The organism is Exiguobacterium antarcticum DSM 14480 (assembly GCF_000685865.1).
Classification (GTDB): domain Bacteria; phylum Bacillota; class Bacilli; order Exiguobacteriales; family Exiguobacteriaceae; genus Exiguobacterium_A; species Exiguobacterium_A antarcticum.
This window is the reverse complement of sequence record NZ_JMKS01000003.1, coordinates 230,686-288,356: the sequence shown is the minus strand read 5'-3', so window position 1 is coordinate 288,356 and position 57,671 is coordinate 230,686. Positions and strand designations below refer to the sequence as shown.

Sequence of the window (57,671 nt, the reverse complement as noted above, 5' to 3'; positions counted from 1 at the left end):
AGGATTACGCAGTTATGATATTTTTGAAATGGGTCTTGTCTTCATCATGACAATGCTCCTCCTCACAAGTTCACTGACAAGTGTCCTTGCGATGATGGCGATGAAACGTAATGATGTGAAAAAGATGAAGATGTGGTTGATCATCACACTTGCTCTTGGCTTAGCGTTCTTAGCAGGTGAGATTTATGAGTTTAATCATTACTACCACATCGGTCATACATTTACGTCGAGTGCATTTGGATCGGCCTTCTACACGTTGGTCGGTTTCCACGGAGCGCACGTTCTGTTTGGTCTCCTTTGGATCACGACGTTGCTCGTCCGTAACTGGAACCGCGGCATCACAGTTGTCAATGCACCGAAATTTTATGTTTCAAGTCTTTACTGGCACTTCATTGACGTCGTCTGGGTCTTTATCTTCTCAGTCGTCTACCTCATGGGGATGGTGAAATAAGATGGAAAAACACGAACCGCAACTGACACGTAATCAGATCGAACTCGAGATGAAAGCAGATCGCAGCCGCGAGATGCAACTTCAATTGACAAGTTTTGCTTTGATGATTTTCCTCACACTGATCGCCTTTGGTGCGGTCATGGCAGAGCTCATGCCTCACTGGGCAGCCGGTGGATTCCTGATCATCATGGCAATCGTACAAGTGTACCTCCAACTTTATATGTTCATGCACATGAACAATAAAGGGAACACATGGATTAAAGTCATGATGGCACTTGGGATCTTCGTCGCCTTGACGATTGTCGCGACACTCCGTCTTTTAATCTGGTAATAAATTGTGACCATTCTGCTAACGTTTAGCAGGATGGTCTTTTATTTTAGAATCGTTTTATGAGAAACCTTTACAATGAAATAGGGGAACGGTAATCTTAATCTGTAGGAAAAAGGAACGGGGTGAGAAACATGTTAGGCAACTTAAGGGGATCTTTATCACAATTTGACTGGACGGTTTTATGGAGTCCGTATTATGCGTTACTTTTGATTGGAATATATGTGTTTTATGCGGTCGTGACCGAAAAAATCCGCCGGCCGGATGAAGCGGAAACGACACTCGGGCAAAAATTTTCAATGCTTGCTGCCTTGTTTGTTTACTATATCGGTTTTGGGAGTCCGCTTGATGTAATGGCGCACATCACTTTTTCGGCCCATATGCTACAGATGGTATTCGTCTACATGGTGGCACCGCCATTATTGATGCTTGCCATTCCAGGATGGGTCTTCAAACGGTTATTTGCGTTACCTTATATCGGTCGCACACTACGCTTCTTCATTTTGCCGTTGATTGCACTGATTTTATTTAATTCCTTGTTTACGTTTTACCATATGCCGTTCATCTTTGATTATGTGTTGACGAACTATACCGTTCACCGGGTTTTCCATGGAACGTTGATTTTCCTCAGCATGACGATGTGGTATCCGATTATCGCACCGGTCAACGAAGAAGACAGCTTATCGGATTTAAAGAAGATGGTGTATATCGTCGCGAACGGTGTGTTATTGACACCGGCATGTGCGTTCATGATCTTTAGCCAAAGTTTCCAGTATGACGCCTACCAAGATCCGGCAACTTTTGCGAAAGTCCTTGCCTACTGTATGCCGAATAATGATGTGAGTGGTCTGAACATGGAACGCTTGTTTGGAACGACCAACGACCTGCTAGAAGATCAACGATTTGGTGGTGTCTTGATGAAACTTGGACAAGAGTTGGTGTATGGTCTGTTCTTCGGACTCACATTCTTTACATGGGTGAGACGTTCTAAAAGTACTGCTGTCGATGAAGGCATGTCCTTCTCGCCAAAAGCGGATTAAATTGGAGGAAGTTGAAACATGAGTTATTTGCCGTTGATTTGTGTCACATTAATTGTCATCAGTGCGATTTTTGTAGCGATTGGGTGGTTCTTGATTGCCCAGACACGTCGGAACATGAAAGCACACCAATTCGTGATGACGATTGCTGCTGCACTAGCTTTGTTATTTTTCATCATGTATGCGTTACGGACGATCCTTCTAGGCAATACAGCCTTTGGTGGACCGGACACGATTAAACCGTATTACACAGGATTTTTAATTTTCCATATCCTCCTCGCGACATCGGGTGGAGTACTTGGATTAATGGCTCTCTTTTTTGCATATAAGAAAAACTTTACGAAACACCGTAAGATTGGTCCAAAAGCGTCCGTGATTTGGTTTTTGACGGCGATTACGGGTGTGATCGTCTATTGTCTGCTGTATGTCGTATATGAACCAGGGGAGACGACGAACGTGTTCCGGGCGATTTGGAATCATTAAGGGGGTAACGACTTGAAAAAAAACAGTTATTTAACTGTGGCAGCAGTCGTCTTGATTTTGATTGCTGCGGCGGGCGGGTATTATTATTTTTTCATGAAAGAGAAGCTACCTGTCATTGCTGAACCGACTCCATTTGAACTGACGAATGCCGTCGATGGAAAACAATTTAATTCCGAAGATGGAAAAGTAAAGGTCTTGACGTTTTTTTATTCCAACTGTCCGGATATTTGTCCGCTGACACTGAATGACTACCGAAAATTAGAAAAACAGTTACGAGCAGAAGAACTGTATGGAACGGATGTCGAACTCGTTGCTGTGACAGTGGATCCCAAAGTGGATACACCAAAAGTCTTGAAGAAGTATGCGTCTAATTTTGAGGCGAACGAAGAAGGATGGAAAGTCTTGACAGGAGATGATGTCGTCATCGATCGTCTGACACGTCAATTGAACTTCTACTATTCAAAAGCAGAGAGTGGTTTAGTGACGCACGGAACACAAATGTTCATTCTCGATCGGGACAATAAAGTACGTGCCATTTCATCCATGGCAAAGACTCCAGATGAACCGGTCGACTTAGAGGAAGTTATGACATCGGTCAAACAACTTGCGAAGGAGTGAATACCTTGAGCGAACGTTATGGAGTACAAGGCGAAGTGACTGTTTCGGTCCAAGCGATTGAAGAGTTATTACTATGTACCGTCATTGATTTCGGGGCAACCGTCATTCGGATTAAACGTTTATCTGGAGATGCGATTGCTTTTAGTATGAAAGTCCATGTCGAGGAGAAACAACTCGCTGCATTGTACCAACACTTGCGTGAACAGGTAAACCTGCAGTTAGGTGAAGAGGTATTGGATTATTTACAGTTGATTGCAAAATGATAGAAGTGATGACGTTTCCGGAACATCGGGAACGTCTTTTTTTGTAAAAGGATTAAAAAAAGAACCAAAGTCACATGACGTGAACTTTGGTTCGTTAACCTTATTTTTCGAGTGTTTCAAGTAATGCAGTGAGACGGCGCTCGCAGTCTTTGACGATTTCAGGCGGGAATTCCTCATCGTACTCGACGCCATGCGGGTAATAATGTTTTCCAAGCAATGGTGTCAGCATCCGAACGACAGCTTGACGGTCTTCGAGTTCACCTTGAATGGCATAGACTGGAACACGGAGATAGAATACTTCTCCTGTTGATTGTTTTTCGTACTTCATATCGTACATCGCACGTTCATAATCCCATTGTCCTTCACGAACAAAACGATGATGATCCATGATTGTTTCAAGTAACCCGAATTTAATTTCCTTGCCTTCGATTCCGAACTGTTCAAACTTCATGTGTGAATCCCCCTATACCCCAGTTTGCTAGTGTACACTAGTCTTTCCAAGCTATCATACCATAATGAATCCATCGATAAAGAAAAAAATGTGAAGTCGATTTGAAGAATTCATGAACTTCCGTATTTTCGTTCGACATACTCCAAAATCGTATCTGGCGCATGGATCCCGAGATGGTTCAGACCTTCGCCACCAAACAAGACATTGAATTCTAACACATAGATCTGACCATCCCGGAAAATCAGATCAAATCCGGCATGATCGATATCCAGTTGTTGAGCGAGCGTGAGGACAAAATCAAGCGCCTCTTGCGGAACGTTCTCAAAGTCAAGCGTTCCCCCTTGGGCGACATTGTTTAAAAATTGTCCGCCTCCGATCCGCCAGTACGCAGCAAGAATCGTATCACCTACGACGACGACACGCAGGTCTTTTTCGTTTGGGATATACTCTTGCACATAAAATGTTTCGTGTTGTGCGACATATTTTTCCCAGTCTTGTTCATTTTTAATGAGATGGACACCTTGTCCCATGGAACTCCGAACGGTTTTAGCGACGAACGGGAACGCGAACTCATCAAGGACACGGGTGATCGTAAACTCATTTTTCCCGTAAATCTCCGTCCGTGGGATATGTTCCGGAATGACCGTCTTGAAAATCCGTGTCATTTCAATCTTATCGTGACCGAGATGGAATGTGGCAGCGGAAGGAAAAATCGGTTTTTTCATTCCATAAATGATCGAGTTCACTTGCCAATATTCGGGAAACAAAATCACATCGGCTTGTGCGATTTTAGCGAGTGAATCAAAGTGATAATCTGACTTCGCATGTTCAGTCCGAATCCCAATCGTCCGAAACATGTTAAACGATAAAAATTGCATACAATTCATTCCTTCCTTCTGAACAAATTATACACAATTCAGCGTCCTAGGAGCGAGACAAATGTTATGATATGATGGTTAAGTTAAGGAGGAGATTCGTTGTGATTTATTCAGATAAAACAATCGACCTCATCAACGCAGCGGAAGACCTTGCACACTCTCTCTCGCAAAGCGAAACAGGTCAAGCATATAGATTAGCAAAACAGGCACGAGCCACCTCAAGACAGGCACAGGACGTCATCCGTGACTTCAACCGGATCAAGGAAGAATACGAATTGGTCCAACGGTTCGGTCGGTATCATCCGGACTACCAAACGATTACGAAAAAGGTACACGAAATCAAGCGGGCGCTTGATCTGCAAGAAGAAGTCGCCCAGTTCAAGAAAGCCGAAAAACAACTCGAAACGCTACTCGGACAAGTCAGTTTGGTCCTTGCCGGACAAGTATCACCTCAAATCAAGGTACCGACAGGCAATCCGTTTTTCGACCAAGGATGTGCCGGAGGATGTTCGACTGGCGGAAGTTGCAGCTGTAGCGGGTAAGAGCTGAAAAAGGGAGGAACGGTGTGTGATCAAGGATCGGATTGGACTCATCGTCTATGTCAATGCGTTGAAGGCATCGCGCCAGTTACGTCGGTTCGGAAATGTCTACTTCACGTCCAAACGTGAACGATACGTCTTTTTATATGTTGATTTGGAACAACATGAACAAGCAATCGAACGGATTACGGAATTACCGTTTGTTGAGACGGTACTCCGTTCAGAACGACCGTTCATCATCGAGACCTATGCCAACAAAAAAGGCAAGATGCACGAAGAAGTCTAACTGGTAGAGCGATGAGGACATCCTCGTCGCTCTTTTTTGAAAGGAAGGAATAACATGCGCGTCATATCAGGGGAACGAAAAGGAATGCGGATCAAAGCCGTACCAGGTGACCAGACACGACCGACGACGGACAAGGTCAAGGAATCACTTTTTAATGTCATCGGACCATACTTTAATGGGGGGAAAGCACTTGATTTATTCGCTGGAAGTGGCGGGTTAGGAATCGAGGCCTTATCGCGAGGATGTGACGAGGCCGTTTTTGTCGATCAATCCTTCAAGGCCGTCCAGACGATTAAAGAAAATCTAGAAACGACCCGGCTAACGGATCGGAGCCGGGTTTTAAGAAAAGATGTGACGGTCGCACTGGCGGAACTTGCAACAGAAGAACCCTTTAAGCTGATTTTTCTTGATCCGCCGTATGCGAAGGAGCAATTAGCTGACCAGGTCGCTTACATAGAACGGCACGATATGCTGACAGATAACGGCGTCATCATCTGCGAACACGGTTCTGAGACGGAACTACCGGATCGAATAGGACGTCTGACCGTCATTAAACGACTTCGCTATTCAAACGTCATCTCGATTACATTATATGAATTTACAGAACTGGAGGAACATGTATGAAGCGGATCGCCATCTGTCCGGGGAGTTTTGACCCGATTACGAACGGACATCTTGACATCATCGAACGGGCTGCCCCTATTTTTGACGAAATCATTGTTGCGGTGCTCAATAATTCTTCGAAGCAACCTTTATTTTCCGTACGGGAACGGATGGAATTGATCTCTGAAGTGACGGAACACTTGCCACATATCAAAGTGGATTCGTTTGATGGATTGCTTGTCGATTACGCAGCTGAAGTCGGGGCAAACGTGATTGTTCGTGGCTTACGTGCTGTATCGGACTTTGAATATGAGATGCAAGTCGCTTCGATCAACAAAAAAATGAATGATCAAATTGAGACGTTGTTCATGATGACAAATAATCAATACTCCTTTTTAAGTTCGTCGATTGTCAAAGAAGCGGCAAAATACGGAGCATCGGTTGCTGGTCTGGTTCCTCCCATCGTCGAGGAAGCATTACGTCACAAGTACAGCAAAGGGGAATTGAAATGAAAGCATGGAAACCGGCCTTAGCCGCGGTGCTTGCCGCGATGATCGCTTTTTTTGTCCCGCTTCCGTATTTCATCTCTTACCCCGGGGATGCGACATCGACGGAGCAACTGATTGATGTCGAAGGGGCGACGAAAGAACCGGGTGACTTGATGATGCTGACGATTGCTCAGCGACGAGCGACTCCTTATTTTCTCGTAGAAAGCTTATTTTTACCGTTTGCAGATCGATCAAGTGTCAGTGATTATCTGTATGATGGCGAGTCGGATGCTCAGTATGAGAAGCGTCAGAAACTTTATATGGAAGAAGCCCAACATAACGCGACGATCGAAGGGTATGAATTAGCCGGCAAGCAGGCTACCGTCGATTTTAAGGGCATCTATGTGTCGGGTGTCATAGCGGACGGTCCGGCAGACGGGAAACTGAAGGCAGGCGATCAAATTACGGCTGTGGATGGTCAAACGATCAAATCATTGAGTGCTTTCATGAAAACGATTGGTACAAAAAAAGCAGGTGAACAAGTAGAAGTGACCTTCCTGCGAAACAAAAAAGAACAGCAGACGGATATTGCCGTCAATCGTTTGACGAAGGAATCAGAACGGGTTGGCCTTGGTATTTATGAACCGCTCCCGATGTCTTCCGTTAAGACGAAGCCGGAAGTGGATTTTAATGTCGAGGATGTTGGTGGACCGTCGGCTGGGATGATGTTTACGCTCGAGATCTATGATCAATTGACCGAAGGAGACTTAGCGAAAGGATACAAGATCGCGGGAACCGGAACGATTGAAGAGGACGGGAAAGTTGGACCGATTGGTGGTGCTTGGCAAAAGGTCGTCGCAGCGGATGAAGCGGACGCCGAAATCATGTTCGTCCCAGCAGGTGATAACTATAAAGAAGCCAAACCTTCTATCAAAAAAATCGAGACGAAGATGAAACTCGTCCCGATCAAAACAGTAGAAGAAGCATTGGATTATCTGGAAGCCTTACCGGAAAAGTAAGCGAAGCGACGATGTTCTGCTAATTGTTGATAACGAGCCAAGGGCACAGCATATGCTGCTGTGACTTGGCTTTCTTTGATGAGCCAAGGATGTTTTTCGAACGTCGAGATGATTGGAACCCGTTGTTTGATTTGACGTAAAGCGGTTCGACCGATCTCGTTGAACGCTAGCGGGCGAACGTAATCGATCTGATCAAACGGTAACCCATCGATTTCCCGTTTCATGGTGGAAGTCAAAAGATAAATCAGTGCCCGCTGCAAACTCGTCCGTGTATAGCGCCGTGTCTTGACGAAAGACATGAAGCCTTCGAAAGAATCGTGCCGGCGAGCACCATCAATCAACCGGGGAGCTAATGAAGCATCCATCCCATTAAATTGCGTCAAATCAGCGAGACTCGTTGTCAGGAGACGATGGCGGATGAATGGATAGTAAGTGTCGAATGAAGCAAAGACTGCGTCCTGGAGCGTCTCAGCGGTCGCTTCTGGTAATCCGATCAAGGATTGATGTTGCGTATAATACGCCCGAATGGCGGTCGCGCTCATGACGTCACCAACGGAAAGATCATGGTAACCACTCCCGATACGTTTCGTCGTATGCAACGCGATGCTTGAGGCAGCACGGGCGTAATAATAACCTAGTGTATTATTCGGTGTCGTCAGATCCAGTGTCGTCGTCATTGCCTGAAAAGCCTGACTTGCTGCTGTCGCAGACGATAACCCTTGCGCGAGCCCCTGCTGAAGTAATTCCTGGTAACGTGGATTCGCTTCGTGATTTTCAGAAGCCGCGGTAATAAATGGTGTCACTTCACCACATTCACTCCCGAATGATAAGGTGTGTGCCCCGATCGTTTCCGCAATCGTGACCCCGCCAAGTGCGAATCGATCGGCGCGCTGGACGGCGAAGTAAAACGGAAGTTCCAAAACAAGGTCGATTTCACCACTTGCGACCGCTGCTTGTGCCCGGGACCACTTGTCCGTAAAGGCGGGTTCGCCACGCTGCGTGAACGTTCCGCTCATGATGGCGACGATCAAATCGGCACCGGTTTCGTGGCGCGCGATTTTCGCTTGATACAGGTGTCCATTGTGAAACGGATTGTACTCAGAAATAATTGCAGTCATTCTCATGAAACTTTCTCCTTTGCAAACGGAATTAAGTGCGGTAATATGAATGAAGACGTCCGAAAGTGTTCGTTCTCTAGCGATTTCAGTGTAAAGAAAAAACATTGACAAAACAAGATGTCCTCTCTATAATTCATATTGTTGCAATTGAGGTGATTCGGATGAAATGGTCCCTGATGCAATTGTATAAATTGCGTAATCTGGGTCAACTTCAGGTTAACGAGACGGTTGAGCTTCCTGAGCTCATCGCCCTCCATCCGGATATCCGGGCGGTGCAACCTGTGCACATTCGTGCAAATGCATCGTTTACATCGAATCAATTAATATTCAATCTCCGGATTACAGGTGAAATGACGCTTCCGGATGCCCGGACGCTAAATGACGTCGTGTACCCGTTCGAGATTGAATCCATCGAGTCGTTCCTGCTTGAAGCGGGTGTTGTTCCGAGTGATTCGGATGACATCAACTTACCGATCGGGAATACGGTTGATCTTCGACCACTCGTGCAAGAATTGATTTTACTTCATGTGCCAGTGCAAGTGCATGGGGATGATGAAGAAAATCAGTTGGTTCAAGGGGAAGGCTGGACGGTTCTTTCAGAAGAAACGCCAGAAGAAGCTGAACCAAAAATCGATCCGCGACTTGCGGGTCTCGCTCAGTTCTTTAAAAAAGATCAGGATTCCTAATCTTTTTGTGAAGGCGAGTGTATTTTTTCAAGGAGGTGGACAACGATGGCAGTACCATTCCGCAGAACGTCGAAAACACGCAAACGTCTTCGCCGTACTCATTTCAAACTCCGTGTACCAGGTATGGTCGAGTGCCCAAACTGTGGTGAAATGAAACTTTCACACCGCGTTTGTAAAGCATGTGGCTCGTACAAAGGTAAAGAAATCATCAGCAAGTAAGCTGAATGATCGGTATAAAAGCGACCCTAGAATCGAGCAATCGGTTTGACAGGTCGCTTTTTTTGATGAGAAAAGGAGAGTTGACGGATGAGTAAAGTGGGAATTATCGGTGCAGGATCGATTGGGTTGTTAATCGCGTCCTACCTAGCAGAACAACATAGCGTGACGCTCTATACACGGCAGACGGCGGGGCACGACATCAAGATCATCCGGGATGGTCAAGCAAGTTCGCCGGTCGAAGTTCGACCACTTGATCAATTCGAGTCACAAGACTTGGTGTTCGTTACAACAAAGTCGTATGATATAAAAAGTGTGATGCCCTATCTTTTGATTGGTACGATGCCGGTCATGTTTTTACAAAATGGAATGGGGCATCTGGAACAAGCAGAACAATTGCCAAGTGCCTTATTCGGTCTCGTCGAGCATGGTGCCATGAAAACTGGTTTGTACGAGGTGCGACATACGGGGATAGGTCGAATCCGTTATGGACGGACGAGTCTCCCGATGTTGCGTGAGGGGATGTTACATTTTGAACATGTGCCGAACATCGAGCACATCATGTTGACGAAATTGTTCATGAACGCCGTCATCAATCCGCTCACGGCCTACTACCGGATTACAAATGGCCAACTGTTGGAAGAACCTTACGCGACGAAAGCACGTGGTCTCTTCGAAGAGTTACGACAGGTCTTTCCGCGCCATGACATTTCCTATGAAGAAATCGAACAGGTGATGCAACGCACACATCTGAATCGTTCATCGATGCTTCAGGATCTGGACCGCGGGCGCAGAACCGAGATTGAGCCGATTGTCGGGTATGTCCTAGCACGTGCAACCGAACCGACACCCTTACTGACTTTTTATTTTGAACAGATTAAATCTCAGGAAAAAAGAGGGGATTCGATGTGACATGGTTTATCATATTTCCAATTTTTAGTTTGGTTAGTTTGTATATTATTTTTTTGATTTTGTTTCGTCAACACGGAAAAGCGGTCCGCCTCGCACTCGATTTGGGCACATTCATCGTCCTTTATGGCATTCATGTCGCCTTGATCGCGCTGACGGGTCAAAATTACTTAGGCTGGTTATTGATTGCCGTCCTCCTCATCTTTGCGCTTAATGCCTTATGGCAACGAATCAAAAAAGTGGATGTGGATTATTTACAGATGATTCGACATAGTTGGCGGATCACGATTTTAATTGCTCTTCCCGTCCAACTGCTACTGTTTGGAATCGGGATTCGTCAACTGTTCATTCATTGATCTTGTTAGAAAGAAGGGATTTTGTTTGAAGGTACAACCATTTCACGCTTTGTATGCTGAAGATTCATTGATGCATCAGGCATCTCAACAAGAATTTTCAAAATACGTTGATCATATTGGAACAGAAGGCATGCATACACGGAGTCAACAGATACAAGACAGACAGTATCCGCATCTCAGTCTACTCGTCGATGAACTGATCCGACAAAATCCTCAACTAAACGATGAATTGAAGGAACGACTCGAACAATTGCGGACAGGAGAAGCACAAGTCGTCATCACCGGACAGCAAACGGGTATTTTTGGTGGGCCTTTGTATGCCGTCTATAAATTATTGACCTGTCTGAAGGTTGCACGCGAAACGGAAGAGTTGCTCGATCGTCCGGTTCTTCCGATTTTTTGGCTTGCAACCGAAGATCATGACTTTGATGAGATCAATCATCTGATCGTTCCGACGCACGACTATCAGACACGGAAGTTGACTGTCGCGGCACCAGACTCCATCGCACGTTCCGTCAGTCGGCTGACGTTTGATCAAGCGGCCGTCAAGGAAATCGTTCGTCAGGCATTATGTACAGAACAAGAGACACAACATACAAAAGACTTATTGGCTTTATCCGATCGGTTGATCGAGACCAGCACGACGTACGGTGGTTTTTTTGCAGCTTTCCTGGGAGAACTGGTGAATCATGACATCATCTTCTTTGATGCAGATGCTGAAGCAGTCCGGCAACTCGAGATTCCGTTTTTCGAACGATTGATTCAGGACAATGCGGATATCCGGCAAGCTTTGTCGGAAGGAATCCAACAAACGGCTGATTTACCGGACACCTTCTTAAACGAAGAAGCGGCCCATCTGTTTGTCGAAGACATCGGACGTGATTTGTTATATCCAGGGCAAGATTTTGTGACGAAACAAGGGAAAACGTATACGGAACTTGAACTATTGGCATTACTCTATGCGAGTCCGGAACGATTTTCGAACAGTGTCGTGACACGCCCGCTGATGCAGGACTACTTATTCCCGACCTTGGCTTACATCGGTGGACCGGGAGAAATTGCCTACTGGACAAGACTTCGTCCGCTCTTCCATCATTTTGATTGGACGATGCCTCTCTTGATTCCGCGTATGGGGGCCGTCATGGTCCAGGCGCGTGACGAAAAGCGATTGCAACAGCATACGTTTACCTTGGAACAAGTATTGAGTGAAGGAATACCGATCGCACCTTTTGATGCGGCAAAAATTAAACAACAGTTACATGCGTCTACACTACTGGGTGAAGTTTTGATGGAGGAAGTCGCGCAGGTCGAAAAAAACGTCTTAAACACAACATCGATTTCGGCGAAGTTAAACAAACAGCTTCAGCTTACATTCGAGACGATCATCGATCAGGAACGACGTCTTCACGAACAGGCGAACCGTTCTGATCGGGCACTGCAGTATCAATTGTCACCAGGTGGTGTACCGCAAGAACGGATTCATTCGATTTTACCTTGGTTGAATCGGTATGGGTTGGACTTGCTCCAAACCCTTCGTGTTCACTATGAGCGAACAGAAGCGGAACAATTGAAAATTTTGATCTAAACCTGCTGATTTAGCAGGTTTTTTTGTTTTTTTAACGAAAGATACACAAAAGTTCAAAAAATCAAGGAAACTGTCTCATTTTCGTAACGTTTTTAAGAAAGAATATGATACATTGAAAAAGAGTAACGTCCAGTGTGGACAGTGAAAGGTGAGGCAGCATATGTTTGAGCATGAAACAGTATTAAAATGGGAGTCCATTAAAGGGCTAAATATCGAACCTGACGGGATTTATGTCGATTGTACGTTAGGTGGAGCAGGACACAGTGAAGAGATCGTCAAACAATTGACGACAGGACATCTGTACGCGTTTGACCAAGATGATGTCGCACTGGAACATGCAGCAGAACGTCTCGCGGCGTATGAAGGTCGCTTTACATTAATAAAAAGTAATTTTGTACATTTACAAGAAGAATTAGAGGCACGTGGTGTAACGAAAGTCGATGGGATCTTGTTTGATCTAGGTGTGTCTTCTCCTCAGTTGGATGAAGGCGAACGTGGATTCAGCTACAATTTTGATGCGCGTCTTGACATGCGGATGGACCAAACGTCTTCACTTTCTGCGTACGAAGTCGTTAATGAGTGGCCGTATAATGATCTTGTCCGGATTTTGTTTACATATGGAGAAGAAAAATTCTCCAAACAGATTGCCCGCAAGATTGAAAAAGCACGTGAAGTAGGGCCAATCGAAACGACGTTTGAACTCGTCGAGTTGATCAAGGATGCGATTCCAGCCCCCGCTAGACGCAAAGGCGGACATCCTGCAAAACGAACGTTCCAAGCCATCCGGATTGCCGTGAACGATGAATTAAATGTGTTCGACCGGGCAGTCTATCAAGCAATTGATTTGTTAGCCGTTGGTGGTCGATTATGTGTCATCACGTTCCATTCACTTGAAGATCGTATGTGCAAACAGGCCTTCAAGGAAAAATCATCTTTACCTGAACTTCCACAAGGATTACCGATGATTCCAAAAGAATTCGAACCGGAATTACGTCTGGTGACAAGAAAACCGATCACAGCAGGAGATGACGAACTCGATGATAATCGACGGTCGCGTTCGGCTAAGTTGCGGATTGTTGAAAAAATGAAAGAAAGCTGAGAGGAGCATTCAAATGGCAGAACCACTTCGAAAACCGATTCAATCGGTAGAACCCGTTCGACAGCAACCGATCCAACAACCACGTAAGACGGAAGACATCGCACGTCGTGTCGCGGTCCGTCCGAAATACCGTTTGTATCCATTTGAAAAGTTTTTGTACAGTGCGATGATTGGTGGAGTCGTCCTATTTGGCAGCATGACGATTGGCGCACATAACGATGCGTATAATGTAAGCCTCGATCTTGCGAAGGAAAACCGGGTGACGCAAGAAATGAAAAAAGAAAATGAACGGCTTCAACTTGAAGTGACAAACTTAAGCTCTCCAGAACGAATTTACAAGATTGCGAAAGAACAAGGTCTTGACATGCGAAAAGGGAACATCAAGGTGATTCCTAAATGAATCCACTATCTAAATCCCGACGGAGAGTACGCTTTATCTTATGGATATTTGCTGCTCTCTTTTTGGTGTTCATTAGCCGTTTTTTATATCTATCGACGACGAAACAATTTCATGGTGAAGATATGATCGTCTACGCCGAAAAAAAACGGTGGGAAGCCCAGTCGACGTTATCAGCAGAGCGCGGAGAAATCTTTGATCGGTTAGGTTCGCCGATTGCGATCAATATTCCGTCCTATCATCTGGTCGCCGTCTATCGTCTCGGTGGGGAAAAAGATCCGGACGAGACGGTCGTTGATTTTAAAAAAACAGCGACAGGTCTTGCACCGATTCTTGGTATGCCGGTCAAGGAACTGGAAACGTACTTAATCGAGAACAAGGACCGTTCTCAAATCGAGTTCGGAAAAAAAGGGAATGATCTGACACTCGATCAAAAAGAGAAAATCGATCAACTGAAGTTACCTGGCATTCGCTTGATCGAGGAACCAAAACGGTATTATCCGAATGGGATTTTCCTGTCTGATACGTTAGGATTCGTCCAAAAGATAACAGAAGATAACGGGCGGGTCGTTTTAAAAGGTCAGATGGGGATAGAGAAGCAATATGACGAGGCCTTACGCGAAACGTTTGGATCGCGTGTGTTTGAAAAAGACCGAAGTGGCGGTGAGTTGGTTCAAGGAACTTCAAAGATTTCAAACGAACCGAAAGACGGATCAAACTTGTACTTGACGATTGATCATCGCATTCAGCAAGCACTTGAGAAACAAATGCAAAAAATGTACAACGAGTACAAACCGAAAAATGCGACCGGCATCGTCATGGATGCGAAGACCGGTGAGATTTTAGCAATGGCGGATCGTCCGTCCTTTAATCCTAATCTACGGGACATGACGGACTTTACGAACTTTGCCGTGTCCTCACGCTTCGAACCAGGATCGACGATGAAAATCTTTACGTTAGCAGCAGCAATCGATGCCGGTGTGTTCCGTCCGAATGAACCTTATAAGTCGGGGAACTACAATTACAAGGGGACGGTCATCAAGGACTATAACGATGTCGGTTGGGGAACGATTCCGATGATTGAAGGAGTCTATCATTCTTCAAACGTCATGTTCTCCATCTTGACTGCAGAAAAGCTTGGGATTGAGCGGTATAAAGAGTATTTCAAGAAGTTTCATTTTGATCAAAAGACGGGTATAGACATTTCGGGTGAAGTCAACAGTCAATCCGATTTATCCAAACCGTTAAATACGCTGATCACGTCGTGGGGGCAATCGACGGCAGTGACGCCGATGCAGATTCTCCAAGGAGCGACGGCCATTGCCGGAAACGGTGAAATGGTCAAACCACACATCATCCAAAAAGCGGATCATACCGATAAAGCGCCGTATAAAGCAAAAACGGAAGTGGTCGGAAAACCGATTTCAGCTGAAGCGGCAAAAGCGACACGAGAAGCATTAGATGGTGTCGTCAATAGTAAAATCGGGACAGGTCAGATGTATAAGTTAAAAGATTACCGTGTCATCGGAAAAACCGGGACGGCACAGATTTCAGAAAATGGGAAGTACATCCAAGGACAGTTCATTCATTCCTTCATCGGGATGGCACCAAAGGATGATCCGGAATTGATCATGTACATCGCTGTTGATCGACCATCTAAAAATGAATCCTCGGTGTCAGGTCCAAGTATCATGAGTCCGGTTTTCAAAAGTGTCATGAACACAGCACTTCAATATCGGAGCATCAAACCGGCGACTCAAAAAGAGTCCGTCGATGTCAAAGCAAAAATCATTCCGAGTTATATCGGAAAAAGTATGAATCAAGCAAAATCATTAGCAAAAGAACAAGGGGCGGTCCCAGTCCTTCTCGGTGACGGTGCTCAAGTCGTGTCGCAAATTCCGACACGTGGCCAAGAGTTCGTCAGTGGGGAACGTGTGCTACTCAAAACAGCTAATACGTTTAAGATACCCGATTTGACAGGCTGGTCACAACGTGATGTCAAAAAATTAGTCAGTTTGTATAATTTGAAGTTAGATGTGATTGGTAAAGGTTTTGTAACCAAACAATCGGCACGAACTGGTACACTAGTGAAAGAAAATGGAAAGCTGACGGTGGAACTCGCTGAACCAAAAGAGTAAGAAACGGCGGTCTCCTGATTTCTGCAGTGAAACGAGGACGGACCGGAGTCATTCGTTGACTTCTGTTCGTCCTCGTTTGCTGTAAACGAGTGGAGGAAACATTCATGGTGACAATTGCACAACTTGCACAGTGGTTAGGACTTAACGAAACAGATACACGACCGTTACGAAACTTCGCGACGGACTCAAGAAGTACGCTGACAGATGGACTGTACATTCCGATTCAAGGGGCACGCGTCGACGGACATAGGTTCATCGAGGGAGCGGTCCAACAGGGAGCAATCGCAACGTTATGGAAAAAAGGGATACCTGTTCCTCAGACGGACATCGTTGTCCTTGAAGTCGACGAACCGTTAGCAGCTTTACAGTTGATTGCGCAGCAGTATTTAAAACAGGTTGCGCCGAAAGTCATCGCGATTACCGGTTCAAACGGAAAAACGTCAACAAAAGATATGATTGAAAGTGTGTTGAAACGAACGTACCGGACACATAAGACAGCAGGGAACTTCAACTCGGACATCGGGATGCCGCTTACGATTTTGATGATGCCGCGCGATACAGAAGTCGCCGTCTTGGAGATGGGAATGAATGGATTCGGTGATATCGAATTATTGTCAAACCTTGCTGAACCGGACATCGCGCTCGTGACCAATATCGGAGAGTCGCATGCAGAACAGGTCGGGGGACGAACGGGCATCGCACAGGCGAAGTTAGAGATCCAATCGGGTTTAAAACCAGGAGGACATCTGTTCATCGATGGCGATGAACCGTTGTTGGCAGAAGCGACAGCAGAACGGATTGGATATCACCAGACGAATACGTTTGTCATTGAACAGGCAGAAGCGACGTTCATCGGAACGGCGTTTAAATTCGATGGCACGACGTTCGGCATACCGGTACTCGGAAAACACCAAGTACGCAATGCCGCCTACGCGATAGCGACGGCAAGAGCACTTGGGTTATCAGACGAAGTGATTCAAGCAGGGCTGAATGAGGTCGAGCTGACACCGATGCGGATGGAACGGTTGATGTATGGGCAAACGGCCATCATCAACGATGCCTACAACGCTAGTCCGACGTCAATGAACGCAGCAATCGAGACGATTGCTACATTGGATGGCTTTACGCATAAAGTCGTCGTCCTCGGAGATATGTATGAACTCGGACAGCAAGAACGTGTGTTACACGCATCTGTCGGGAAGAAGATTGCACTTCCTGTGTCACATGCTATTCTTGTAGGGGGGAAAGGACGTTATATCGCGGAAGGTATCGTTGATCCAACCGTTCAAGTCCAATATGCGGACACGGTCGAAGATGCGGCACGTTTACTCCATCCACTACTCGGAGATCAGACCGTCGTCTTGTTAAAAGCTTCACGCGGGCTTGCCCTTGAACAAATCTTCACATATCTAAATGAAACTTAATCCTTAAAAGTAGGTGTTTGTAATGATCGCATTATTCATCAGTTTAATCATTGCGTTTTTGGTCGTCGTACTCGTGATGCCAAAAGCGATTCCTTTTTTGCATAGTCTGAAATTCGGCCAAGAGATTCGTGAAGAAGGTCCGGATTGGCACCAAGTGAAGTCCGGTACACCAACGATGGGCGGAATCGTGATTTTACTTGCGATGATCGGAAGCCTGATCGTCTTGCTCTTGATGAGCGACTTGGACAGAAGTCATCTTTCCTTACTCTTTTTGACGCTTGCTTATGGAGCGATTGGATTTATCGATGATTATATCAAGGTCGTCAAAAAACGTAATCTAGGTTTGAATTCGAAACAAAAATTAGTCGGGCAAATCGTTGTTGGATTGTTGTTTGTCTGGTTGAGTGGCGGATTTACGAGTAACGCGACGTACTTATCGATCCCGTTTACTTCGTGGACACTTGATTTCGGACTGCTGTACCCGTTTGTAGCCTTATTCTGGCTTGTTGGGTTCTCGAATGCGGTGAATCTAACAGATGGACTGGATGGACTCGTCTCCTTTACGGCCATCCCAACGTTCTTATTCTTTGGTCTATATGGTTGGTTCATTGCAGATGAGCCAGGTGTCGCCCTGTTCGCCTTTTCAGCGGTCGGTGCTTTGATTGGTTTCTTAGTTTTTAATGTTTATCCTGCTAAAATCTTCATGGGGGATACCGGATCACTTGCATTAGGGGCGGCACTGGCCGGTCTATCGATCTTACTGAAACTAGAACTTTTGTTAGTATTGATTGGAATCGTCTTCGTCGTCGAAACATTGTCTGTCATTTTACAAGTCATCTCCTTTAAAACGACAGGGAAACGGATTTTTAAGATGAGTCCAATCCATCACCATTTTGAAATGGTTGGTTGGAGTGAATGGCGGATTGTTGGAACGTTTGCTTCCATCAGTTTTATCATGGCGTTCATCGCCTATCTGTTCGTATAACTGAAATTCGTAGTCAAGAAAGTGAGCGATTTAAAGATGAAGATTTCTGAACTGGACAAAAAAAAAGTATTGGTCCTTGGTACGGCGAAAAGCGGTATCGCAGCAGCGACGTACTTAGTCAAGACAGGAGCCGTCGTGACGGTGAATGATGGCGGAACACCTTCGGAAAACGATGTAAAGACGCTCGAAACATTAGACGTCGAGACGGTTTTTGGGAGTCATCCGTTGTCTTTACTAGAAGGAATTGAACTGATTGTGAAAAACCCGGGGATCCCTTATCAGATTCCGTTGCTCGAAGCAGCAATGGAACAAGGGATTCCGATTTGGACCGAAGTCGAATTGGCCTATCGTTCGACCGAAGCCGATTGGGTCGCGATTACCGGATCAAACGGGAAAACGACGACGACGACACTTGTCCATGAACTCTTGAAACGTGGATCTAAACGTGTTCACTTAGCAGGAAACATCGGATTTCCGGCAGTCGAAATCGCGCAACAGGCAACAGCAGGCGACCTGATCGTCATTGAGTTATCTAGTTTCCAATTGATGGGGATTGAGACGTTTAAACCAGTCAGCGCGGCATTTTTGAATCTTTCACCAGCTCATCTGGACTATCATGGAGACGTTGCTTCCTATGGAGAAGCCAAAGCCCGGATTTTTTCGAAGATGGACGCATCGGGACGTCTTGTCGTCAACGCCGACGATAAGGAAGTCATGCGTTTAAGTGAAACAGCAAAGGCGGAACGATTGACCTTTTCGCGTCAACAGAACGCTTATGCGCACGTTGAGGACGGGATGATCCTCATTGATCAGACAGCAATCCTTCCGGTCAGTGAACTGGCACTTGGAGGCGGACACAATCTAGAAAATGTCTTAGCAGCCTTAACGCTGATTGAACCGTTTGATATTTCTTTAGAAGCCGTTCAAGAGGTATTGCGGACATTTGGTGGAGTGGCTCACCGGACAGAATACATCGGCGAGTTTGTCGGACGAAAAGTCTATAATGATTCGAAGGCGACAAACAATGTGGCGACGGAAGCAGCCTTGTCTGGTTTTCAGTCACCCATCATTTGGTTGTGCGGAGGCTTGGAACGTGGCGCTGATCTGACTCCGTTAAGTAGTGCGATGACGCATGTGAAACACGTCATCGGATTAGGAGAAACGGGGCAACGGTTTGCCGACTTGGCACATGATCAAAACGTTGCTGCGACGGTCACACGGGAGATGGAAGAGGCCGTTTCGGTTGCGTTTGACGTATCGGAACCAGGTGACATCATCTTATTATCTCCAGCGTCAGCCAGTTGGGATCAATATAAAACGTATGAAGAACGTGGCGAACACTTTATCCGCTCCGTCCAAAAAACAGGAGGTGCGGCAAAATGAGGATTGTAGTTTCAGGTGGGGGTACGGGTGGACACATCTATCCAGCTTTAGCCATGATTCGGGAAATCGAACGCCGCACGACATGTGAAGTGTTGTATATCGGAACGGAAAATGGACTGGAAGCGGATATCGTCCGGCGAGCTGGGATTCCCTTTGAGGCGATTGAAATTTCAGGATTACGCCGATCGTTGTCTTTTGAGAACGTCAAAACGGGTGTTCGTTTTGTGAAAAGTGTCGTCCGTGTGCGAAAGCTTCTCCGTCAATTCAAACCGGATATCGTGGTCGGGACAGGTGGTTTCGTCTGTGGACCCGTGCTCTATACGGCAGCGAAGATGGGATATAAGACAGTTGTCCATGAACAAAACAGCCTACCGGGAATCACGAATAAGTTTTTAGCACGTTATGTCGATCGTGTTGCCTTGTCCTTCAAAGGTTCGGGTCATTACTTCGGCAAAAATGAAGCAAAAACGATGTTAATCGGAAATCCACGGGCTTCGGAAGTGGCCATACTTGAAATTGATCCCGTTGAGGAACGAAAAAAGTATGGTTTTGAAGAAGGACGTCCATTGATCGTCGTGTACGGCGGAAGCCGGGGGGCACCAGCCATCAATCAGGCTGTCGTCGAAATGATTCCGAAACTGACCGAAACGGACTGGTCGCTGTTATTCGTGACGGGTCAGGTCCATTACGAGCAGATTAAGAATCAACTCGGTGAATTACCTGAGCGAATCCAGTTACGACCGTTCATCTATGATTTACCATTGATCTTAAAAGCGAGTCAACTCGTCGTGTCACGATCCGGTGCCAGTACATTAGCGGAGCTGACGACACTGGGATTACCAAGTGTCTTGATTCCGAGCCCGTATGTGACGGAGAATCATCAAGAAGTGAATGCTTCCTCTCTTGTTGAGACAGGTGCGAGTCTATTGATTCGAGAAAACGAACTGACCGGAGACCGGTTGTTTGCCGCCTGCGCGAAGGCGATTGCCGAGCAAAAAGCGATGTCACAAGCATCCCTTGCGCTTGGTATGCCAGATGCAGCAAGTGATTTAGTTGATGAATTGTTACGGTTAATTGAGCAAAAAAATTAAACCCTTGCAGGAATAGACCGATAAGGTAATGAATTTAAAGATAACGGAGGGAGAGGCTTACGTGAAGGAACGACAACAAGCAAGACAGCCGAAGATGGATACGACTGTCCGCAGCCTAGAAGATAAAATTCCATATGTCCGTGAGCAACGTCGGAAGAAGGCGAACCGACGTTTAATCTATGTCCTCATCCTGATCGGTCTATTGATTGGTGTGGTCTTTTACCTTCAATCTAGTTTTTCGCGTGTCACGGCGTTTGACGTCACAGGCACCATTAACGTCAAGAAGGAAGACATCATCCAAGCGTCACGTATTAAGGTGAAGGAGACACATGCTTTCAATGTGTCGGAAGAAGCCGTGTTGGAGCGGATCGAAAACGTGCCGGGAATCCGAGAAGCGACAATGACGAAAACATTTCTGCATCATTATGAAGTAGACGTCGTGGAAGAAAAAGAGATTGCGTACGCCAAGGATAAACCTGGTGCACGGATTGTCTTAGCGGATGGCACGATTCTTCCTGGAAAGTCAAAGGAAGAGTTATTTGATGCACCGATTCTAACAGGATTTACGGATCAGTCCTTGCAACGTCTGACGAAGGAACTCGTTAAGATCGAGCCGAAAGTCCGCAGTCGGATTTCGGAAATCGTCGCAAACGATCAGACGGATAAAGGAGGACTGAAGTTATTCATGACGGACGGGAATACCGTCTTATTGAGTACTTCGGCTTTTTCTAACTCGTTGAATGAATATGTCAAAGTGATCTCCGCTCTACCGAAAGGGAAAACGGGAACGATCACAATTGATGGTGGAATCTATTTCAAACCATATAAAGGAAAAAAATAGAAAAACACATCTTTGAATACATCGGTTTGACAAACGTTTGTTTTCATTAGTAAGAAAGTGGAGCTATCGTCATCAAATCGTAATCTATTAGATGGGTAAGTTAGGCAATAACTCCTTTTCGTGAGGTTTTTTATAGTGTAGACTTAAACGAGAAGAAGATTGTCTTGATTCCTGTAAATATAAACAGGGACAGTAGGATTAGTATTATGAAAGTGGAGGTGTCACTCCCATGGAAACGAAAGGTACGATTGCCGCGCTAGACATTGGGACATCAGAAGTCAAACTCATTGTCGGTGAACTTCTTGGTGGAACGCTGAATGTGTTGGCAGAAGGATCTGCACCATCCGCCGGCGTCAAGCGAGGTGTCATCGTCGACATCGATCAAACAGTCAATGCCATTAAACAAGCGGTTGCAGAGGTGGAACGTACACTTGGTGAACCGATTGGTGAAGTATATGTAGCAATTTCTGGTGAACATATCCAAGTGAAGGATTGTCAAGGTATGACATCGATCAAAGGCGAGGATAATGAAATCACGGATGACGATGTGAAGGATGTCCTTCATTCAGCAATGGTCATGCGAATTCCAAACGAGCTGAGTGTCGTTGACGTGTTACCTAAAACGTTTACTGTCGATCAGCAAACAGAGATTACGGATCCTCGCGGTATGATTGGTTATCGCTTAGAAGTGACAGGGAAACTGATCATCGGAGCGAAGACGATTCTACATAGCATCAAACGTTCGATTGAACGAGCTGGTCTAGAACTTGCGGGATATGTGCTGGAAAGTCTAGCCGTCTCACGAATTGCAGCTTCGATTGATGAGTTAGAACTTGGTGTCGGGATCGTCGATATCGGACATGAAACGACCACACTCTCAATTTATGAAAAAAATGATTTAGTGTACTCAACGACACTATCGTATGGCGGAGATCATCTGACACGCGATTTGACGTATAAAATGAATTGTAAATACCAAGATGCGAAACTCGCAAAAGAAGAGTACGGCGTCGCGCTAGAAGCACTGGGTGACCCTGAAGAAAAAGTCTCGTATGTGACGATTAATGGTGAACATCGTTTTGAACCGCAAACAGAGATCGGTTTTGTACTCGAAGCCCGTCTTGAAGAAATTTTTGAGATGATTCAGAAGCGAATGACGCAAGCCGGTTATTCACAAATGAATAGTGGCATCATTCTTTGCGGCGGAAGTTCATCGTTACCTGGGATTGATCAGCTTGGTAAACGCATCTTCAAACAAAGTGTCAACGTCTATCAGCCAGCAAGTTTAGGGATCCGTCATCCGAAGTATGCTGTAGCTGCTGGGATGTTGCGATATGTTCTCTCACGAAGTACGGTTTCGAAGTCCGGGTTTGACCGGGCAGATGAAAAGGGAACTAGTGCACAAGGGCGTGAACAACGTGAACAAGAAGAACTGTTGACGAAAGCATCACAAGCGCCCGTACGCGAAGATCGAACACCGCGGGAACAGCCTCCAAAAGAACGGAAGTCATTCAGTAGTTTCTTTGAGAAATTTTTCGGTTAAGTAAAAAATTATCAGTAAAAAAAATAGGGGGCCCCTTTTATGTTGCATTTTGATGAAATGATGGACCAAGTAGCTAAAATCAAAGTCATCGGAGTAGGTGGCGGTGGATCAAACGCTGTCAACCGAATGATTGAACATGGTGTCCAAGGCGTAGAATTCATCGCTGTCAATACGGATGCACAAGCGTTAAATATGTCTAAAGCTGATGTTAAGCTTCAATTGGGTGCAAAATTGACACGCGGTCTCGGTGCCGGAGCGAATCCGGAAATCGGGAAGAAAGCGGCAGAAGAAAGCCGTGAGCAGTTGACGGAAATTCTGTCTGGTGCCGATATGGTCTTTGTCACTGCTGGAATGGGTGGTGGTACCGGAACAGGTGCTGCACCGGTCATCGCGGAGATTTCTAAAGAAATCGGGGCACTTACTGTAGGTGTCGTTACAAAACCATTTATGTTTGAAGGACGTAAACGGATGCAGCACGCTGTATCTGGCGTACAGAACTTCAAGGAGAAAGTCGATACTTTAATCGTCATCCCGAATGATAAATTACTTGAAATCGTCGATCGCAACACACCGATGCTCGAAGCGTTTAAAGAAGCCGATAATGTGCTTCGTCAAGGGGTTCAAGGGATTACGGATTTAATCGCCGTTCCTGGTCTCATCAACTTGGACTTCGCTGATGTAAAGACGATCATGACGGAAAAAGGTTCAGCCTTGATGGGTGTTGGTGTCGCAACTGGTGAACACCGTGCGACAGAAGCCGCCAAAAAAGCAATTTCAAGTCCATTGCTTGAAACGTCAATCGAAGGTGCAAAAGGTGTTTTGATGAACATTACGGGAAGTGCGAACCTGAGCCTCTACGAGGTAACGGAAGCGGCCCAAATCGTTCAAAGTGCTGCTGATGAGGAAGTTAACTTGATCTTCGGCTCAGTCATCAATGACAACTTAGAAGATGAAATCATCGTCACAGTCATTGCAACTGAATTTGAAAACGAACCACTCGATTTCGAAATTCCTTCCGCACAAGAGATGATGAAAAACTTGCTCAAGAAAAAGCAAGCGAGTCCGTCACCAGTGGCAGAAGAACCAAAACCACAAGTCGAAGAGACACCTAGTAGCTCGAACCAAGAACCAGCGAGAGGGTCAGATGTCGAAGAGACGATGGATATTCCTTCTTTCCTTCGTCGGAATAATCGTTAATCCGGTATTCCAGAGACACAACTGCTAGACAAGAGGTGTCGCGTAAGCGACACCTCTTTTTTTAAAAAAGGATGGGATGAGATGTTTGGTCAATGGATAAAATGGGATACCCCAACAGGAACCGTTCGAGCAGCATTTACGACAAAGTTTTCAGCACCACATGGAAATGGAAATCTTGGACTCCATGTCAATGATGAGGCAGCGGGAGTCATCGAAAATCGTCAAGTCATCGTCCGACAAATGGAGTTGTCGCTTGAAAATTCAGTCTGGGCAGAACAGGTTCATGGCAATCATGTCGAGCAGGTGACGACACTTGACTCTGGTCGGGGAGCGTCGGATTATGAGACGGCGGTCAAAGGTACGGATGCCTTGGTGACGACGGATTCTAACGTCTTGATGATGATGTTGTTCGCGGACTGCGTTCCTCTTGTTTTTTGTGACCCGCGAACGGGTACCATTGCGAATGCACATGCGGGATGGCGGGGAACGGTAGCGAACATCGTCGAGGCAACGTTAACGAAAATGGAGCAGGCAGGAGCAGATCGTTCTTCCATTCAGATGGTGATTGGTCCGTCGATTCGCGAATGTTGTTATGAAGTCGATGGTCCAGTACTAGAAGCAATCGACCGACTTCAACTAGAGGAATCTCCTTATACTAAAAAAGGAAACGGAAAAGCGATGTTATCGCTTCAAAAAACAAACGCGATGTTAGCGGAGCGGAGTGGAGTCGGGGACGTACTCGATACAGGAATTTGTACGAACTGCCAGGCCGCCGACTATTTTTCCTATCGCCATGGCGATCATGGAGGACGATTCGCCAGTTTGATTGTAAAGGAGTCTCTCGATGTCGATTTCTGAAAACGTACGATTGGTTCAGCAAAATATGAAACAGGCACATGAAAAGACAGATCAAAAAAAGCAGGTACAATTGATCGGCGTGACGAAATCAGTGTCAAGTGAAGTCGCTGCCGAGTTGCTCGCGGCAGGTGTGACGGCCCTCGGTGAAAATCGTCCAGAGGGACTGACCGACAAACAAGCAGCTCTCGGCCGTGATGTGTGCGAATGGCATTTTATCGGTACACTTCAAACCCGTAAAGTCCGCCAAGTCATCGATCAGATTGATGTCTTACATTCATTGGATCGCCTTCACCTAGCAGAAGAGATCAACAAGCGAGCGAAACGACCGGTTGATTGTTTTGTCCAGGTCAATGTATCCGGTGAAGAATCGAAACAAGGGATCGAACCAACTGACTTACACTCATTTTTACATGAAGTGGGGCAGTATCCGATGGTTCGTGTCATCGGATTGATGACGATGGCACCATTGACGGAAGATACAGATACGATTCGATCGGTCTTTCAATCGCTTCGTCAATTACGCGATGAAGTAGCGGTCCGTCATCTGCCGTACGCACCGTGTACGGAACTATCGATGGGTATGTCTTCCGACTACGAGATTGCCATCGAAGAAGGGGCGACGTACGTCCGGGTTGGTACTGTTTTGGTACAACCATAAAACTGTCCAGAAATGTGAAAGGAGAATCGATATGGGATTCAAATCGAAAATGCAAAATCTGTTTCTTGGTAACACAGACGATTTAGACGAACTCGAATATGAAAATGATGCTACAATAAATAAAGGTAGAGGTGCTTCACAGCAAGAATATGAGGAGTTTTACGAGGAATCTACCCCGAGTATTACTCAAAAGGAGGACCCTGTGAGACAATCCAACATCGTGCCAATCCATACTAAAAAGACAAAGTCACAAGTCATCTTAAGTGAACCGCGTGTGTTTAACGAAGCGCAGGAAATTGGAGAACATCTTCGCCAAAATCGTGCCGTTATCGTGAACATGCAACGGATGTCGAAAGATCAATCACGCCAAATGATTAATTTCTTGTCGGGTGTCGTGTTTGCTCTTGATGGGACGATTACGACGATTAGTCAAAATACACTCCTCTGTGTTCCGAACAACGTCGAGTTAGCCGGGAGTATTTCGAACTTACTCGGAGAAGACGATATCAACCATAAGGGGTGGTAAGCATGGATTCACAAGTCATGTACGCAATCGGGCGTACATTGAGTACGTTACTTCAATATTACAGTTACGTGATGATCGGTTACATTTTACTTTCCTGGTTCCCGAATGCTCGGGAATCTAAATTCGGTCAAGTATTAGCGATGCTAGTCGAACCGTTCCTCGCACCGTTCCGACGGATTATCCCGCCCATCGGAGGTATGCTTGACATTTCACCAATCGTTGCCTTTCTGGTGCTTAATCTGGCACAGTCAGGTATTCGAGCAATCTTCTTGTAATGAGTGTATACGATCACTATCGTGGACATGAGCGGGAGTTTGTCGATCTCGTCTTGAACTGGATCGACCATGTCGAAGCGACCTATACGTTTAAATTAACTGATTTTTTGGATCCACGTGAACAACAGATCACACGAGAACTCGTCGGAACGAAATGTGCCCTCTTTTTTGAGGGCGGTTTCGAAGGCGCAGAACGACAACGTGCTTTGATTGCACCTGATTACTACGATCTCGATGCAAACGATTTTGATATTGCCATTTATCGTATCCATTATCCTACCAAATTCGTAGAATTGTCGCATCGACAGGTCACAGGGACATTGTTGAACGTCGGGCTGAAGCGAGGGAAATTTGGGGACGTCGTGATTCAAGATCAAGTCGTTCAGTTTGCGGTCGCAAAAGAAGTGTCTTCGTATATCGAAGCCAACGTCGAGCGTGCCGGAAAAACCAAAATCCGTTTGTCGGTCGTTGATTTCGAAGAACAGCTGAAAACCAAGGAGCAGGAATGGCAAGAAGAGTTAGGGTTTGTCAGCTCCTTACGTTTTGATACCGTGGTCAGTGAAATTCTTGGTTTTTCACGACAAAAAGCACAAAGCTTGATTAAACAAGGTGAAAGTAAAGTCAACTATAAAATCGTGGAAGATCCTAGTTTTCTGTTAGAAGAAGGGGATTTATTGTCCCTTCGTGGAACAGGACGTGTCAAGCTGATTGCCGTCCTCGGCTCAACGAAACGGGATCGAATCAAATTGCAATACGGTCTGTTAAAAGGGTAACCAACAAGCTGAGGGAGGATTTCATCATGCCATTGACGCCACTTGATATTCACAATAAGGAATTTACACGTAAGTTTCGCGGCTATGACGAAGATGAGGTCAATGAATTTCTTGATCAAGTCATCAAGGATTTTGAATTGTTATTACGAGAAAACCGCCAACAACAAGAAGTCATTCAAAACATGCAATCCCGTGTCGATTATTTTAGCTCGATGGAAGGAACATTAAACAAATCCATCATCGTAGCGCAAGAAGCCGCCGAAGAAGTGAAAGCCAACGCGACGAAAGAAGCGAGCTTGATCGTCAAACAAGCCGAACGTGAGGCAGAACAGCTCCAAGATGCTGCGCAACGTCGTGCCCAACGAACAGACTTCGAGGTCGAGCAAATGCGTAAAAAAATCGAGCTCTATCGAAACCGGTTTAAAGTATTGATCGATGCGCAGATGGAATTACTGACAAGCCATGACTGGGATGCGTTTGATAGTTCGACCCGCGGTGCGCTTGACGAGATTCCGGCAGTTGCGTATAATGACGACGATGTCATATAAGTTAAATCAATGAGAAGGACACGTCTTTTATCAAGATACTGTCAGCGAATCGGGGACTGGTGTGAGCCCGATCAGTAAATGAAAAAGGATATCCCCTTTGAGTACGAAACTGAACGCTTGATCAGTAAGTTTCGTCGTTTCGCCTCCGTTATCAGGCTCTTAAGTGGTAATCCGTATGTCAGGGTTGCTAGTAGGGTGGTACCGCGAGTTCAAGCCAAACTCGTCCCTATCAGGGATGAGCTTGGCTTTTTTTGTACGTAAAATACAGACAAGTGAGGGATTGCCAGATGGAGTACAAAGATACGTTATTGATGATGAAAACCGAATTTTTGATGCGAGGTAACTTACCAAAACGCGAACCGGACATGCAAGCACGATGGAACGAGATGAACTTGTATGAAGCGGTCCAGGAAAAAAATGTTGGGAAACCGACGTTCATCTTGCATGATGGTCCTCCCTATGCCAATGGTGATATCCATATGGGACATGGTTTAAATAAAGTCTTAAAAGACATCGTCGTTCGTTACAAATCCATGAACGGTTTCCGTTCGCCGTACGTCCCAGGTTGGGATACGCACGGATTACCGATTGAAACGGCCCTTCAAAAAGCGGGTGTCGACCGGAAATCGATGTCGGTTGCTGAATTCCGCAAGTTATGTGCGAAATATGCACTCGAGCAAGTCGATCATCAACGTGAACAGTTCAAACGCCTTGGTGTGTTAGGGGATTATGATAACCCCTACATCACGTTGCAACCGGAATTCGAAGCGGCACAAATTCGTCTGTTTGGTGATATGGCAAACAAAGGCTATATTTACAAAGGAAAAAAACCAGTCTATTGGTCGCCTTCTTCGGAATCCGCTCTTGCAGAGGCAGAAATCGAATATCAAGATAAACGTTCTGCTGCCATCTACGTCGCCTTCCAAGTCATGGACGGGAAAAACATTCTTGAACCAACGGATCATTTCGTCATCTGGACGACGACACCTTGGACGATTCCGGCGAACCTTGGGATTTCCGTCAGCGGTGAGTTGACGTATGCGCGGATCGAATACCAAGGCAAAGGTTATATCGTTGCCGAGACACTTGTACCGGAAGTCATCGAAGCATTAGGTTGGGGAGAAGCGACGGTCGGTCGTGTCTTCAACGGAGCAGACTTCGAATACATCAAAGCGAAACATCCGCTTTATGACCGTGAGTCCCTCGTCATGCTTGGCGATCATGTCACGGCGGAAGCAACCGGTGTCGTCCATACAGCTCCTGGACACGGGGAAGATGACTTTAGAATCGGTCAGGCGTATGGACTGGATGTCCTTTGCCCAGTCGATGATAAAGGTGTCATGACGGCAGAAGCACCTGGTTTTGAAGGCATGTTCTATGAAGATGCCAACAAAGAAATCGGAATTGCGTTAGAAGAAGCCGGCGCGTTGTTGAAATTGTCGTTCATCAAACACTCGTATCCACACGATTGGCGGACGAAAAAACCGGTCATCTTCCGGGCGACACCCCAGTGGTTCGCTTCGATCAAAGATTTCCGTGCGGAGATCCTGGATGAGATCAAAGGCGTTCAATGGGTACCGGAATGGGGCGAAACACGTCTCCACAATATGTTCAAAGACCGGGGAGACTGGGTCATTTCGCGTCAGCGTGCGTGGGGCGTACCACTGCCGATCTTCTATGCAGAAGATGGCACAGAAATCGTCACACCGGAAACGATTGACCATATCGCGAATCTGTTCGCAGCACACGGATCAAACGTCTGGTATGAGCGCGAAGCCATCGATTTGCTACCTGAAGGCTTTACGCATCCGGCAAGTCCAAACGGTCTTTTCAAAAAAGAAACGGACATCATGGATGTCTGGTTTGACTCCGGTTCGTCACATGCGGGTGTGTTAGAAGCACGTCCGGAGCTCGAACGTCCGGCGGATCTCTATCTCGAAGGATCGGACCAATACCGTGGGTGGTTCAACTCATCCCTTTCGACAGCAGTCGCAACGACAGGGAAAGCGCCATATAAAGCGGTCGTCAGTCACGGATTCGTCCTTGACGGACAAGGACGGAAGATGTCGAAATCCATCGGAAATACGATTGCGCCGATCCAAATCATGCAACAGTTTGGTGCTGAGATTCTCCGTCTGTGGGTGGCTTCCGTCGATTATCAATCAGATGTTCGTGCTTCGATGGACAACTTCAAACAAGTTTCGGAATCGTACCGGAAAATCCGGAACACGGTCCGCTTCTTACTCGGAAACCTGGATCAATTCGATCACACGACACATCGTGTCGCGTTTGCTGACTTGCCGGAATCGGATCGTTTCATGCGGACGAAACTGGACCAACTGGTTGGAAAAGTCAAAGCAGCGTATGATGCGTATGACTTCATGGCAGTGTATCAACTGTTGCATAACTTCTGTGTCCTTGATCTGTCATCGTTCTATCTCGATTACACGAAGGATATCTTATACATCGAAAAAGAAGATGCACCGGCGCGTCGTGCCGTTCAAACGGTCATGTATGACACGGTCGTCACGTTGTTACAATTGATGGCACCGGTCTTACCGCATACGGCAGACGAAGCATGGGAATTCGTTCCGGGTGTCGAGACAGCAAGTATCTTCTTGACGGATCTTCCGGAAACACCGGAAGTATCGGAAGAGGGTCTAGCGTTGATTGCGAAATGGAACAGTTTCCTCGTTTTCCGTGATGACGTCTTAAAAGCACTCGAAGAAGCACGTGCTGAGAAACTTGTCGGGAAAACACTGGAAGCGAAACTGCAGCTTGCACCAAACGCTGAAACAACAGCATTACTTGCGACGATCGAGCATTTGGAACAGTTATTACAAGTCTCACAGATTGAATTTGTAGAGTCTGCTGAAAAGACATACGGAACAACTGCAATCACGGTTCTCAAGGCAGATGGGGAGAAATGTGAACGATGCTGGACATATTCGACTGAACTTGGTCAAGATTCGGCTCATCCGACACTTTGCCCACGTTGTACTGAAGTCGTCAATTCTTTATAATGAATCAGTGAGGGGCAGCTACGGCGACTTCGTAGCGGTCCTTCACTATTTTTTTGATGTGGAGGAAAAAAAGAATGTGGCTTTACTTAGCGATTGCTGCTGTACTCGTAGGAGTGGATCAACTGACGAAATGGATCGTCGTCCAACAGATGACGATTGGTCAGGCGATTGAGATCATTCCGAATTTCTTTTATCTGAATTCATACCGGAATCGTGGCGCGGCATGGGGAATGCTCGAAGGGAAGTTTGGTTTTTTCTTTTTGATCACCGTCGTTGTCGTCATCGGATTGATTTATTTTCTGTATAAAGAAGGAACTCAAAACAAAGTATTTGCTTGGAGCGTCGCCTTGTTATTAGGTGGGGCAATCGGAAATTTCATCGATCGGATGGCGCGTGGAGAAGTCGTCGACTTTTTTCATTTTTATCCGTTCGGGTATAATTTTCCGATATTCAATGTCGCAGACGTCTGTTTGACGTTTGGGGTGATTTTGATGCTGATCAGCGTCATGTTTGAAGAGCGTTTGACTAAGAAGGGAACGATTGATTAATGAATGAACAAAATGAATGGGCTGTAAAAGCCAATGGTGCAACAGGACGAATCGATAAATGGTTGGCCGAACAACAAGACTGGTCACGTTCACAAGTCCAGGATTGGTTAAAAGCAGGTCATGTCGAAGTCGACGGTCGAATCGTCAAACCGAACTATAAGATGTCCGGAACGGAAGAAATCCTCGTTCGGATACCGGAAGCGGTTGAACTGGAAGTATTACCGGAAAACATCCCGCTTGACGTCGTCTATGAAGACGGTGACGTCATCGTCATCAATAAACCAAAAGGCATGGTCGTCCATCCGGCAGCAGGACATGTATCCGGGACACTCGTCAATGCGTTACTTCACCACTGCCAGGATTTATCCGGCATCAACGGGGTAAAACGTCCCGGGATCGTCCACCGGATTGATAAGGATACGTCCGGTCTCTTGATGGTTGCTAAAAATGACTTGGCACATGAATCACTTGCGCAACAACTAAAAGACAAGACGACGGAACGTCTTTATATCGCGTTAGTGCATGGGGAGATCCCCCATGAACTGGGAACGATCGAAGCGCCTGTCGGTCGTGACAAAAACGACCGCCAACGGATGACGGTGACGGATAAAAATTCAAAAGCTGCCGTGACGCACTTCCGTGTTCTCGAACGCTATGAAGGATTTACCGTCGTCGAATGTAAACTCGAAACGGGACGGACACACCAGATTCGTGTCCATATGCGTTACATCGGTTTCCCGCTTGCGGGGGATCCGAAATATGGACCACGGAAGACGATGAAAATGAACGGACAGGCGCTTCATGCCGCTGTTCTTGGGTTCAAGCATCCGCGGACTGGTGAGATGTTACATTTCGAGGCACCATTACCAGAAGAGATGACGTTTGAGATCGGTCAGTTAAAAAAACTTGAACTAGAGTCTTGACGTTTTTCTGATAAAACGGTAGAGTAACACCTAGAGAGCGATGCGAGACATCTGCCTCACAAATCGGTCGTCCGCGTTGACGATCCTACCAATAGCACACCTTTAAACGAGTCCGGAGAGGCTACGAAAGGGAGACACTTCATTTGTGTAAAAATGTGTAGCACGACGCTACCATACACGTCTGTCTTCAACAACCTCCTGCGACTTTAAGCAGGAGGTTTTTTTTGAGAAAGGAGCTATCATGAAACCATCCGTCATTTTAGATGAAGCTGCAATCAGTCGTGCGTTGACACGGATTGCCCATGAAATCATCGAACGTAACAAAGGAATCGACCAATTGATGATTGTCGGCATCAAGACACGAGGCGAGACATTGGCTCGTCGCCTAGCGAAACGGATCGAACAGATTGAAGGAAAACCGGTTTTACTCGGTGTCGTCGATATCTCGATGTACCGGGATGACTTATCGAAAAAAAGCCTTGAGCCGGAAATCAAAGGAACAGACATGCCGGAGACGGTGACAGGAAAAATCATCGTTCTCGTCGATGATGTCCTCTACACCGGACGGACCGTCCGTGCCGCGATGGACGCACTCGTCGACCATGGACGCCCGAGCATGATCCAGTTGGCGGTCCTCGTCGACCGGGGACACCGGGAGCTTCCGATTCGACCAGATTTTATCGGGAAGAATGTCCCGACATCACGTGAAGAACAAGTCGTCGTCGCCTTATCTGAAGTCGATGACGCTGATCAAGTATTTATCAAACGTTAAACACAAATACCTTTAAGGTGGTCCAGAGAGACCAGAAAGGGAGTTATCCTTATGAAAACCCACACAGCGGTTCTTGATGTACAAGAACGACCGAAACACCCCCTTCAGTGGCTGATGCTCAGCCTGCAACATGTCTTCGCGATGTTTGGCGCGACGGTTCTTGTTCCGTTATTGACGGGATTAAACACATCCGTCGCCCTCGTCGCAAGTGGAGTCGGCACCTTGATTTTCCTCGCCGTCACACGCTTCAAAGTCCCAACATACTTAGGCTCGAGTTTTGCCTATATCGTCCCGATCATTGCTGTCAGTGAACGCTGGGGAGTGGAAGATGCGCTTGTCGGCGGGATGGTCGCAGGACTGGTCTACGGACTGGTTTCACTCATCATCACCTATACAGGTGTCGGTTGGCTGATGAAACTCTTGCCGCCGGTCGTCATCGGACCTGTCATCATGGTCATCGGTTTATCGCTCGCTCCGACGGCCGTCAACATGGCGATGAATGATGCGGACGGTAACTACAGCAGCACCTTGTTCTTCGTCGCCTTGACGACACTTGCCGTGACCTTGCTTGCGATGACGTACTTCAAAGGAATGTGGAGTACGGTGCCAATCCTGTTTGGTATCCTGACGGGATATCTGGTCGCCGTCGCTGTGGGAATCGTCGATTTCACTTCACTGAAACAAGCAAGCTTCTTCCAGATTCCGAACTTTACGGTACCGTTCCTGGATTACTCGCCAACCTTGAACTGGGCAGCTCTTGCGCTCATCGTCCCGGTCACACTGGTTACATTGACAGAACACATCGGAGAACAGAAAGTGACATCACGGATTATCGGGCGCGAGACGCTTCTTGATCCGGGAATGCACCGGACAGTTCTCGGAGACGGATTGGCGAAGACGATTGCCTCAATGCTCGGTGGACCACCGGTTACGACATACGGTGAAAACAATGGCGTCATGGCCATCACCCGCGTATACAGCGTCTTTGTCCTCGGGGGAGCAGCCGTTCTTGCGATCAGCTTCGGATTCCTCGGTTATGTCGAAGGATTCATCAAAACGATTCCGACACCAGTCATGGGCGGCATCAGCATCCTATTGTTTGGTGTCATCGCGTCAAACGGTCTCCGGACATTGGTTGAAAGTAAGGTCGACCTTGCAGACAAACGAAACTTGACGATCACGGCCGTCATCCTGGTCATTGGGATCGGTGGTGCCGCCCTGAAAGTGGGTGACTTCTCTTTAGAAGGCATGGCACTGGCAACGGTTCTTGGCGTCATTCTGAACTTGGTCCTACCGAAAACGCCGGTCGTAGAAGAACAACTGGAACAAGAGACTGTACAATCGAATCGAGCAGCTAACGACTTTTAAGACGTTCCAGAGAGAACGATAAAGTGGAGGCCCTTCAGAAGCAGGTGGTGACACCTGTCTTCTTCAGCGCACCTTCACATCAGAAGGTGCGCTTTTTTGCGGCCCAAAGGAGAGAAAACGATGCAGACACGACAACAGATTGCCCATTTTACGAGTCTTGATGAACTATCGACAAAGGAGATTGAACGGTTGATTGAGCGGGGACTGCAACTGAAACAAGGAGCGCCCGTCCAACCGATTCCGACGAAAACCGTCGCCAACTTATTTTTCGAACATTCGACACGCACCAAATGTTCGTTTGACATGGCAGAGCATCACCTCGGACTACATGTCCTGCCGTTCGAGACAGCAACCTCTTCTGTTCAAAAAGGTGAAACGTTACTCGATACGTGTAAAACGTTACAAGCGATCGGAGTCGATGCACTCGTCATCCGTCATGGGGAGACCGGCTATTACGAACAGTTACAACATCATTTGTCAATCCCGATCATCAATGCAGGAGACGGAAGCGGACAACATCCGACACAGTCGTTACTCGACTTGATGACGATGTATGAAGTGTATGGCAATGTGATCGACAAGACAGTGGTCATCTGCGGAGATCTCAGACATAGCCGTGTCGCAAGATCCAATGCCCATGTCTTACAACGATTAGGGGCAACGGTGATTGGGTCTGGTCCTCGCGAATGGTTCGATGAGACGATGGGAATCGAATACCGAGAGATTGACGAGGCGTTTGCAAGTAGCGACATCATCATGTTGCTCCGCGTCCAGCACGAACGTCATCTTGCCGATCAAGACTTTCGTGCAACGGATTATCATCTGCACTACGGATTGACCCGCAAACGGATGGAACAGCTTCGTCCAAGCGCCATCATCTTACATCCCGCTCCCATCAATCGTGGTGTTGAAATTGCCGAAGAACTCGTCGAACATCCACAATCACGGATTTTTGAGCAGATGACGAACGGGGTATTCGCCCGGATGGCGATTTTAGAACGAGCATTTAATCAGCAGACAACAAAGGAGACGATTTAAGATGGCAATCCGAATCGATCATGCAAAGTGGTATAAAGAAGGTCAGCTTCAAGAATCAAGCATCCGAATCGAAAACGGAATCTTTACGGAGTTGGATGCGACACCGATTGAAACTGATCAAGTAATCGACGCCAATGATTACCTCGTAGCACCAGGATTTGTCGATATTCATGTCCACTTACGGGAACCAGGTGGCGAACATAAGGAGACGATCGCGACCGGGACGGCAGCAGCGGCAGCAGGCGGATTTACGACAATCTGTCCGATGCCCAATACAAGACCGGTACCAGACGACCGAGAAACGTTGGATGCGCTCTTTAAAAAGATTGAGGAAACGGCCTCTGTCCGTGTTTTCCCTTATGCGGCGATTTCAAAAAATCAGCTAGGGCAAGAACTCGTCGCGTTCGAACAGTTGACCGATGCTTTCGCCTTTACGGATGACGGAGTGGGTGTCCAAAGTGCTGCCGTCATGCGCGAAGCCATGACACGGGCAGCTGCCCTCAATAAAAGCATCATTGCCCATTGTGAAGATGATTCCCTTAAGGCAGGATGCGTCCACGAAGGGGCATACAGCCGGCGAGAAGGATTACAAGGAATTCCTTCACTCGCCGAAAGCATCCATATCGCAAGGGATGTCTTGATCGCAGAAGCGACGGGGTGTCACTATCATGTCTGCCACGTCTCGACAAAAGAATCCGTTCGTATCATCCGGGATGCGAAACGAGCGGGTATCCATGTGACTGCTGAAGTCACACCACATCATCTCGTACTGACGGAGGATGAGATCGTCGGACGTGATCCGAACTTCAAGATGAATCCCCCACTCCGGAGCGGGGCTGATCGCCAAGCCTTACTGGACGGGTTACTCGATGGGACGATTGATTGCATCGCCACCGATCACGCACCGCATGCAGCAGATGAAAAGGCACTTGGCATCGAACGCGCACCGTTTGGGATTACGGGATTTGAGACAGCTTTCCCGTTACTGTATACGAAACTGGTCAAACCGGGCATCCTGCCACTCGAACGTCTGTTGGACGGGATGTCACGCAGACCGGCTGACTTGTTTGCTTTACCATACGGTCGGATTGAAGTCGGCGCACCAGCAGATCTTGTCTTGCTTGATCTAAAGATGACCCGGACGGTACAGCCGGAACAGTTTCTCTCGAAAGGGAAAAATACACCGTTTCGTGGCGAACGACTGACCGGTTATCCGGTCATGACAATCGTTGGTGGGAAAATCGTATTCAAGGGGGAAATGACACATGTCTAAGCGTACATTGATTTTGGAGGATGGAATGATTTTTGAAGGAGAAGCATTTGGGTCAAGTGAAGTGACGATGGGAGAGGTCGTTTTTCAGACCGGGATGACGGGTTATCAAGAGATGTTATCGGATCCCTCTTATTGCGACCAAATGATTGTTTTAACCAATCCATTGATCGGAAATTATGGAATGAATCGTGATGATTATGAAACGACCCAACCACTCGCGAAAGCCTTGATTGTGCGTGAAGTTTGTCAGACGCCGTCGAACTTCCGTTCACAGACGTCTCTCGCAGAAGCATTACTTGAATTCAACATCCCCGGTCTGACGGGAATTGACACGCGCCAGTTGACACGCCATCTCCGGTCAAAAGGTGTCATGCGGGGACTGCTTGTCGATGGTGAGTATGAATTGGCAGAACAACTGGAACGGATTCAGCAGATGAAACTCACGACCGATCAGGTCAAACGGGCTTCGACGGAGCGGGCGTATATCATCCCCGGTGCGGGTCCACGAATCGTCCTCGTTGATTTTGGGGCAAAATTGGGAATCATCCGGGAACTGGTCCGACGTGGTTGCGAAGTCGTCGTCGTCCCACACGATGTGACCTCAAAAGAAGTGTTACGATACGTCCCGGATGGGGTGATGTTATCGAACGGACCTGGGAATCCGAAAGACGTCCCGACAGCGATTCCTTTGATTCAAGAACTGACGGGTCAAGTCGTCATCTTCGGGATTTGTCTTGGACATCAATTGATTGCCTTGGCACACGGGGCCGATACGTTTAAGTTACCGTTTGGTCACCGGGGTGCTAATCATCCGGTCGAGGATCTTCGGACGGGTCAAGTCAGTATCACTTCACAAAACCATGGGTACGCCGTCGATGCGCAATCCCTTAGCGGTTTGGAATTGCAGTGGACCCATCGTGCAATCAACGATGGGACGGTAGAAGGAATCCGTCATACCATCCATCCGGTCTTTTCCGTCCAGTATCACCCGGAAGCGTCGCCAGGTCCGATGGATGCCAATGATTTATTTGATCAGTTTTTAACAGAAATCACGAATCAACAGGAGGTCTCTCATGCCTAAACGTCAAGATATTCAAAAGATTCTCGTTATCGGGTCCGGTCCAATTGTCATCGGACAAGCGGCAGAATTTGATTATGCGGGAACACAAGCCTGTCAAGCGTTGAAGGAAGAAGGATACGAAGTCATTCTCGTTAACTCCAATCCTGCGACGATCATGACGGATCCGACAGTAGCGGACCGAGTGTATATCGAACCGTTACAAGCAGAATTCGTCGCCCGCATCATCCGGAAAGAACGTCCCGATGCCTTACTTGCGACCCTCGGCGGACAAACGGGATTGAATCTCGCGGTTGAACTGGATCGACTGGGTGTTTTAGCAGAGTATGGCGTCGAACTGCTGGGAACAAAATTATCGGCAATCGAAGAAGCTGAAGATCGTGATTTGTTCAGAAAATTGATGTTCCGACTCGGTCATGGTGTCCCGGAAAGTGAAATCGTGCATACGGTTGAAGAAGCAGAACAATTTTGTGCCAAGATCGGTCTTCCGATCATCATCCGTCCGGCCTATACGCTGGGCGGAACGGGTGGTGGGATTGCGGAGACGATGGATGAATTCATCCGAATCGTCGAAGGCGGACTCAAGGCGAGTCCTGCGACACAAGTCTTACTCGAAAAATCAATTGCCGGCATGAAGGAAGTCGAGTTCGAAGTCATGCGAGACGGGACGAATCAAGCGATCATCGTCTGTGCGATGGAGAACTTTGATCCTGTCGGAATCCATACAGGAGATTCGATCGTCTTTGCTCCGACACAAACGTTATCAGACCGGGATTACCAGATGATGCGAAACGTCTCGCTCGACATCATTCGGGCGCTTGGGATCGAAGGAGGCTGTAATATCCAGTTTGCCCTCGACCCAACGAGCTTCACGTATTATGTCATCGAAGTGAATCCACGGGTCTCTCGTTCATCTGCGCTTGCCTCTAAAGCAACGGGCTATCCGATCGCGAAACTAGCGGCTAAAATCGCCGTTGGTTACGCGTTATCGGAATTAAAGAATCCAATCACGGAAACCAGTTTTGCTTCGTTTGAACCAGCACTCGACTATGTCGTCGCGAAGATTCCACGTTGGCCGTTTGATAAGTTCGAGTCAGCGGACCGGACACTTGGGACACAGATGAAGGCGACAGGTGAAGTCATGGCGATGGGGCGGACGATGGAAGAAGCCTTGCTCAAAGCGGTTCGGTCACTCGAGATCGGACAGTCAGACTTGCATATGACTCGTTTCGCTGAAATGGAGGAGGCCGACCTGCACCGTCAAATCGTCAAAGCGACAGACGAACGACTGTTTGCGCTATATGCCGGAATTGAACGGGGGTATTCGGTCGACCAGTTACATGAGTGGACGAGCATCGATCGGCTCTTTTTAGAAAAACTCCATCATATCCACCGGATCGAACAGGACATCATCGAACAGGGATTGACAGCAGAACGTCTTCGTCACGCGAAACGTTACGGGTTCAGTGATGTGATGCTCGCACGGGTCGCGAACCAAACAGAGGCTGAAATCCGGCACCTTCGAAATGACGCAGGCTTGCATCCGGTCTATAAAATGGTCGATACGTGTGCTGCTGAGTTTGCTTCTGATACCCCTTATTATTACGGGACATACGAGGTCGAGAATGAAGCGATGCCGACGACACGTCCTTCCATACTCGTCTTAGGTTCAGGACCTATCCGGATTGGGCAGGGGGTCGAGTTCGACTATGCCACTGTCCATTCGATCCAAGCGATTCGAGAAGCGGGCTATGAAGCCATCATCGTCAATAACAACCCCGAAACGGTCTCAACGGACTTCTCCATTTCCGACCGCCTGTATTTTGAACCGTTGACGACGGAAGATGTGTTAGAGGTCATTCGAAATGAACAACCACTCGGTGTCATCGTTCAGTTTGGAGGGCAGACGGCGATCAACCTCGCAGAATCGCTGGAAGCAGAAGGTGTCACGATTCTGGGGACGGCATTAGAAGACTTAGACCGGGCGGAAGACCGGAAACAGTTTGAAGCCGCTTTGACGCAGCTAGGAATCCCACAACCTCCTGGGAAAACAGCAGTCACGGTCGCAGAGGCGACCGCAGCAGCAGAGGGACTCGGTTATCCGGTTCTCGTTCGACCGTCTTATGTGCTGGGAGGACGTGCGATGGAAATCGTCTATGGGCAACAAGAACTGGAACATTATATGAAACATGCCGTCATTGCCTCACCGGAACGGCCGGTTCTCGTCGATCGGTATGTGACGGGGATGGAACTGGAAGTCGATGCGATTTGCGACGGAGAAGATGTCGTGATACCAGGGATCATGGAACATATCGAACGGGCAGGGGTTCACTCCGGTGACTCGATTGGTGTCTATCCGCCGCAACGGGTGCCGCAATCGATCAAAGACTTAATCGTCGACTATACGACACGAATTGCCAAAGCGTTCCGGATTAAAGGATTACTCAACATTCAATTCGTGTTCGCGGACGGGGAGCTGTATGTTCTCGAAGTCAATCCGCGGGCGAGTCGAACCGTGCCGTTCATCTCGAAAGTCACTGGACTGCCGGTCGCCCGGCTCGCAACGAACGTCATTTTAGGAGAGACACTTGCGTCTTATGGCTTGTCGAGTGGTGTCTTACCGGAAGAAGAACTTGTCTCCGTCAAAGTACCCGTCTTCTCGTTTGCGAAATTAAAAGAGGTGGATCCATCGCTCGGACCGGAAATGAAATCGACCGGTGAAGTCATCGGAACAGACCGGACACTTGAAAAAGCACTCTATAAAGGATTGCTGGCATCCGGGATGGCCATCCCAGAACATGGCCGGGTCCTAATGACTGTCGCGGACCAAGATAAACAAGAGATGCTCAATCTCGCTAAACGGTTTACGGCGCTTGGATTCACGCTCCTAGCAACAGCCGGAACGGCAGGATTCTTATCCGAACAGGGATTACGAGTCCAAGTCGTTGGAAAAATCGGTTCAGAAAAAGGATCGATGCTTGATCTGATCGAAAAGGCTGAAGTCGAGTATGTCATCAATACGATGAGTCGTGACTCCCAAGTCACAAAAGATGGATTTATTATTCGCCGAGCAGCTGCAGAAAATAACGTCGTCTGCCTGACCTCACTTGATACGGCGGAAGCGTTGTTACGGGTCATCGAAAGTCTGTCCTTTGAAGCCAGTCCGATTCAGCAGTTCGACTACATGAAAAAGGCGGTGACTCGATGATTCAACTCCTGACCGTCGTGACACGACGACAAATCGCAACAGGAGCGACAGAATTAATCTGTCGTCTGCCTGAAGTGGCAGACATCGAACCGGGTCGCTTCATGCATTTGCGGGTCGGTCCGTTATTACGTCGACCAATCTCGATCGCAAACGTCGAAGGGGACTTGATCACCTTCTTATTTAAGGAAATTGGTCAAGGAACAAAGGAACTCGCCCGATTACGTCCGGGAGATCAGATTGATGCCCTTGGTCCGCTCGGTAATGGATTTCCTGTCCATCATGTCGCGCGCGAGGCCCGGATTGTTCTTGTAGGTGGTGGGATTGGGGTCCCGCCACTGTACTATACGATGCGAAAACTGGTCGAACGGGGAATTGCCTGCGAAGCGATTTTAGGATTCGATACGGCGTCCAGTGTCTTTTATGAAGACGAATTCCGAGCGCTTGGTCCGACGACGGTGACGACGGTCGACGGGACAGCGGGAATCAGAGGATTCGTGACAGCGGCACTCGAGCCAAATCGGTTTGACACGTTGTTTGCCTGCGGACCGGAACCGATGTTACGTTCCGTCCAACATATTTCGATCGAACACAAGTTTTTATCGATTGAAAATCGAATGGGCTGTGGGATTGGCGCTTGTTTTGCCTGTGTATGTCCGACGCCGGATGGGCACTACGTCAAGACCTGTTCCGACGGTCCGGTTTTCCGGGCAGAAGAGGTGATTTTATGAATCGTCTGCACGTCACTTTACCCGGTCTGAATTTAAAGAATCCGATCATCCCGGCGTCCGGTTGTTTCGGATTCGGAGAAGAGTTCGCAAAATTATATGATTTATCATTGCTAGGTGGCATCATGATCAAAGCAGCGACGGGAGAAGAACGCTATGGCAATCCGACACCACGTGTCGCGGAGAGCGGGATGGGGATGCTGAATGCCATCGGCTTACAAAATCCAGGCGTTGACGGCATCATCGCACATAAGTTGCCGTTTCTCAGTCAGTTTGATACGGAAGTCATCGCCAACGTCGCAGGATCGACAGCAGAAGAGTATGAGACCGTGACGAGACGAATCAGTCAAGATCCTGTCGTCAAAGCCATCGAACTGAATATCTCTTGTCCGAACGTCAAATCTGGAGGGATGCAGTTTGGAACGGATCCGATGATGGCGGCGGAGTTGACCAAACGGGTCAAAGCCGTCTCGGACAAACCCGTCTACGTGAAATTATCACCAAATGTCACCTCGATCGTCGAGATGGCACAAGCAGTCGAACAGGCGGGAGCAGATGGGCTGACGATGATCAATACATTAGTCGGCATGCGGATTGACGTCCGGACGGGTCAACCGATTCTTGCTAATCGAATCGGCGGATTGTCCGGACCGGCAATCAAACCGATTGCTGTCCGAATGATTCATGACGTCGCCCAAGCGGTCGAGATTCCGATCATCGGGATGGGTGGTGTCATGGAAGTCGATGATGTCCTTGAGATGATTTATGCGGGCGCGTCCGCTGTAGCGGTCGGGACAGCCAACTTCGTCAATCCGTTCATCTGTCAGGAATTGATTTCAGCTCTGCCAAAACGGATGGATGAATTAGGAATCGAACACATTCTAGACATCAGGGGGAAAGCATATGGGGCAACTTTACATCGCGCTTGATTTTCAGTCAGCAGCAGACGTCGAACGATTTTTAAACAAATTAGCGCCGTATCGTCCGGCCGTCAAGGTCGGGATGGAGCTTTATTATGCCGAAGGTCCGGCCTTTGTCCGCCACCTGACGCGTCAAGGACATGCCGTATTCTTGGACTTGAAAGTTCATGATATTCCGGAGACGGCACGTCGTACAATGCGTGTTATTGGTCAACTCGGAGTCGAGCTGACGAATGTCCACGCAGCAGGTGGAGAGACGATGATGCGGGCTGCGCTGGAAGGCTTACGTGAAACGTCCTCGACCACTCGATTGATCGCCGTCACCCAACTGACGTCGACGGATCAGGCAATGTTAACCGACTTGATGATTCCCCATGCCATGGACAAGGTCGTTACCCGGTATGCGCAGCAAGCGGAGCAGGCGGAATTAGATGGCGTCGTCTGTTCGGCGCTGGATACACCGACCCTCAAATCCGTTTGTCGGACGGGTTTCCAGTTCGTCACACCGGGCATCCGACCAGCTGGCACGGAAGCGGATGACCAGAAACGGATTGCGACCGTCATGGATGCGAGACAATACGGGGCAACGGATCTCGTCATTGGACGTGCCATCACACAGGCAGCAGATCCAAAACAGATGTATGAAATATTACTGACACAATGGAAGGGGATCAAACAATGAATCAACTCGCTAAAGCATTACTCGATATCGAAGCCGTGACGCTTGCGCCAAATACACCGTATACGTGGGCAAGTGGTTTACGCTCACCGATTTATTGTGACAACCGTTTGACGTTGTCGAGTCCCGACGTTCGAACATTGATTGCGGATTTACTCGCAGAACGAATCAAACCGTTGCACGTCGATGTGATTGCCGGAACGGCGACAGCCGGAATTCCCCATGCGGCACTCGTTGCGGAGCGACTGGGTCTGCCGATGATTTATGTCCGGGGCAGCGCGAAAGCACACGGAAAGGGAAATCAAATTGAGGGGCGGATCGAAGCGGGGCAACGCGTCGTCGTCATTGAGGATTTGTTGTCGACCGGCATGTCTTCGATTGAAGCGACACAAGCGGTCAAAGCAGCGGGCGCAACCGTCGTGCGGATTCAAGCGATTTTCTCTTATGGGATGACACGATTAATGAAAAATCTAGAGGATGCCCAAGTTAACGCGGATGCTTTGCTGACATTTTCCGAATTGCTTGAGACTGCTGTCGAGACATCCTACATTTCGCGGGAAGAACAGGAACGTCTGCAAGACTGGGCCATCGATCCGGTCAAATGGAGTGAAGCGTTCATGGTGGCCGCGAAACAAAACTGACCGTAAAAAGTAGAATATCACATGTTGATCCCCAAAAAATGACTCGTTTGTCACGCGCTGTTTCGCTAGTGGTGCGTGCAACGAGTATTTTTTATGGCATGGACGACCGGTCTCCGGACGATTCCGTCAAAAACCAGACGAATGCGTTGTCCGCTTCTTTTTTTTGATACACTGGAAAAAGAGAAAAGGAGTGGTTTTTCAGATGTTGACTCATTATCGTGATTACGAAAGTTTTAAACAGATTGCCGTTCCGTTGCTTGAGCAGCGTTCTGATCTTCATCAATTGCCGCTCGGAATCTTGGAACGTGGCGATATTCCAATCTTGATGGCGATTGCGCGAGAAGGAGACCGGACGATCGTTGTGCTTCAAACGATCGAAGAGCAAGCGATTTTAGCAGGAGACGCCTTTACATACGATGGAACCCGGAAGTTATCCCGGATTTTGAACTGTCCGGGATACATCGGAGAGCAGGCGATCATCGAACCATTACTGGCTTCTCATAGTCCTTTTCACATCAAGATGGATCAGGGGGTTTACGCGCTACGAAAAGTGATTCCGCCTGCTGCGCTTGATTATACATTCCGTGTGATCGATGCGTCTTTTACGGATGATGCGGTGCGGTTCGGATGGGCATTCATCAAAGAGACCGGTGCCTTACCGGCGACGGAACGAAGCCGGCTGAAGAATCAACAAACGATTCGAAAACATATCGAGGCGGGGACCTTGTTTGGTTTGTTTGACGGTAATCAATTGCTCGCGATGGCATCGTCCAGTCGACCAACCTCTTCCGGCGTGACGATTTCGTACGTCTTTACCCCTCAAAGATGGCGGAAACAAGGCATCGCGTCTTACTTGGTTGCCTGTCTAGCCGATCATTTATTGACAAGCTATCCGATGGTCTCCCTTTACACCGACTGGTCGAACCTGACCTCTAATAAGATTTATCAAGCCATTGGATTTGAACTGGTCGGGCGTTCGGTTCAAATCACGAAACGGCCGAAGTACCAATGACAGGCTAACTGCACGAAAAAGCAGATGCGCTCCCTTGAACAATCAGGAGTGCATCTGCTTGTGTACATAAAAAAGGTATTGATTTAGAATGTCGCGATGATTTTTCCGCGGACGTGACGTTTTGACAGCAACTCAAGGTATTCTGCAATCTCAGATCCAGCAACAACTTTCGTCACGAGGGGATCGAGTTGTTTGTTCGCGACGAGTTGTAAAAGTTCCGACGCCATCAGACCAAGATTGCGAATCGCACGATCATTTTTACTCGCATAAGCGGCTGCGAGCGCGACTTCGTGAATCGACGGCGACAATGTGAACGGTGTGACGACGGAAAGATCTGGACCTCCCGCGATGTAAGCAAGTTGACCGGAAAACGCGAGACGGTCCAAATCATCGGTCGCTTCCTGACGTCCGACCGTATTTAAAATCAAATCGACACCACGTCCATTCGTCCAGTCGCGAATCACCTGCGTGACATCCTCGTTCCGATAATCGATCGCGAGATCAGCGCCTAGCCGTTTGACCCAATCGTGATTATCAGCAGAAGCGGTTGTTGCGACATTGAGCCCCAACCGTTTTGCCAGTTGAATCCCAAAACCACCCACACCACCGGCTCCGGCATGGATCAAAATCGTTTGTTTATCCGTCGTGTTCATTTTTTGATGGATCGCTTCGTAAGCCGTCATCCCGGCGCAGAGAATCGCGGCTGCGTCCGTAAAGCTGACGGCATCCGGAATGTGAGCCAGAGCGCGGGCATCAACGACGACATATTCCGCAAAGGCACCATTTTTTTGAAGATTCGTATGAATCGCCACACGTTCTCCGACTTGGATATCCGTTACGTCCGGTCCCACTTGTTCGACGACGCCTGTCAAATCGACACCCGGAATATGCGGATAACTCCAAGCGGGATTCCGCGTTGCTTTATAATCGACCGGATTCAAGGCGACGGCCTGGACACGAATCAGTGCTTCACCTGCTGATGGAGTCGGTGTTTCGACATCCGTGTATACCCAGTTCTCGACCGTCGTTCCGGTTTCATTAAGCCATGCTTTCATCATCAATACGCTCCTTCCGAGTAGGTTAATTCATATGAATGAGAATACAGTTCGACGAGGTTGCCGAACGGATCTTCGCAGTACACCATCCGGTACGGTTTTTCACCCGGGTAGTATTCCCGAATCGGCATCCGTTGTTTGCCGCCGTGGGCGACGATCTTTTCGACCATGCCCTCGATATCCGGATCTTGAATCGCGTAATGGAAAATACCGGTTTTCCAAAATTCAAAGTTGTTTTCCGGTTGTTCATTGTTTGGGAACTCAAACAATTCAATCCCGACCCGGTCACCCGTTGCCATATGGGCAATGCGGAATTTTTTCCATCCTGCTCCGAATACATCCGTGCACATGACACCGATCGGCGATTCATCCTCAATGACATCGGATGGTTCCATGATGACGTACCATCCCATCACCTCAGAATAAAATGTGATCGCTGCTTCTAAATCCGGGACCGAAAGTCCGATGTGTGAAAAATTGCGTGGATAAGTCATGTTTGTTATCTCCTTTGCTTTTTGATTTACGACAACGATAACTTACGATACACTCGATTGCATAGTACGCACTTTAAAGTAACTACTTGAAGGAGAGACGGTAGCAATGACGGCAGAACAATTTCCAGTCAATCGGGCGCTCGCCATCATCGGCGGAAAATGGCGTCCACAGTTATATTGCACATTAGAGGGCGGTCCGAAACGTTTTCTAGAATTGCATCGGTCAATTCCGGGCATTTCAAGGAAGGTTTTGACGGATCAACTAAAGGAACTCGAACGGCTCGGGATGGTCGAACGGATTGAATTCGATGAAGCAGTCTTGCATGTCGAGTACCGGTTGACAGATGCCGCCTATACGCTGCAACCGGCGATGAAAGGTTTATGTGCGTGGGGAGAAGGGAACTAATCTTTCTGTTGTTATCATAATCTCAGGAGGTCTTTTTAGATGAAGTTGACTTATCATGGACAGTCTACCGTAACCATCGAAACGAACGGACAACATATCGTGATTGATCCGTTTTTCAGCGGCAACGATCAGGCGATGACGAAGCCGGAAGACGTCAAAGCAGATTTCATTTTATTGACGCATGCGCATGCTGACCATATGTTGGATGCGGAAGCGATTGCGAAAGCAACGGGCGCGACGATTGTCGCCACACACGAACTCGCGACGTATCTCAGTTTTAAAGGTCTGAATGTCCATCCGATGAACCTGGGCGGACAGTTTGAATTTCCGTTCGGTAAAGTCAAGCTGACGCAAGCCTTCCACTCTTCGAGCATCATCGATGAAGCGAAGCAGACCATCACATATATGGGGATGCCTGCTGGATTCTTACTGACGATCGAAGACAAAGTGATCTATCATGCCGGCGATACGGCACTGTTCGGTGATATGGCGTTGTATGGTACGCACAATGACATTGATCTTGCCTTTTTACCGATTGGCGATAACTATACGATGGGACCAGAAGATGCCTTGATTGCGGCAGACATGTTACAAGCGAAAGCCATCGTCCCGGTCCATTATGATACGTTCGATTTGATCAAGCAGGATGCCGGTGCCTTTTGTGAAAACTTAGAAGCACAAGGGCAGACAGGACATCTTTTAACGATTGACCAATCTTTGGAGCTATAAAACAAGCGGAGAGAGTGATTCCTGATAGGGAAGGCTCTCTTTTTTGATGCGCTCCATCTTCCGCCCGATGGCAATATGTGAAACATTTCGTATGATTAAGAAGGAATGTTGACAGACGAATCATAAATTCGGAATAATGGGAGAGAATTGGATGGAGGTAGACCGATGGAGGAGAATACGAGTAGAACAGAACGTAAACGAAAACAATCGTCGTTTACTCGATTGAAGGATAAACGACGGAAAGTAGCCGCGTCATTTGATCGGATCGGGGCACGGAAACCGATCCGTCGTCCACTAATCGTCTACGGTTCAGTTGTCTTAGGACTTGTGGTGCTATACACCGTGACGCTGTTTCTGACGACGGATTCCCTGTCTCGAGGAGAAACATTTAAAACGACGAATCGGTATAAAACGTTACAGATTGATGCGCCAAACGCGACAGTCAATTTTGTCCGGAGTACCGATGGAAATGTTCAATTGAAGTTGGTCGACAGTGCGTCGAGCCAAAAACGGCTGAAAATTGGAACGTCAGGAAATACGTTGACGGTAACAGGTCGGGATGGCTTCGCCGCACGACTTGGCAATCGTCCGAGTGAGCAACCCGGGGCATACGCCATTCAAGTCGGGTTACCGAGTTATATGAACCGAGTCGATGTCGACGCAGAGACACTCAAAGGAATGGGGGTATTTGCTAAGACAATTGAAATGACGGCTAAGTCGATGGATTTAAATAAAGTGGATGCCGATGACGTTTCCTTGACAGGTCGAGGAAACATCAAAGTAGAAAACATGAATGCCGTCCATGCGGATGTGACAGCAGAATCGGTCAACTTATCTGACTACGGGGCGAAACTTGATTTGTCCGTGTCGACGATTGACGGTGCCATCCGCTTAAAACCAACGAAAGCCGCAGGGACGATTGCCGTGACGACGGACGGGGACATCAAAGCGAACGACCGGTATACGAAACAAAAAGATGAGGATGTCGCTTTATTTGAGTTATCGAAACAAGAAAAACCAGAAGTAACCGTTGAAAGTGAAGTCGGGCAGGTGACGCTCGAGTGAAGCTACAGTTTCGTGTCGGTCTCCGGACGATTAAAACCGGAATTGCAGTCGCGATTGCCCTCAGTTTTTCTTGGTATGTGTTCGGAATTTACTCCGGCATGGGCGCGGTGGCGGCAATCGTTGCCATGCAACCGACGATTCATCGTTCGTTTAAGATCGTCTTTAACCGGATTTTCGGGACGATTCTTGGATTAGTCTGTGGACTAGCCGTCGTTGCGACGCTTGGTGCCAATCCGTTGACGATTGGACTAGCCGTCATCGTCTCGCTTGTCTTTAACTCGATGATTGGCCGGACGGATATGTCGACGTTTGCCGCTTTTGCGATTGTCCTGATGTTTGAGAGTCCGACGGCCGATTATGCGCATTATGCGTTGACGCGTTCGTTATTGACAGTAGTGGGTGTCTTGTCGGCCGTCGCCGTCAATTATATCGTGTTTCCACCGCATTACGAGGAACGTTTGTTGACGTTCGTCAAACAAACGACGAAACAATTAATGGAAGATTGGCGTAGTTTGGTCAAAGATGATTCGAAATTACTGGCTGTTCGCAAACAAGTCTTAAAACATGAAGAGATGATCATCATGTTACAAGAGGATCAAAAGTACCCGCTTGTTGCCAGCGGTCAAAGTGAAGCGTTCATTCAATTGAAGCAGCTGGTCGATTTGGAGGATAAGTTGCTCCTGCTACTTGAAAGCATCGCGAGTCACCGGGATCTTCCGATGTCGGATGAACAGGAAAAAAGATTAGGGCAAGAAATCGACTTTCTTCTGAGCCATCATTATGATGTGATTTTTTCACATGACCGAAACCAATCGCTGTTCACCTTCGATCAAGAAGTGAGTGAGGCAAAAGATATCATTAACGGACACTTGCTTGATTACCGGGAACAACTCGGAAAAATGAAATGACAAATGCCGCTCTCGTTGTTGAATGAAACAACGAGAGCGGCATTTTGGAGTTGATGTTTCTATTAATGAACACGGAGCGATTGAACAAGATCCGCGTCCGGTGTCACATACAGCGTCGTTTGATCCGTATAGATGACAAATCCGGGTTTCGCACCACTCGGCTTTTTCACATGCCGGAGTTCCGTGAAATCGACCGGGACTTGGCTCGAATCACGGGCGTTCGAATAGTAGGCGGCGACGACGGCCGCTTCCTTCAACGTCGTTTCATCCGGCTGTTCACTTCGGATGATGACGTGTGACCCTGGAATATCTTTTGTATGCAACCATGTCTCAGAACGACGCCCGAATTTAAACGTCGCGTAATCGTTTTGTTTATTGTTTTTCCCGACAAAAAACGGAATTCCGGTCGAGGATTGATACGCTTCGAGTTTTGGAACAAGCGGTTTCTTTTTCTTTTTGCTGCGTTCGCGGACATATCCTTCTTCGACGAGTTCTTCGCGCATTTCTCGAATGTCTTCAGGTGAAGCGACATCGAGTTGGGCGAGCAGGGCTTCGAAGTAGTCAATCTCAAGCTGGTTTTTTTCAAGTTGTTTCGCGACTTCGATTTTAGCCGTTTTTAATTTATTGTAGCGTTTGTAATACCGCTGTGCATTTTCATTCGGAGAGAAACGAGGATCGAGAGCAATCGTAATCTCTTTGCCGTCTTCCTCATAATAATCAACGACCGTTGCTTCTTTCATTCCCCGTTGTAACTGATACAAATATGTCGTCAGTAATTCACCTTTATGTTTCAGTTCATCCATCTTATCCGTTGCTGCAAGGTCTCGTTCTAACTTCGATCGTTTGAGAATATTTTTATCGTATTCACTTTTGATGAAACGTTCCAAGTCGGCAGCTTGCTGTTTGACCCGGTCCCGATTGGATTTTTGATGGAAAAAGGCATCGAGGACATCGCCACTCGAAGTAAACGTTTTTTCATCGATTACTTCACCATGATGAAGGGCAACAGGAGAAAATCGTTCTTTGCCGTTTTCCAGGCGTTGTAAATAATAAGGGCCGGTCAATTCATCAAGAATAGACTGGGTCGCTTGAGCAAGAGAGGTCCGGTTCGCCAGTCCAGCACGTGAGACGATCTCGGTCGTGATTTGAGGCGAAAACCCGCTGAACAGACCTAACAATTGGCGATCCAGTTTTCCAGCATTCCAATCAATCCGGTGTAACGTTTGTTCGATGTCACCGGTCAACGGATCGACTTTATCTTGTTCCGGGGGCAATTGATACTGCAAGCCGGGCATGATGGTCCGGAACGTATTTTGACTAAGGGGAAGATGTTTGATGGCATCTAAAATCTTGTCTTGTCCATCCGTCAATAAAATGTTGGAATGGCGTCCCATCAATTCAATGTAGAGTTTTTTTGCTTCCTCATCACCGAGTTCATTTCGTGAGCGGACGCGCATCAAAATGATTCGGTCACGACCGAGTTGCTCAATCGATTCGATGAAGCCCCCTTCAAGATGTTTCCGAAGCATCATACAAAACATCGGTGGTTCACTTGGATTCGTTGTTGTCTCTGATGTCAGATGAAGTCTTGCATACATGGCATTCGCCGATGCGAGTAACATCACGTTTTTTCGTTCTGCCCGGACACTGAAAATCAGATCGAGTGCATACGGTTGATGTATTTTGTTGATCCGTGCTCCAACGAGCGGTTGGAGTTCGCGGACGACACGTGTCGTCATGAGTCCATCAAAAGCCATGAAATTACCTTCTTTCTTGATTTCGTTTCCACTTTCTAAAGGTAACAGAAAGCGCTCTGTTATGGTATGATTAAGCAGTCGAGCTGAAAAAGACCACTTGCGAACTTCCTATCTCTACTGCTAATATGAAACAATGTGAAGTTTGTTAGATGGAGGGGTTCTGAAGTGATTTTTAAAGAGCGTGGCTTATTACTCGTATTGTCTGGTCCGAGTGGTGTTGGTAAAGGAACAGTTTGCCGTGCATTACGCGAAGATGAAGACAATAATTTGCATTATTCGGTGTCCTGTACGACACGCAAACCACGTGAGGGAGAAGTGGACGGTGTCCATTATTTCTTCAAGACACGTGACGAATTCGAGGGTATGATTGCCAATAATCAATTGCTAGAACATGCTGAATTCGTAGGGAACTATTATGGAACACCTGTTGAATGGGTCAATAAAATCTTAGATGAAGGAAAAGATGTCATCTTAGAAATTGAGGTCCAAGGTGCGATGCAGGTCAAGGAACATTTCCCAGAAGCTGTATTCCTGTTTTTGGCTCCGCCAAGTTTACAGGAACTGCGTAATCGCCTTGTCGGTCGCGGAACGGAATCGGAAGAAGTCATCAAGCAACGTCTGCTCGTTGCAAAAGAAGAGATTGAGATGATGGATGCCTATGATTACGTCGTCACGAATGATGAGATCCATAAAGCATGTGATAGAATTCAAGCAATCGTCACCGCAGAACATTGTAGCCGGGAACGCGTTGCGTCCTTGTATAAAAAAGCCATGGAGGTTAAATAACATGTTATATCCATCAGTAGACGAGCTTCAAAAGAAGGTACCTTCGAAATACACGATCGTCACGGTAGCAGCGAAACGTGCACGTCAAATTCAAGACGGGAAACGTGTGAAAGTAGCAAACCCGAAATCATACAAACCAGTCGGAAAAGCGCTCGAAGAACTCTTTTCTGGTGAAGTCGTGGTTACGAACCAACCGCAAGACTAATTTTGAAGCAGCCACTTCTCATTGTGGCTGTTTTTTTCAATAAGGAGGAATTCATCATGCTAACGAATCGTAACATCCTATTATGTGTCGGAGGAGGAATTGCCTCGTACAAAGCAGCTGCGTTAGCCTCTAAGTTAGTCCAGGCAGGGGCGAATGTCCAAGTCGCGATGACGAAAAATGCGCAACAGTTCGTCGGGAAAACGACGTTTGCGGCGTTGACACGGAAACCGGTCTATGACGATGTCTTCATCGAGCATGATGCATCCAAGATTGCGCATATCGATTTAGCAGATGAAGCCGATTTGATTGTCGTTGCACCAGCAACAGCCAATCTGATTGCGAAACTAGCGAATGGAATCGCAGACGACTTCATCACGACGACGATTTTAGCCGCAACCTGTCCGGTCGTCGTTGCACCGGCGATGAATGTCAATATGTTAGAACATCCGGCGACGGTGCGAAATATGGAACGGCTGATGGCAGACGGAGTCCAATTGATCGCACCAGGCGTCGGGAATTTGGCGTGCGGATGGATCGGAAAAGGCCGTTTACCTGAACCGGAGGAATTAGTCGAGACCTTGTCTGGTTTGTTTCAAGCGAAAAAATTAGAAAATCGTCACGTGTTGATCAGTGCCGGTCCGACGATTGAACGGATTGATCCGGTTCGTTATTTGACGAATGATTCATCTGGAAAGATGGGAATTGCATTAGCAGAAGCCGCACGTGATGCGGGCGCACTGGTGACGCTTGTCCATGGTCCAATTCGGGGAACACTGCCTTCTGGCATCACGACAATTGACGTCGAGTCAGGTGACGAGATGTTAGAAATGATGTTAACGCATTATGACCAGCAAGACCTTGTCATCATGGCGGCTGCGGTCGCGGATTATCGACCAACCGTCACTTATGATCGAAAACAAAAGAAAATCGATGGACCGTTACGGATTGAGCTAGAAGAGACGACCGACATCTTACGCACACTTGGGGAACGGAAGACGACACAAGTTCTTGTTGGCTTTGCAGCTGAAACGGAAAATCTGGAACATCATGCGCAGCAAAAATTAATTCGAAAACAGGCGGATTTCATCGTGGCGAACGATGTTTCACGGGCAGACATTGGTTTTTCAAGTGATGAAAATCAAGTGACCGTATACGGAAAAGACGAGACGGTCACCCCATATGCGCAACAGTCAAAAACGACATTAGCCCAAAACTTGATCAAACAGTTTGCTGAGGCATTACGATGATTGCTGAAGTCATCGTCGATGTGGCAGCAGCGACGGTCGATCGACCATTCGACTATGAAGTGCCAGCATTATGGCAAAATCTTGTTGTACCGGGTATGCGAGTCGAAGTTCCATTTGGTCCACGCGCATTGCTTGGAATCGTCGTGGCGGTCAAAGCGGAGACGGAACTCGCCCGGACGAAACCGATTGTCCGTGTGCTCGATGAAACGCCCACCTATACGGAAGAGTTACTGCAGTTGTCATCTTATTTAGCGGAGACGACGCTTTGTTATCAGGCGACTGCATTACTTGCGATGTTACCGGCTGCCTTGAAAGTCAGTTATGATAAACTGATTTTGACGGAGAATCCACGATTGTCCGCCTGGAATCATAAAAAAATCAGTCAGTTTCCAAGCGAAGTCCAACAACAAATCTTACTGGCTGCACAACAAGGTGAACTTCAATTACAACCTATCGTCAAAGAAAAAAAGACGACCAAAACGGACAAACGCATCCGGCTGCTCGATGGAACGATCGAATTGTCAAAACAAGCAACGAAGCAGATTGTGCTTCGTGATTATCTGATGGAACGGCAGGAAGTCCTCTGGAGTGAAGTGATGCATGAACTCGATTTGACGGTCAGCATCATCAACAGTCTAGAAAAAAAAGGGGTCATCGGGGTGGAGACGATTGATGTCAACCGCAATCCCTATGAACATCTGGTTCAGGATATTTTTGTCCCGTCGATGTTGACGGACCACCAACAACAGGCCGTCGACGCGATCACTCGACCGGATGAGACAAGTACCTTCTTATTGCATGGTGTGACGGGAAGTGGAAAAACGGAAGTGTATCTGGAGTCGATTCACACGATGCTTGAACGTGGACGACAAGCGATGTTGCTTGTCCCGGAAATCAGTCTGACACCGATGATGGTCAAACGATTCAAACGCCGGTTCGGGGAACGGGTCGCTGTTCTCCACAGTGGTCTGTCGTTAGGTGAGAAGTATGATGAATGGCGTAAGATTGCCCAAGGTGAAGTCGACGTCGTCGTCGGGGCACGATCCGCGATTTTTGCACCGTTGACGAACATCGGTGTCATCATTTTAGATGAGGAACATGAAACGACATACAAACAGGAAGAAAATCCGCGATATCATACACGGGACGTCGCCACCTGGCGTGCGGCCTATCACCGTTGTCCCGTTGTTCTCGGAAGTGCGACACCGATTCTTGAAACGTATGCCCGTGCTCAAAAGGGTGTCTACCGGTATTTACCCCTCAAGGAACGGTTTGGGGGAGAACTTCCCCCTGTTGATATCATCGATATGCGCAAAGAACTCGAGCGTGGGAATCGAACACCGTTCAGTCTTCCGCTTATCGAAGGAATCAAACGACGGATTGAACGGGGCGAACAGACCGTTTTGTTACTGAATCGTCGGGGTTATACGACGTTTGTCTTGTGCCGGGATTGCGGAGAAACACTTCAATGTCCGCATTGTGCTGTCAATTTGACCTACCATCAACATCAAGATTGTCTGAAGTGCCATTATTGTGGTTTTGAGGCTCAAATGCCAAAAACCTGTCCGGCGTGCGAGTCGAAGAAAATTCGTCAGTTTGGTACCGGCACACAAAAAATCGAAGAAGAATTAGCGCATTTGATTCCGGAAGCAAAAATCATCCGGATGGATCAGGATACGACGTCGCGAAAAGGGGCGCATGAAAAATTGCTCAATGCCTTTGAACGCGGTGAAGGAAATATCCTGCTCGGAACACAAATGATTGCCAAAGGTCTGGATTTCCCGAATGTGACGTTAGTTGGTGTGATCGCGGCGGATGCAACACTTGGAATCCCTGATTTTCGGGCCAGTGAGCGGACGTTTCAACTGATCACCCAAGTGTCAGGACGGGCAGGACGGGGGGCGCTCGCTGGACAATCCATCATCCAGACGTACAATCCAGAACATTACGTCATTCAAACCGCTAAACAGCATGATTATGAAGCGTTTTACAAACGTGAGATGCAACTTCGGAAACTCGGGGGTCATCCGCCGTTCTGGTTTTTAGGATTGATTACGATTTCAGCGGCACATCCGCTCGAAGCGCAGGCGGAAGCAGAAGCAATTGCTTTGGAACTCCGGCACTTGGAGTCCGACGATCTGATTGTCAATGGTCCACTTGAAGCACCGCTTGCACGATTAAAAAACATGTATCGGCAACAAGTCATTTTAAAACATAAAGGTCAAGAAGACGTGCGGGAGGCACTCCGCGCGATGCTTGCATTACGCATCAAACAAAAAGTCCAAGTAACAGTGGATTTAAATCCATTTGTATTCATGTGAGGTGGCAGTATGTATAAAGTTGTAGAAGTACCAAATGACGTATTGCGTCAACAATGTCAACGCGTCACGAAATTCGATAAAAAGTTAGCTAAGATGATTGATCGGATGTTTGACACGATGTATGAATATGACGGTGTAGGACTTGCGGCACCGCAAATCAATCAGCCGATTCGTGTTGCAGTCGTCCATACGGATGATGAAACCGGACCGGTTGAGTTGATCAATCCGGAAATCATCGAAGCAAGTGGTTCAGAAATCGATGATGAAGGCTGTCTTAGTATGCCGGGGATTTTCGGTCCGGTCGAACGGTTCGAGCAAATCGTCGTCAAATCCCAAGACCGTCTCGGGCGAAGCATAAAAATTAAGGCAAATGGCTTTTTTGCACGTGCGATTCAACATGAGATGGATCATTTAGACGGAATCCTGTTTACCGATAAGCTCGTCGAAAAACCACGCGTCGTCTTTATGGGCACACCGGAATTTGCTGCGAATACGTTACGAGAAGTCATCGATGCCGGATACGATGTAGTGGGGGTTGTCTCTCAACCGGATAAACCGGTCGGGCGTAAACGTGAAATTAAACCGACACCGGTCAAGGAAGTGGCGCTGGCTCATGACATTCCAGTTTTGCAGCCGATTAAAATTCGTGAAGACTATCAGGCTTTACTCGACTTGAAACCAGATCTGATCATTACGGCAGCTTATGGACAAATCGTTCCGACTGCGGTTCTTGAAGCACCACGATTTGGCGCGATCAATGTCCATGCCTCGTTGCTTCCGAAGTATCGAGGTGGTGCTCCGATCCACCAGGCCATCATCGACGGGGAAACCGAGACAGGCGTCACGATCATGTATATGGTCGACCGTCTCGATGCCGGCGATATGTTGTCAAAAATCATTGTCCCGATCGAAGAACGGGATACGGTTGGAACGATGTTTGATAAACTTAGTGCCGCTGGTGCCCGACTGTTGATTGAGACGTTACCGCAGTTGATTGCGGGGACGTTGACACCGGAAGCACAGCGAGAAGAAGATGTGACGTTTTCTCCGAACATCAGCCGGGAACGAGAACGACTCGATTTCTCACGTCCAGGGGAAGACCTTTACAATCAGATTCGCGGCATGAATCCTTTCCCGAGTGCCTATACGACACTTGGTACGGACCGGTTGAAAGTCTATTTTGCAGAAAAAGTCCCAGGAACCGGTACGCCAGGAGAAATCATTGCGCTTGAAGCAGACGGTCCGGTCATCGCGACAGGATCAGGAATGGCTCTGAAATTGACGGATTTACAACCAGCGGGCAAAAAACGGATGGATGGCACGACATTCATGCGAGGTGTCGGACAGACACTCATGATCGGACAGAAAGTAGGCGAACAAGCATGAACGTCAGAGATGCAGCAGTCACAACATTATTGAAAATCGGACAAGGTGGGGCTT

General features: G+C 47.5%; 62 protein-coding genes and 1 other annotated feature (2 of these 63 only partly in view). Of the genes, 56 read left to right on the top strand and 6 right to left on the bottom strand.

Annotated elements, in window-relative coordinates:
* The 6 genes from P404_RS0102560 to P404_RS0102535 all read left to right on the top strand — a co-directional run.
* Nucleotides 1-451, top strand: the 3' portion of a protein-coding gene (locus tag P404_RS0102560; protein WP_014970790.1) for a cytochrome (ubi)quinol oxidase subunit III. It extends 179 nt beyond the left edge of the window; the window shows 451 of its 630 coding nt (coding positions 180-630); the start codon falls outside the window, past its left edge; it ends in the stop codon at nt 449-451.
* Nucleotide 452: 1 nt separating this feature from the next.
* Nucleotides 453-782, top strand: a complete 330-nt coding sequence (locus P404_RS0102555) for a cytochrome C oxidase subunit IV family protein (RefSeq protein WP_026829905.1) — start codon at nt 453-455, stop codon at nt 780-782.
* 131 nt (nt 783-913) lie between these two features.
* The gene (gene ctaG, locus P404_RS0102550; protein ID WP_034773976.1) at nt 914-1,819 is read left to right on the top strand and encodes a cytochrome c oxidase assembly factor CtaG; all 906 of its coding nucleotides are present in this window, start codon (nt 914-916) and stop codon (nt 1,817-1,819) included.
* Nucleotides 1,820-1,837: 18 nt separating this feature from the next.
* Nucleotides 1,838-2,299 (top strand): DUF420 domain-containing protein, encoded by a 462-nt coding sequence (locus P404_RS0102545; protein WP_014970787.1) that lies wholly within the window; start codon nt 1,838-1,840, stop codon nt 2,297-2,299.
* Between the two features lie 12 nt (nt 2,300-2,311).
* Nucleotides 2,312-2,917 carry an SCO family protein gene (locus tag P404_RS0102540; protein ID WP_014970786.1) on the top strand — a complete coding sequence of 202 codons (606 nt, stop codon included), beginning with the start codon at nt 2,312-2,314 and terminating at the stop codon, nt 2,915-2,917.
* Nucleotides 2,918-2,922: 5 nt separating this feature from the next.
* Nucleotides 2,923-3,180 carry a hypothetical protein gene (locus tag P404_RS0102535; RefSeq protein ID WP_026829903.1) on the top strand — a complete coding sequence of 86 codons (258 nt, stop codon included), beginning with the start codon at nt 2,923-2,925 and terminating at the stop codon, nt 3,178-3,180.
* A gap of 100 nt (nt 3,181-3,280) precedes the next feature.
* On the opposite strand, the gene P404_RS0102530 is transcribed toward P404_RS0102535, so the two are convergent.
* The gene (locus P404_RS0102530) at nt 3,281-3,631 is read right to left on the bottom strand and encodes a YugN family protein (protein WP_014970784.1); all 351 of its coding nucleotides are present in this window, start codon (nt 3,629-3,631) and stop codon (nt 3,281-3,283) included.
* A 110-nt stretch (nt 3,632-3,741) separates the two neighbouring features.
* Nucleotides 3,742-4,518, bottom strand: coding sequence for an ATP-grasp domain-containing protein (locus tag P404_RS0102525; protein ID WP_014970783.1), 777 nt, complete (start codon nt 4,516-4,518; stop codon nt 3,742-3,744).
* A 92-nt stretch (nt 4,519-4,610) separates the two neighbouring features.
* Between P404_RS0102525 and P404_RS0102520 the strand changes: the two genes are divergently transcribed.
* The 5 genes from P404_RS0102520 to P404_RS0102500 are packed head-to-tail and all read left to right on the top strand — an operon-like array spanning nt 4,611 to nt 7,444.
* A complete protein-coding gene (locus P404_RS0102520) occupies nt 4,611-5,051 on the top strand; it encodes a YlbF/YmcA family competence regulator (protein WP_014970782.1) in 441 nt (146 codons plus the stop codon).
* A gap of 25 nt (nt 5,052-5,076) precedes the next feature.
* Nucleotides 5,077-5,334: a YlbG family protein gene (locus P404_RS0102515; RefSeq protein ID WP_014970781.1), complete on the top strand. Its 258-nt coding sequence runs from the start codon at nt 5,077-5,079 to the stop codon at nt 5,332-5,334.
* A gap of 36 nt (nt 5,335-5,370) precedes the next feature.
* Nucleotides 5,371-5,958: a 16S rRNA (guanine(966)-N(2))-methyltransferase RsmD gene (gene rsmD, locus P404_RS0102510; protein ID WP_256439779.1), complete on the top strand. Its 588-nt coding sequence runs from the start codon at nt 5,371-5,373 to the stop codon at nt 5,956-5,958.
* Complete coding sequence (gene coaD / locus P404_RS0102505) at nt 5,955-6,449, top strand: pantetheine-phosphate adenylyltransferase (protein WP_026829902.1); 495 nt, start codon at nt 5,955-5,957, stop codon at nt 6,447-6,449. Before rsmD ends, coaD begins: the two co-directional genes overlap by 4 nt.
* Nucleotides 6,446-7,444 (top strand): SepM family pheromone-processing serine protease, encoded by a 999-nt coding sequence (locus tag P404_RS0102500; protein WP_026829901.1) that lies wholly within the window; start codon nt 6,446-6,448, stop codon nt 7,442-7,444. Before coaD ends, P404_RS0102500 begins: the two co-directional genes overlap by 4 nt.
* Here the strand turns inward: P404_RS0102500 and P404_RS0102495 are convergent.
* On the bottom strand, nt 7,417-8,568 hold the full coding sequence (locus P404_RS0102495; RefSeq protein ID WP_026829900.1) for a tRNA(Met) cytidine acetate ligase: 1,152 nt from the start codon (nt 8,566-8,568) through the stop codon (nt 7,417-7,419). The two genes, P404_RS0102500 and P404_RS0102495, sit on opposite strands and share 28 nt — an antisense overlap.
* A 170-nt stretch (nt 8,569-8,738) precedes the next feature.
* Here P404_RS0102495 and P404_RS0102490 point away from each other — a divergent pair, with 170 nt between their 5' ends.
* The 35 genes from P404_RS0102490 to P404_RS0102325 all read left to right on the top strand — a co-directional run bounded on the left by P404_RS0102490 (nt 8,739) and on the right by P404_RS0102325 (nt 45,258).
* Nucleotides 8,739-9,248 (top strand): YceD family protein, encoded by a 510-nt coding sequence (locus tag P404_RS0102490; RefSeq protein WP_236624251.1) that lies wholly within the window; start codon nt 8,739-8,741, stop codon nt 9,246-9,248.
* 45 nt (nt 9,249-9,293) lie between these two features.
* Nucleotides 9,294-9,467 (top strand): 50S ribosomal protein L32, encoded by a 174-nt coding sequence (gene rpmF, locus P404_RS18160; protein WP_081578962.1) that lies wholly within the window; start codon nt 9,294-9,296, stop codon nt 9,465-9,467.
* A gap of 87 nt (nt 9,468-9,554) precedes the next feature.
* Nucleotides 9,555-10,376, top strand: coding sequence for a ketopantoate reductase family protein (locus tag P404_RS0102485; protein ID WP_014970775.1), 822 nt, complete (start codon nt 9,555-9,557; stop codon nt 10,374-10,376).
* Nucleotides 10,373-10,729 (top strand): DUF3397 domain-containing protein, encoded by a 357-nt coding sequence (locus P404_RS0102480; RefSeq protein WP_026829899.1) that lies wholly within the window; start codon nt 10,373-10,375, stop codon nt 10,727-10,729. Before P404_RS0102485 ends, P404_RS0102480 begins: the two co-directional genes overlap by 4 nt.
* A 25-nt stretch (nt 10,730-10,754) precedes the next feature.
* The gene (bshC, locus tag P404_RS0102475; RefSeq protein WP_026829898.1) at nt 10,755-12,314 is read left to right on the top strand and encodes a bacillithiol biosynthesis cysteine-adding enzyme BshC; all 1,560 of its coding nucleotides are present in this window, start codon (nt 10,755-10,757) and stop codon (nt 12,312-12,314) included.
* Nucleotides 12,315-12,474: 160 nt separating this feature from the next.
* Entirely contained in the window at nt 12,475-13,413 is a 939-nt protein-coding gene (rsmH, locus tag P404_RS0102470; protein ID WP_014970771.1) for a 16S rRNA (cytosine(1402)-N(4))-methyltransferase RsmH, read from the top strand.
* Between the two features lie 13 nt (nt 13,414-13,426).
* Nucleotides 13,427-13,813: a cell division protein FtsL gene (ftsL, locus tag P404_RS0102465; RefSeq protein WP_014970770.1), complete on the top strand. Its 387-nt coding sequence runs from the start codon at nt 13,427-13,429 to the stop codon at nt 13,811-13,813.
* Nucleotides 13,810-15,948: a penicillin-binding protein gene (locus tag P404_RS0102460; protein WP_014970769.1), complete on the top strand. Its 2,139-nt coding sequence runs from the start codon at nt 13,810-13,812 to the stop codon at nt 15,946-15,948. Before ftsL ends, P404_RS0102460 begins: the two co-directional genes overlap by 4 nt.
* Before the next feature lie 104 nt (nt 15,949-16,052).
* A complete protein-coding gene (locus P404_RS0102455) occupies nt 16,053-17,372 on the top strand; it encodes a UDP-N-acetylmuramoyl-tripeptide--D-alanyl-D-alanine ligase (RefSeq protein WP_034773973.1) in 1,320 nt (439 codons plus the stop codon).
* A 22-nt stretch (nt 17,373-17,394) separates the two neighbouring features.
* Entirely contained in the window at nt 17,395-18,357 is a 963-nt protein-coding gene (gene mraY, locus P404_RS0102450) for a phospho-N-acetylmuramoyl-pentapeptide-transferase (RefSeq protein WP_026829896.1), read from the top strand.
* A gap of 36 nt (nt 18,358-18,393) precedes the next feature.
* Nucleotides 18,394-19,740, top strand: coding sequence for a UDP-N-acetylmuramoyl-L-alanine--D-glutamate ligase (gene murD / locus P404_RS0102445; protein ID WP_026829895.1), 1,347 nt, complete (start codon nt 18,394-18,396; stop codon nt 19,738-19,740).
* The gene (murG, locus tag P404_RS0102440) at nt 19,737-20,831 is read left to right on the top strand and encodes an undecaprenyldiphospho-muramoylpentapeptide beta-N-acetylglucosaminyltransferase (RefSeq protein ID WP_014970765.1); all 1,095 of its coding nucleotides are present in this window, start codon (nt 19,737-19,739) and stop codon (nt 20,829-20,831) included. Before murD ends, murG begins: the two co-directional genes overlap by 4 nt.
* 61 nt (nt 20,832-20,892) lie before the next feature.
* Nucleotides 20,893-21,672: a cell division protein FtsQ/DivIB gene (locus P404_RS0102435; protein ID WP_014970764.1), complete on the top strand. Its 780-nt coding sequence runs from the start codon at nt 20,893-20,895 to the stop codon at nt 21,670-21,672.
* A gap of 229 nt (nt 21,673-21,901) precedes the next feature.
* Entirely contained in the window at nt 21,902-23,215 is a 1,314-nt protein-coding gene (gene ftsA / locus P404_RS0102430; RefSeq protein WP_014970763.1) for a cell division protein FtsA, read from the top strand.
* A gap of 39 nt (nt 23,216-23,254) precedes the next feature.
* Entirely contained in the window at nt 23,255-24,412 is a 1,158-nt protein-coding gene (gene ftsZ / locus P404_RS0102425; protein WP_014970762.1) for a cell division protein FtsZ, read from the top strand.
* An 81-nt stretch (nt 24,413-24,493) separates the two neighbouring features.
* Nucleotides 24,494-25,270, top strand: coding sequence for a peptidoglycan editing factor PgeF (gene pgeF, locus P404_RS0102420; RefSeq protein WP_014970761.1), 777 nt, complete (start codon nt 24,494-24,496; stop codon nt 25,268-25,270).
* Nucleotides 25,257-25,928 carry a YggS family pyridoxal phosphate-dependent enzyme gene (locus tag P404_RS0102415; RefSeq protein ID WP_014970760.1) on the top strand — a complete coding sequence of 224 codons (672 nt, stop codon included), beginning with the start codon at nt 25,257-25,259 and terminating at the stop codon, nt 25,926-25,928. The genes pgeF and P404_RS0102415 overlap by 14 nt, the downstream gene beginning before the upstream one ends.
* 202 nt (nt 25,929-26,130) lie before the next feature.
* Complete coding sequence (locus tag P404_RS0102410; protein ID WP_233494514.1) at nt 26,131-26,454, top strand: cell division protein SepF; 324 nt, start codon at nt 26,131-26,133, stop codon at nt 26,452-26,454.
* Nucleotides 26,455-26,456: 2 nt separating this feature from the next.
* Nucleotides 26,457-26,729: a YggT family protein gene (locus P404_RS0102405; RefSeq protein ID WP_014970758.1), complete on the top strand. Its 273-nt coding sequence runs from the start codon at nt 26,457-26,459 to the stop codon at nt 26,727-26,729.
* Entirely contained in the window at nt 26,729-27,502 is a 774-nt protein-coding gene (locus P404_RS0102400; protein ID WP_014970757.1) for a YlmH family RNA-binding protein, read from the top strand. The genes P404_RS0102405 and P404_RS0102400 overlap by 1 nt, the downstream gene beginning before the upstream one ends.
* A gap of 26 nt (nt 27,503-27,528) precedes the next feature.
* A complete protein-coding gene (locus tag P404_RS0102395) occupies nt 27,529-28,050 on the top strand; it encodes a DivIVA domain-containing protein (protein ID WP_014970756.1) in 522 nt (173 codons plus the stop codon).
* Nucleotides 28,051-28,281, top strand: a binding site (T-box leader).
* Nucleotides 28,282-28,337: 56 nt separating this feature from the next.
* Nucleotides 28,338-31,073, top strand: a complete 2,736-nt coding sequence (gene ileS, locus P404_RS0102390) for an isoleucine--tRNA ligase (RefSeq protein WP_026829894.1) — start codon at nt 28,338-28,340, stop codon at nt 31,071-31,073.
* A gap of 74 nt (nt 31,074-31,147) precedes the next feature.
* A complete protein-coding gene (gene lspA, locus P404_RS0102385; RefSeq protein ID WP_014970754.1) occupies nt 31,148-31,621 on the top strand; it encodes a signal peptidase II in 474 nt (157 codons plus the stop codon).
* Nucleotides 31,621-32,544 carry an RluA family pseudouridine synthase gene (locus P404_RS0102380; RefSeq protein WP_026829893.1) on the top strand — a complete coding sequence of 308 codons (924 nt, stop codon included), beginning with the start codon at nt 31,621-31,623 and terminating at the stop codon, nt 32,542-32,544. Before lspA ends, P404_RS0102380 begins: the two co-directional genes overlap by 1 nt.
* A gap of 241 nt (nt 32,545-32,785) precedes the next feature.
* Nucleotides 32,786-33,316, top strand: a complete 531-nt coding sequence (gene pyrR, locus P404_RS0102375) for a bifunctional pyr operon transcriptional regulator/uracil phosphoribosyltransferase PyrR (protein WP_014970752.1) — start codon at nt 32,786-32,788, stop codon at nt 33,314-33,316.
* Between the two features lie 51 nt (nt 33,317-33,367).
* Entirely contained in the window at nt 33,368-34,684 is a 1,317-nt protein-coding gene (locus P404_RS0102370) for a uracil-xanthine permease family protein (protein WP_026829892.1), read from the top strand.
* A 138-nt stretch (nt 34,685-34,822) separates the two neighbouring features.
* A complete protein-coding gene (locus tag P404_RS0102365; RefSeq protein ID WP_026829891.1) occupies nt 34,823-35,722 on the top strand; it encodes an aspartate carbamoyltransferase catalytic subunit in 900 nt (299 codons plus the stop codon).
* 1 nt (nt 35,723) lies between these two features.
* On the top strand, nt 35,724-36,995 hold the full coding sequence (locus P404_RS0102360; RefSeq protein ID WP_014970749.1) for a dihydroorotase: 1,272 nt from the start codon (nt 35,724-35,726) through the stop codon (nt 36,993-36,995).
* Entirely contained in the window at nt 36,988-38,076 is a 1,089-nt protein-coding gene (locus P404_RS0102355) for a carbamoyl phosphate synthase small subunit (RefSeq protein ID WP_014970748.1), read from the top strand. The genes P404_RS0102360 and P404_RS0102355 overlap by 8 nt, the downstream gene beginning before the upstream one ends.
* Nucleotides 38,069-41,281 carry a carbamoyl-phosphate synthase large subunit gene (gene carB / locus P404_RS0102350; RefSeq protein ID WP_026829890.1) on the top strand — a complete coding sequence of 1,071 codons (3,213 nt, stop codon included), beginning with the start codon at nt 38,069-38,071 and terminating at the stop codon, nt 41,279-41,281. Before P404_RS0102355 ends, carB begins: the two co-directional genes overlap by 8 nt.
* The gene (locus tag P404_RS0102345) at nt 41,278-42,009 is read left to right on the top strand and encodes a dihydroorotate dehydrogenase electron transfer subunit (RefSeq protein WP_014970746.1); all 732 of its coding nucleotides are present in this window, start codon (nt 41,278-41,280) and stop codon (nt 42,007-42,009) included. Before carB ends, P404_RS0102345 begins: the two co-directional genes overlap by 4 nt.
* Complete coding sequence (locus P404_RS0102340) at nt 42,006-42,935, top strand: dihydroorotate dehydrogenase (RefSeq protein ID WP_014970745.1); 930 nt, start codon at nt 42,006-42,008, stop codon at nt 42,933-42,935. The genes P404_RS0102345 and P404_RS0102340 overlap by 4 nt, the downstream gene beginning before the upstream one ends.
* Nucleotides 42,910-43,608 carry an orotidine-5'-phosphate decarboxylase gene (gene pyrF, locus P404_RS0102335; RefSeq protein ID WP_026829889.1) on the top strand — a complete coding sequence of 233 codons (699 nt, stop codon included), beginning with the start codon at nt 42,910-42,912 and terminating at the stop codon, nt 43,606-43,608. Before P404_RS0102340 ends, pyrF begins: the two co-directional genes overlap by 26 nt.
* Nucleotides 43,605-44,246, top strand: a complete 642-nt coding sequence (gene pyrE / locus P404_RS0102330) for an orotate phosphoribosyltransferase (RefSeq protein WP_026829888.1) — start codon at nt 43,605-43,607, stop codon at nt 44,244-44,246. Before pyrF ends, pyrE begins: the two co-directional genes overlap by 4 nt.
* A gap of 202 nt (nt 44,247-44,448) precedes the next feature.
* Nucleotides 44,449-45,258 (top strand): GNAT family N-acetyltransferase, encoded by an 810-nt coding sequence (locus tag P404_RS0102325; protein ID WP_014970741.1) that lies wholly within the window; start codon nt 44,449-44,451, stop codon nt 45,256-45,258.
* Between the two features lie 83 nt (nt 45,259-45,341).
* Here P404_RS0102325 and P404_RS0102320 read toward each other — a convergent pair whose 3' ends face one another.
* Both P404_RS0102320 and P404_RS0102315 read right to left on the bottom strand, forming a co-directional pair.
* Nucleotides 45,342-46,313 (bottom strand): zinc-binding dehydrogenase, encoded by a 972-nt coding sequence (locus P404_RS0102320; RefSeq protein ID WP_026829887.1) that lies wholly within the window; start codon nt 46,311-46,313, stop codon nt 45,342-45,344.
* 2 nt (nt 46,314-46,315) lie between these two features.
* Nucleotides 46,316-46,807 carry a lactoylglutathione lyase family protein gene (locus P404_RS0102315; protein WP_014970739.1) on the bottom strand — a complete coding sequence of 164 codons (492 nt, stop codon included), beginning with the start codon at nt 46,805-46,807 and terminating at the stop codon, nt 46,316-46,318.
* A 106-nt stretch (nt 46,808-46,913) separates the two neighbouring features.
* Between P404_RS0102315 and P404_RS0102310 the strand changes: the two genes are divergently transcribed.
* The 4 genes from P404_RS0102310 (at nt 46,914) to P404_RS0102295 (ending at nt 49,915) form a co-directional block, all read left to right on the top strand.
* Nucleotides 46,914-47,213: a winged helix-turn-helix transcriptional regulator gene (locus tag P404_RS0102310; protein WP_014970738.1), complete on the top strand. Its 300-nt coding sequence runs from the start codon at nt 46,914-46,916 to the stop codon at nt 47,211-47,213.
* 39 nt (nt 47,214-47,252) lie between these two features.
* Entirely contained in the window at nt 47,253-47,942 is a 690-nt protein-coding gene (locus P404_RS0102305; RefSeq protein WP_014970737.1) for a metal-dependent hydrolase, read from the top strand.
* A gap of 165 nt (nt 47,943-48,107) precedes the next feature.
* Nucleotides 48,108-49,007 (top strand): DUF4097 family beta strand repeat-containing protein, encoded by a 900-nt coding sequence (locus P404_RS0102300; protein WP_014970736.1) that lies wholly within the window; start codon nt 48,108-48,110, stop codon nt 49,005-49,007.
* On the top strand, nt 49,004-49,915 hold the full coding sequence (locus P404_RS0102295) for an FUSC family protein (RefSeq protein WP_026829886.1): 912 nt from the start codon (nt 49,004-49,006) through the stop codon (nt 49,913-49,915). Before P404_RS0102300 ends, P404_RS0102295 begins: the two co-directional genes overlap by 4 nt.
* Nucleotides 49,916-49,977: 62 nt before the next feature.
* On the opposite strand, the gene P404_RS0102290 is transcribed toward P404_RS0102295, so the two are convergent.
* Nucleotides 49,978-51,672 (bottom strand): Rqc2 family fibronectin-binding protein, encoded by a 1,695-nt coding sequence (locus tag P404_RS0102290; RefSeq protein ID WP_026829885.1) that lies wholly within the window; start codon nt 51,670-51,672, stop codon nt 49,978-49,980.
* A gap of 168 nt (nt 51,673-51,840) precedes the next feature.
* Here P404_RS0102290 and gmk point away from each other — a divergent pair, with 168 nt between their 5' ends.
* The 6 genes in view from gmk to rsmB are tightly spaced (at most 56 nt apart) and all read left to right on the top strand, a layout consistent with a single transcriptional unit that may run on beyond the window.
* On the top strand, nt 51,841-52,458 hold the full coding sequence (gene gmk / locus P404_RS0102285; RefSeq protein ID WP_236624370.1) for a guanylate kinase: 618 nt from the start codon (nt 51,841-51,843) through the stop codon (nt 52,456-52,458).
* 1 nt (nt 52,459) lies between these two features.
* Nucleotides 52,460-52,663: a DNA-directed RNA polymerase subunit omega gene (rpoZ, locus tag P404_RS0102280; protein ID WP_014970732.1), complete on the top strand. Its 204-nt coding sequence runs from the start codon at nt 52,460-52,462 to the stop codon at nt 52,661-52,663.
* Between the two features lie 56 nt (nt 52,664-52,719).
* Nucleotides 52,720-53,910, top strand: a complete 1,191-nt coding sequence (gene coaBC / locus P404_RS0102275) for a bifunctional phosphopantothenoylcysteine decarboxylase/phosphopantothenate--cysteine ligase CoaBC (protein WP_014970731.1) — start codon at nt 52,720-52,722, stop codon at nt 53,908-53,910.
* Nucleotides 53,907-56,231, top strand: a complete 2,325-nt coding sequence (gene priA / locus P404_RS0102270) for a primosomal protein N' (RefSeq protein ID WP_026829884.1) — start codon at nt 53,907-53,909, stop codon at nt 56,229-56,231. Before coaBC ends, priA begins: the two co-directional genes overlap by 4 nt.
* A 9-nt stretch (nt 56,232-56,240) precedes the next feature.
* Nucleotides 56,241-57,617 carry a methionyl-tRNA formyltransferase gene (fmt, locus tag P404_RS17285; protein ID WP_014970729.1) on the top strand — a complete coding sequence of 459 codons (1,377 nt, stop codon included), beginning with the start codon at nt 56,241-56,243 and terminating at the stop codon, nt 57,615-57,617.
* On the top strand, nt 57,614-57,671 hold the beginning of the coding sequence (rsmB, locus tag P404_RS0102260) for a 16S rRNA (cytosine(967)-C(5))-methyltransferase RsmB (RefSeq protein ID WP_026829883.1). 1,271 nt of this gene lie beyond the right edge of the window; only the first 58 of its 1,329 coding nucleotides appear in the window; its start codon is at nt 57,614-57,616; its stop codon lies beyond the right edge, outside the window. Before fmt ends, rsmB begins: the two co-directional genes overlap by 4 nt.

What these genes read in the sequence shown, in the direction of transcription:
- P404_RS0102555 (WP_026829905.1), top strand. Translation starts at nt 453, where the DNA reads ATGGAAAAACACGAACCGCAACTGACACGTAATCAGATCGAACTCGAG.
- ctaG (WP_034773976.1), top strand. Translation starts at nt 914, where the DNA reads ATGTTAGGCAACTTAAGGGGATCTTTATCACAATTTGACTGGACGGTT.
- P404_RS0102545 (WP_014970787.1), top strand. Translation starts at nt 1,838, where the DNA reads ATGAGTTATTTGCCGTTGATTTGTGTCACATTAATTGTCATCAGTGCG.
- P404_RS0102530 (WP_014970784.1), bottom strand. Translation starts at nt 3,631, where the DNA reads ATGAAGTTTGAACAGTTCGGAATCGAAGGCAAGGAAATTAAATTCGGG.
- P404_RS0102525 (WP_014970783.1), bottom strand. Translation starts at nt 4,518, where the DNA reads ATGAATTGTATGCAATTTTTATCGTTTAACATGTTTCGGACGATTGGG.
- coaD (WP_026829902.1), top strand. Translation starts at nt 5,955, where the DNA reads ATGAAGCGGATCGCCATCTGTCCGGGGAGTTTTGACCCGATTACGAAC.
- P404_RS0102500 (WP_026829901.1), top strand. Translation starts at nt 6,446, where the DNA reads ATGAAAGCATGGAAACCGGCCTTAGCCGCGGTGCTTGCCGCGATGATC.
- P404_RS0102495 (WP_026829900.1), bottom strand. Translation starts at nt 8,568, where the DNA reads ATGAGAATGACTGCAATTATTTCTGAGTACAATCCGTTTCACAATGGA.
- P404_RS0102490 (WP_236624251.1), top strand. Translation starts at nt 8,739, where the DNA reads ATGCAATTGTATAAATTGCGTAATCTGGGTCAACTTCAGGTTAACGAG.
- rpmF (WP_081578962.1), top strand. Translation starts at nt 9,294, where the DNA reads ATGGCAGTACCATTCCGCAGAACGTCGAAAACACGCAAACGTCTTCGC.
- P404_RS0102485 (WP_014970775.1), top strand. Translation starts at nt 9,555, where the DNA reads ATGAGTAAAGTGGGAATTATCGGTGCAGGATCGATTGGGTTGTTAATC.
- rsmH (WP_014970771.1), top strand. Translation starts at nt 12,475, where the DNA reads ATGTTTGAGCATGAAACAGTATTAAAATGGGAGTCCATTAAAGGGCTA.
- ftsL (WP_014970770.1), top strand. Translation starts at nt 13,427, where the DNA reads ATGGCAGAACCACTTCGAAAACCGATTCAATCGGTAGAACCCGTTCGA.
- P404_RS0102460 (WP_014970769.1), top strand. Translation starts at nt 13,810, where the DNA reads ATGAATCCACTATCTAAATCCCGACGGAGAGTACGCTTTATCTTATGG.
- P404_RS0102455 (WP_034773973.1), top strand. Translation starts at nt 16,053, where the DNA reads ATGGTGACAATTGCACAACTTGCACAGTGGTTAGGACTTAACGAAACA.
- mraY (WP_026829896.1), top strand. Translation starts at nt 17,395, where the DNA reads ATGATCGCATTATTCATCAGTTTAATCATTGCGTTTTTGGTCGTCGTA.
- murD (WP_026829895.1), top strand. Translation starts at nt 18,394, where the DNA reads ATGAAGATTTCTGAACTGGACAAAAAAAAAGTATTGGTCCTTGGTACG.
- murG (WP_014970765.1), top strand. Translation starts at nt 19,737, where the DNA reads ATGAGGATTGTAGTTTCAGGTGGGGGTACGGGTGGACACATCTATCCA.
- ftsA (WP_014970763.1), top strand. Translation starts at nt 21,902, where the DNA reads ATGGAAACGAAAGGTACGATTGCCGCGCTAGACATTGGGACATCAGAA.
- ftsZ (WP_014970762.1), top strand. Translation starts at nt 23,255, where the DNA reads ATGTTGCATTTTGATGAAATGATGGACCAAGTAGCTAAAATCAAAGTC.
- pgeF (WP_014970761.1), top strand. Translation starts at nt 24,494, where the DNA reads ATGTTTGGTCAATGGATAAAATGGGATACCCCAACAGGAACCGTTCGA.
- P404_RS0102415 (WP_014970760.1), top strand. Translation starts at nt 25,257, where the DNA reads ATGTCGATTTCTGAAAACGTACGATTGGTTCAGCAAAATATGAAACAG.
- P404_RS0102405 (WP_014970758.1), top strand. Translation starts at nt 26,457, where the DNA reads ATGGATTCACAAGTCATGTACGCAATCGGGCGTACATTGAGTACGTTA.
- P404_RS0102400 (WP_014970757.1), top strand. Translation starts at nt 26,729, where the DNA reads ATGAGTGTATACGATCACTATCGTGGACATGAGCGGGAGTTTGTCGAT.
- P404_RS0102395 (WP_014970756.1), top strand. Translation starts at nt 27,529, where the DNA reads ATGCCATTGACGCCACTTGATATTCACAATAAGGAATTTACACGTAAG.
- ileS (WP_026829894.1), top strand. Translation starts at nt 28,338, where the DNA reads ATGGAGTACAAAGATACGTTATTGATGATGAAAACCGAATTTTTGATG.
- lspA (WP_014970754.1), top strand. Translation starts at nt 31,148, where the DNA reads ATGTGGCTTTACTTAGCGATTGCTGCTGTACTCGTAGGAGTGGATCAA.
- P404_RS0102380 (WP_026829893.1), top strand. Translation starts at nt 31,621, where the DNA reads ATGAATGAACAAAATGAATGGGCTGTAAAAGCCAATGGTGCAACAGGA.
- pyrR (WP_014970752.1), top strand. Translation starts at nt 32,786, where the DNA reads ATGAAACCATCCGTCATTTTAGATGAAGCTGCAATCAGTCGTGCGTTG.
- P404_RS0102370 (WP_026829892.1), top strand. Translation starts at nt 33,368, where the DNA reads ATGAAAACCCACACAGCGGTTCTTGATGTACAAGAACGACCGAAACAC.
- P404_RS0102360 (WP_014970749.1), top strand. Translation starts at nt 35,724, where the DNA reads ATGGCAATCCGAATCGATCATGCAAAGTGGTATAAAGAAGGTCAGCTT.
- P404_RS0102355 (WP_014970748.1), top strand. Translation starts at nt 36,988, where the DNA reads ATGTCTAAGCGTACATTGATTTTGGAGGATGGAATGATTTTTGAAGGA.
- carB (WP_026829890.1), top strand. Translation starts at nt 38,069, where the DNA reads ATGCCTAAACGTCAAGATATTCAAAAGATTCTCGTTATCGGGTCCGGT.
- P404_RS0102345 (WP_014970746.1), top strand. Translation starts at nt 41,278, where the DNA reads ATGATTCAACTCCTGACCGTCGTGACACGACGACAAATCGCAACAGGA.
- P404_RS0102340 (WP_014970745.1), top strand. Translation starts at nt 42,006, where the DNA reads ATGAATCGTCTGCACGTCACTTTACCCGGTCTGAATTTAAAGAATCCG.
- pyrF (WP_026829889.1), top strand. Translation starts at nt 42,910, where the DNA reads ATGGGGCAACTTTACATCGCGCTTGATTTTCAGTCAGCAGCAGACGTC.
- pyrE (WP_026829888.1), top strand. Translation starts at nt 43,605, where the DNA reads ATGAATCAACTCGCTAAAGCATTACTCGATATCGAAGCCGTGACGCTT.
- P404_RS0102325 (WP_014970741.1), top strand. Translation starts at nt 44,449, where the DNA reads ATGTTGACTCATTATCGTGATTACGAAAGTTTTAAACAGATTGCCGTT.
- P404_RS0102320 (WP_026829887.1), bottom strand. Translation starts at nt 46,313, where the DNA reads ATGAAAGCATGGCTTAATGAAACCGGAACGACGGTCGAGAACTGGGTA.
- P404_RS0102315 (WP_014970739.1), bottom strand. Translation starts at nt 46,807, where the DNA reads ATGACTTATCCACGCAATTTTTCACACATCGGACTTTCGGTCCCGGAT.
- P404_RS0102310 (WP_014970738.1), top strand. Translation starts at nt 46,914, where the DNA reads ATGACGGCAGAACAATTTCCAGTCAATCGGGCGCTCGCCATCATCGGC.
- P404_RS0102305 (WP_014970737.1), top strand. Translation starts at nt 47,253, where the DNA reads ATGAAGTTGACTTATCATGGACAGTCTACCGTAACCATCGAAACGAAC.
- P404_RS0102300 (WP_014970736.1), top strand. Translation starts at nt 48,108, where the DNA reads ATGGAGGAGAATACGAGTAGAACAGAACGTAAACGAAAACAATCGTCG.
- P404_RS0102290 (WP_026829885.1), bottom strand. Translation starts at nt 51,672, where the DNA reads ATGGCTTTTGATGGACTCATGACGACACGTGTCGTCCGCGAACTCCAA.
- rpoZ (WP_014970732.1), top strand. Translation starts at nt 52,460, where the DNA reads ATGTTATATCCATCAGTAGACGAGCTTCAAAAGAAGGTACCTTCGAAA.
- coaBC (WP_014970731.1), top strand. Translation starts at nt 52,720, where the DNA reads ATGCTAACGAATCGTAACATCCTATTATGTGTCGGAGGAGGAATTGCC.
- priA (WP_026829884.1), top strand. Translation starts at nt 53,907, where the DNA reads ATGATTGCTGAAGTCATCGTCGATGTGGCAGCAGCGACGGTCGATCGA.
- fmt (WP_014970729.1), top strand. Translation starts at nt 56,241, where the DNA reads ATGTATAAAGTTGTAGAAGTACCAAATGACGTATTGCGTCAACAATGT.